The sequence below is a fragment of the Paraburkholderia aromaticivorans genome (assembly GCF_012689525.1).
Taxonomy (GTDB): Bacteria; Pseudomonadota; Gammaproteobacteria; order Burkholderiales; family Burkholderiaceae; genus Paraburkholderia; species Paraburkholderia aromaticivorans_A.
Window position 1 is genome coordinate 2,989,215 of the sequence record NZ_CP051515.1, and the last position, 56,489, is coordinate 3,045,703.

The window sequence follows — 56,489 nt, forward strand, 5'->3', positions numbered from 1 at the left end:
AGCATGCGGCTCACCGCGGGCTGGCTCACATATAACTCCTGCGCCGCGCGCGTGAAGTTGCCGCAACGCGCGGCAGCTTCGAACACGAACAGCGCATTGGCGCTCGGCAGTTTTTTGCGAAGATTAGGCATGACTTGATGTTATGCCTTATCCAACAATTTGGGAATTGCCGCCAAAAATGGCGAAGCCTATATTTTCCCTAACGCAGGCCTCTACAGCGAGACAGGACGCAATGGACGCACGAGCGAAAACAGGTGTTTCGATCCGATCGGCAGCGAAACGTTATGGCCAGGTGGTGGCCCTCGACGACGTTTCACTCGACATCGCCCCCGGCGAATTCGTCTCGCTGCTCGGCCCTTCGGGCTCGGGCAAGACCACCCTGCTCGGCATTCTCGGCGGCTTCGTGCAGCCGAGTTCGGGCGCGGTCTGGGTCGGCGAACGCGACATTACATTTGCGCTGCCGCACAAACGCGATATCGGCATCGTGTTTCAGAACTACGCGCTTTTTCCGCATATGAGCGTCGGCGAGAACGTCGCGTTTCCGTTGCGCGCGCGCCGTCAACCGAAAGGGACGTGGGCGAAGAAAGTCGCCGACGCGCTCGCGATGGTCGAACTCTCCGGTTACGAGAGCCGCGGCATCGGCCAGCTTTCCGGCGGCCAGCGGCAGCGCGTGGCGCTTGCCCGCGCAATGGTGTTCGAGCCGCAACTGATCCTGATGGACGAACCGCTGTCCGCGCTCGACAAGCAACTGCGCGAGACCATGCAGATCGAACTGCGGCGGCTGCATCGCAAGCTCGGCGCGACGATCGTCTACGTGACGCACGACCAGCGCGAGGCGCTCACCATGAGCGACCGCGTGGCGGTGCTGAAGAACGGCCGGCTGGTGCAGATCGACACGCCCGAGCGGCTCTACGACCGCCCGTGTGACGCGTTCGTGGCGAGCTTCATCGGCGAGGCGACGTTGCTTAACGTGACGCGCGCCGGCGACGACGCCGTGCGTCTCGGCGATACCGTGCTGCGCACCGCGCATCCGCTGCCGCACGGCAACCAACTGCTGCTCGCGGTGCAGACCGAAAAACTCGTGATCGACGGCGGCGGCGTGCAGAACGACGGCATCAACCGTCTGTCGTGCCGCGTCACCGAGGTGCTGTATCAGGGCGAAAGTCTGCGCGTGTTCGCCGCGCTCGCCGACGGCACCGCCATCAGCCTGCGGCAACCCGGCGGCCACGACGCGCGCCGCCGCATTCCCGAGCCGGGCGCACAGATGAGCGTGACGCTCGACCCGCAGGACACGATCGTCGTGCCCGCCTGATTTTCTCCGCCCACGCGTGGGGCACTCCCTCTCCGATTCACCGCACATTGCAAAAGGATGATTTCATGAAGCTCACCGATTTCAAGGTCCTGACGTTCGACGTCGTCGGCACACTCATCGACTTCGAGCGCGGCGTGCTCGCCTCCGTGCGGCGCATTGGCGGCCCGAAAGCGAAGGACCTGACCGACGACCAGATCTTCGAGCCGTACATGCGCGGCCGCGCCACCTATCCGGGCCGTTCGAGCCACGAAATGGCGAACGTCTATCTTTCGCTCGCGAAAGAACTCGGTCTGCACGACGACGCGCAATCGGCCGCCGCTTTTCAGCGCGACGTGCTCGAATGGCCGGCGTTCGCGGATTCGGTCGCGGCGCTCAAGCGTCTGCGCAAGCACTTCCGCCTGGTCGCGATGACCAACGCGGACCGCGTGGCGCTCTCGGCCTACGCGCACACGCTCGGCGATCCGTTCGACGACAGCGTCTGCTGCGACGAAACCGGCGTCGCCAAGCCCGACCCGCAATTCTTCGCATACAACCGCGGCCGTCAGGCGGCGTTCGGCTACAAGTTCGGCGAAATCCTGCACACCGCGCAGAGCCAGTATCACGACATCGGCATCGCGACGAAACTCGGCTATGCGACCTGCTGGATCGAACGCCGTCAGAACGTGAAGGGCTTCGGCGCCACGCCCGTGCCGGAAGCCGTGACCACGCCGACCTTCAGGTTCGCGACGCTCGGCGCGCTCGCGGATGCCGTCGAAGCCGAAGCACGCCTCGCCGCCTGAGCCGATGCTCGCGCCGCCCACACGTCCCACGCCCGCGCCTGATTCGCTCTGGCGGGCACTTCTTGCCGCATCGCCCGGTGCGGGTGCGGCGATCAGCACCGGTGTGCCGCTCGCACGCGATCTCGAAGTCGAGGTCGCCGTGATCGGTGCGGGCTACTCAGGCCTCGCCGCTGCCTATGCGCTGCAAAAGCGCGGCGTCGATTGCGTGGTGCTCGATGCGAACCCGGTCGGCTGGGGCGCGAGCGGGCGCAATGGCGGCGTGGTGTCGTCGAAGTTCAGACTGTCGTTTCCCACCATCGACAAGTTGCACGGCCTCGATACCGCGAAGCGTATGCATCGTCTCGCGCATGAAGGCGTGCGAGTCGTCGAGACGCTGGTCGACGAATTCCAGTTGGCGCGCGCCCGCTTCGAACACACCGGCAGTCTGCGCTGTGCTCACACCGAAGCCGCCTTCGCCGCGATTCGCGCCGAAGCCGACTGGGTTCGCACGCATCTCGGCGATACCACGATGACCGTGCAATCGCGCGCCGAGATCGAGCGCGAGACGGGTTCGAAGGGCTTTGTCGGCGGCGTGCTGAGCGCGGACGCCGGCACCATTCTGCCGCTCGAATACGTGCGGGGACTCGCGCGCGGACTCACGCTGCGCGGTGTGCCGATCTACGAATCGACGCCGGTGCGGCAGATGCAACGCGCGCCCGGCGACGCACGCGTGACGCTGCGCACGCCCGGCGGCACGGTGCGAGCGAAACAGGTCATCGTCGCGACCAATGCGTACTCGGATCTCACGGCGGCCACCGCACCGTATCAACGCGAACTCGTGCCGTTTCGCAGCGCGATGATCGCCACCGAGCGCCTTCCCGCCGACCTCGACGCGCGCCTGATGGTCGAACGCCGCAGCTACACCGAAACGCGGCGCATGATGAAGTGGTTCCGCAAAGTGGACGGCCGCATGCTGTTCGGCGGACGCGACGCATTCGGCAAGGAAGGGCAAACGACCGGCTTCGATGCACTGCAGCGCGCCATGATCGCGCTCTTTCCCGATCTCGCGGACGTGCGCGTGGACTATCGCTGGTCGGGCTATGTGGGCATGACATTCAATTCGCTGCCGCATGTCGGACGCAGCGACAACGCCACGACCTTTTGTCTCGGGTATAACGGAGCGGGCGTCGCGATGGCGAGCCTGCTCGGCCAGCATGCCGCCGCGCTTGCGCTCGCCGAAACGCCCGAGCTTTCGCTGCTCGGCGCGCCCGGTCTGCGGCCCGTGCCCTTTCATTCGCTGCGCGCGCCGGGTGTGAGACTCGTCGCGGCGTGGTATCAGTTTCTCGACGCCGTAGGTGCATGATGACAACCGCCAAACGGATGCTCCAGGGAACCACCTTGATGCAGGCCACCGAGTCCGATCCCGCCGCGCGCTATCAGCGCCGCGAGGATCGGACGATGCTTCTCCTGATGACCCCGGCGCTCCTCGTGATCGTCGTGCTGCTGGTCGTGCCGCTCGCGTGGCTGTCGTGGCAGTCCATCTATCACGACGGTTTCACGCTCGAAAACTACCGGCGCATGTTCACCGGCGCCTACCTCGAAACGTTTCTGCTGACATTCAAGCTGAGCATCGTCGTGACCGTCATTACGCTGTTGCTCGGCTATCCGGTGGCCTATTTCGCCGCCTCGTTGCCGCCGAAGCTGAGCGCGCTCGTCCTCGGCATGGTGATTCTGCCGTTCTGGACCAGCGTACTCGTGCGCACCTACGCGTGGCTCGTGCTGTTGCAGCGTACGGGTCTGGTCAACAAGGCGCTGATCGCGTCGGGGTTGGTCGACCGGCCGGTGCAACTCGCGTACAACCAGTTCGGCACGGTCATCGCGATGGTGCATATCCTGCTGCCGTTCATGGTGCTGCCGCTCTATTCGGCGATGCAGAAAATCCCCGCCAATCTCTCGCAAGCCGGCGCGAGCCTGGGCGGCTCGCCGCTGCACGTGTTCCTGCGCGTGTTCCTGCCGCTCTCGATGAGCGGCGTGTTCGCCGGCGTGACGCTCGTGTTCGTACTGTGCCTCGGCTTCTACATCACGCCTGAACTGATGGGCGGCGGCAAGTCGATCATGGTGTCGATGGTGGTGAGTCGCAACGTCGAGATCTACAACAGTTGGGGCGCGGCGAGTGCCGTGAGCGTCGTGCTGCTGATCTGCGTGTTCGCGATTTTCTATGCCGCGAGCCGCGTGGTGCCACTCGAAAAGACCCTGGGCGCGAAATGAACAAACTCCCGTTCGGACGGATCGTCCTCGGCGCGGCCGTCGTGCTGATTCTGCTGTTCCTGATGGTGCCGGTGCTGATCGTGGTGCCGCTGTCGTTCTCCGACACGCGCTTCATGACCTTCCCGCCGCCGGCCTACTCGCTGCGCTGGTATCACTCGTTCTTCGACAACCCCGCATGGATCGACGCCGCGCGCACCACACTGACCGCATCGATCGGCGCCGCGCTGATTGCCACGCCGCTCGGCGTGGCCGCTGCGTACGCGATCCAGAACGGCACGCACTGGATCATGCGCTATCTGCGCACGCTGCTGATGCTGCCGTTGATGGTGCCGATCATCATCGTCGCGGTGGGCGTGTTCTTCGTGTACTCTCAGGCGGGCTACGTGAATACGCTCGGCGGCCTGATTCTCGCCGACACGATGCTCGGGTTGCCGTACGTGCTGATTTCGGTCGGCGCCGATCTGCGCACCTTCGACCGCACGCAGGAGATGGTCGCGCGCAGTCTCGGCATGAATCGCTTTCGCAGCTTCATGACGGTGACGCTGCCGCAGATCAAGGCCAGCGTGATTTCCGGCGCGGTGTTCGTGTTCATTCAGGCACTCGACGAAACGGTGGTCGCACTGTTCGTGTCGGGCGGTTCGAACCAGACGCTGACACGCCGCATGTTCGTGACGCTGCGCGACGAGATCGATCCGACCATCGCCGCGATCAGCACGATGCTCACGGCGCTGACGCTGTGCCTCGTGATGATCGTCGTGGTGAGCCGCCGCTCGGGCGCGGCGCGCGCCTAACCTCTTTCTGAAGATAGCCAATAGATGACCAATGCACTGAAGTTCTATATCGAAGGCGCGTGGGTCGAGCCGTCCACCGACGCACGCCGTGCCGTCGTCGATCCCAGCACCGAGGAAGCAATCGCCGAAGTCGCGATGGGAACGCCCGCCGACGCCGATCGCGCGGTAGCCGCCGCGAAACGCGCGTTCACGTCGTTCTCGCAGACCACGCCGGCCGAACGCCTCGCATTGATCCGCCGCATTCTCGAGGTGTTTCTCGAACGTCACGACGAGATGGGCGACACCATCTCGCGCGAACTCGGCGCACCGCGCGCGATGGCGCATGCGTGGCAAGCGGGCATCGGACGGCGGCATCTCGAAGAACTGATTCGCACGTGCGAAACATTCACGTGGCAGCGCAGGAAGGGTACGACGCTGGTCAATCACGAACCGGTCGGCGTGGTCGCGCTCATCACGCCGTGGAACTGGCCGATCAATCAGATCGTCTGCAAGGCCGCACCCGCCATTGCGGCCGGTTGCACGATGGTGCTCAAGCCCAGCGAAGTCACGCCGCTCAACGCCTTGCTGTTCGCGGAGATACTCGACGCGGCAGGCGTGCCGCCGGGCGTCTTCAATCTCGTCAACGGCGACGGGCCGACCGTCGGCGCGGCGCTCGCGGCGCATCCCGATGTCGATATGGTGTCGTTCACCGGTTCGACACGCGCGGGCGTCGAGATTGCGAAGCTCGCGGCGCCGACCGTCAAGCGCGTGCATCAGGAACTGGGCGGCAAGTCCGCGAACATTCTGCTGGACGACGTCGATTTCGAAGCGGCTGTCACGGCCGGCGTCAACTCGTGCTTCAACAACAGCGGCCAGTCGTGCAATGCGCCGACTCGCATGCTCGTGCCCTCGGCGCGCCATGACGAAGCGGTAGCGATCGCGCGACGCGCGGCGCAGGCGCAACGCGTCGGCCCCGCCGATCACGAGCGCACGACCATGGGTCCAGTGGTCAGCAGCGTGCAGTTCGAGCGTGTGGAGCGGCTGATTGCGGCGGGCATCGACGAAGGCGCGCAACTCGTGACCGGCGGTCTCGGGCGTCCGCCGGGTCTGGAACGCGGCTATTACGTGCAACCGACGGTCTTCGCGGACGTGCGCCCTTCCATGACGATCGCGCGCGAAGAGATCTTCGGCCCGGTGCTCGCGATCATGCCGTATCGCGATGAGGAAGAAGCGATTGCGATCGCGAACGACAGTCCCTTCGGGCTCGCGGCTTATGTTCAATCGGCTGATCTGGAACGCGCTCGGCGCGTGGCGTTCAGGCTTCGTGCAGGCAGCGTGTATCTGAACTATCCGTCGTGGGATGCGGGCTCGCCGTTCGGCGGTTACAAGCAGTCGGGCAATGGACGCGAATACGCCGAATGGGGACTCGAGGCGTTTCTTGAAGTGAAGGGTATTGTTGGATTCGGCGACTGAGCATGCCGCAAGCTGGTTGCACCACTCATCGCTTGATACTTGCGGGGCCGCCGCGTTGCAACGCGGCGGCCCCGCATCGCATTCACGCGCGCCCGCGCAACATATCCGCAATCCGCTCCGCGATCATGATGGTCGGCACATTTGTGTTCGCGCACGGTATCGACGGCATCAGCGACGCATCGCACACGTAAAGTCCGCTGACGCCATACACCGCGCCGCGCGCGTCGCAGACGGCGAGCGCATCGTCGGCGGCGCCCATGCGGCAAGTTCCGGACGGATGCCAGGTGCCGCCCACTGAACGCGTCACGAACCGCGTCAACGCGCGATCGTCGGCGAGCAATTCGTTTAGCGTCACGCCTTGCGTGATCACGCTCCGCACCAGCCACGCGCGCAACGGTCCGGCAACGTCCAACAACGTGCTCAGCATCCCGCGCTGCAACGCGTTCCACGCGCCCGGCACGGCCACGCTCGCGACGCGCGGCGAATAGCTCGAAGGCAGCAGCGTGGCGCGGTGCTCCGCCATCATCGGATCGGCGAGTGTGCGGGCGCCGAAGCGCAGCGCGAGCTTCAGCCGCTCCAGATCGCGCGAGTCGGAGAGCATATTGAAGGCGACGGTGGGTTCGTCGTGCGGATCAGCCGACGCGAGACTCACGCGGCCACGCGAGTACGACTTGTTCACCCAGAAGAAGATCGTGCCGAGCCGGTGGCCGACCGAATGCCAACCCGAGCGCGACAGGATGGCACCGTGCATGTCGCCGGGCACTGCCCCGCTCACGCCCGACGAGAAGCGCACGATCGCCTGCTCGTGATGCTCGTCGGGATATAACGTGCGGGACGCGCGCGGCAGGACCGCCGACACGGCAATGGACGGATGCTCCATCAGATTGCCGCCGACCCCGCCTCGATCCGCCACCACCTCGATGCCGAGCGCGGCGAGTTCGGCCGCCGGGCCGATGCCGCTTCGCATCAGCAGCGCCGGACTGTGAATCGCGCCCGAGCAAATGATCACATGTTTGGCGCGCAATGCTTCGCTCGCGCCGTCCTGGCCGACGACCCGCGCGCCAATGGCGAGCTTGCCGTCGAACAGCACGCGCTCGACGAACGTGTGCGTGCGGATCGTGAGATTCGGGCGAGCGCGCACGGTGTCGTCGAGATAGCAGACCGAGGTCGGAATGCGTTCGCCCGCTGCGCTCACCGCGATCGATCCGATGAACGTGCCGTCCTGCCACTCGCCGTTCTGGTCGTCACGCCGCGTGTGGCCGCGTGCGTCGAGTGTGGCGAGCACCGCGCGCACGAATGGCGAGACACGCGCCCACGGCGCGCGCTGGATGCGAATCGGCCCGCTCTTGCCATGCAACGCGCCGTCGAAGTCGCAATCGGTTTCGAGCTTGCGGAAGTATGGCAGGCAGGCGCTCCAGTTCCAGCCGTGCGCGCCGAGCGCGTGCCATTCGTCGTAATCGGCCGGCGCGCCGCGATTCGCCATCAGCGCATTGATCGCCGAACCGCCGCCGAGCAGGCGCGCCTGTTCATAGCGACGCGTCGCGGCCGAGGCGCTCATGCGTGCCTTCAGGCGCTGCCAGAGGTTCGCGGTGTCGAGATAGGCGCGACCGGGATAGCGGCTGCGCACTGCCACAGGCATATCCGTTCGCGAGATATTGCGGCCGGCCTCGACGAGGCAGACGGTCTTGCCGGCGTCTTCCGACAGGCGCGCGGCGAGCACGCAGCCGGCCGAGCCGCCGCCGAGAATCAGATAGTCGATCACGTTCGATGAATGCGCAGACGATAAGCCGTGCGGGACGCGCGAGAAGCGCTGAGCGTTGCGCGCGGGATTCGGAGCGTTGGCGTTCAACGGCCTCGACTCGCGCGCGCAAGATGGTGCCGCTTACTGCATGAACTTGAGCCAGCGCGCCTTCGCCTGGACGCCGGCGTCCGACGCCCACCATTCCTCCGACATCAACGCCTGCTTCGATGCATTCTCCGGCGAACTCGGCAATTCGCTCGCGCGTTTCGCGTCGATCTTGCCCGTCTTGAATGCCGCCGGATTGCCCGGACCGTAGTCGATATAAAGCGGCAAGTTGGCCTGCAATTCCGGCGAGACCGCCGCGTTGACGAACTTGATCGCTTCAGGCAGGTTCGGCGCGTTTTTCAGCACGCACAGTTGCGTGTTCTGCAAAATGCCGTCGTTGAAGGTGAAGTCGACATCGGGATTGTCCTTGCGCACCGCGCTTGCACGGCCGTTCCAGATCATTGTCATATCGACTTCGCCATCGTGCAGCAATTGCGCAGACTGACCGCCCGAGGTCCACCAGACGGTCACGTCCGGCTTGATCTGCTGCAGCTTTTTAAACGCGCGATCGACGTCGAGCGGATAGAGTTTGTCGCGCGGCACGCCGTCGGCGAGCAGCGCGGCTTCGAGCACGGTCTGCGGATCGTTGCGCAATGCGCGCGTGCCGGGGAACGCTTTCACGTTCCAGAAATCGGCCCAGCTCTGCGGCACTTTCTTCAACGACTTCTTGTTGTAGCCAATCACCGTCGAATAGAACTCGTAAGCGACCGAGTACGGTGTGCGGTATTTCTCCGGCATGGCGGCCGCATTCGGAATCTTCGAGAAGTCGAGCTTTTCCAGCAGGCCTTCTTTGCCGCCGCGCAGACAGTTGGACGTCGGCGTGTCGACCACGTCCCAGATCGGCTTGCCGGTCGCGGCCTGGGCTTTGATCTGCGGCCACGCGTCCGGAATGCTGTCCTGGTTCACCGTGATGTTGAGCTGCTTCGCAGCCGGGTCGAGGATCGCCTTGGTCTGCGCTTCCTGATAGGTCCCGCCTTGCGAGACGAAGGTAATCTTGCCGGCGGCGGCAAACGCGGGCGTCAAACACGCGGGCGCGAGATTCGCGACGCCGAGGATCAGAACAGCGGCAAGCGGGCGCAACATGGGCTTCTTGATCACGACGGGGTCCTCGGGACGGTTGAGCGAACATATCGTCGATGTCATGCATCGTTGAGCCCAATATAGTGAGTCTATTTATCCGCGACAACGCCCGAATTGTTTGAGTGCCCATGACGTCACGTTATGCCCCGGCAAAACCCCAATATGCCGCGAAAACGCCCGGCGCGTAAGCGCGAGGCACGCGCCGCCAGCTTATGCCAGGTTATCGGCGGCGGCGCGTCACACCTTCGCGATGTGAGTATCGGAAATCGCGCGCACGTCGATGCGGCGCGGCAGAATCGCGTCGCGGTTGGCGCTGTCGGCGACCTTCTGCAGCGCGCTGATATCCGCCTCGTTGACAAAGTGCTGTTTCAGCGACGCGCGCTGCGTGATGCGCTTCGCGGCATCGAGCGGCGAACGCGTCAGCGTTGCGTAGATCTGCGCGTAGGCGTCGGGATTCGCGAGCGCCCAATCGCCTGCGCGCTGGAAGCGCAACAGCACGTCGGCAATCGCCGCGCGCTTGCGCGGTTCCGCGAGGGCCGCGCCCGAGGCCGTAATGAAACCGAGTCCGCTATTGATGCCGGTGCCGTCGCGCAGAATGCGCGCGCCGCGCTGCACGGCGATGCCGTAGTACGGATCGAACGTGGCCCACACGTCGATCGAACCGGACGCGAACGCGGCAAACGCATCGACGGGCAGAATGAAACGGACGTTGACGTCATCTTTCGAGAGACCGGCTTCGGCCAACGCGCCGTAGAGCTGGAACTGCGAAATACTGCCCCGCGCCGACGAAACGAACACCGTGCGTCCTTTCAGATCCGCGACCGTGCGAATCTTCGAGTCCTGTGCGACCAGAATGCCGAGTTGCTCGCCGGAGCCGACTCGCGTCGCGACAATCTTTAACGTCGGGTCGCCGACGGCCGCGGCAAGCACCGGCAAATCGCCGGCCGGCGCGAGATCGACGGCGCCCGCGCGCTGCGCTTCGAAGAGCGGCGCCGCGCCCTGGAAATTGGCCCAGCGAAACGCGTACGGCGCGCCGTCGAGCACCTTGGCCGCTTCGGCCAACGCACGTGTGCCGCCTGCCTGATCGCCGAGCACGAGCGTGACCGACGCGAGTTCGGCAGCCTTTACGCCGAGCGAATTGAATGTGCCCGCTGCGGCGAACGCCGGCACGGCGCCCAGGAGTTTAAGTGCGCGCCGCCGTGCAGAAAACGAAGTAGGAATGGAACCGGCCATATGTCCTCTCTGACGATATGCCCGCAAGCGTAGCGACGAAGACGGCCCCTGGGAATTATTCTCTTTCGATATGTTTATATCGAATCAATATTTATCATTTGCATTTAATGCCCCACGCGTTTTGCCTCGTTTTCTCCAGGTTTTCAATGCACGCATGCGCTTATGCACTGGCGTTCGATGGTTAGCTGAAACCGTCAGTTCGCGCCGTGCGGGCTCGTTGCTAGGATGGTCGATTGGCCTTCCCTTCAGACTCGACTCAAGGACTATGTTCATGGCGCTGATCAACAGACGAGCGTTTATTCGCGTCGCGCTGGCTTCCTCGCTTACCACGCTCGCGGCGCGCGGTTACGCGCAAACATCGGCCGCGAACGGCCAGCCGATCGCGCTGCGGATCGGCTATCAGAAGTCGTCGACGTTGATCACGCTGCTCAAGGCGCGCGGGTCACTCGACAAGGCCTTGGCGCCATTGGGCGTGCGCGTGTCGTGGAATGAGTTTTCGAGCGGCTTGCCCTTGACCGAAGCGCTCAATGTCGAGGCCATCGATTTCAGCGCGGACGTCGCGGACACCGTGCCGATCTTCGCGCAAGCCGCGCACGCGCGCTTCGTTTATGTCGCGCAGGAAGCGCCGTCGCCGGGCGCCCAGGCGATCATCGTCAAACAGGACAGTGCGCTCCATACGCTCGCCGATCTCAAGGGCAAGCGCATTGCCGTGACCAAGGCCGCCGGCAGTCACTATCTGCTGCTCGCGGCGCTCATCAAGGCAGGTCTCACGCCGGCGGATGTGCGCATCAGCTACCTCACGCCGGCCGACGGCCGCGCGGCCTTCGAGCGCGGCAGCGTCGATGCGTGGATCACGTGGGATCCGTACGTGGCATCCGTCGACCGCGACGCCGACGTGCGCATTCTCGCGGACGGCAAGGGACTCGCGTCGTATCAGCGCTATTACCTCGCGTCGAATCGCTTCGCGGAGGCGCACCCCGAGGTCATCCAGATCGTGTTCGATCAGTTGACGCAAGCCGGCGAGTGGCTGCGCGCGCATCCTCAGGACGCGGCCCAGACGCTCGCGCCGATCTGGGGGCTCGACGCCGCCACGATCGAACGTGCGAATGCGCGCCGTAGTTATGTCGTACGCCCCGTTCTTGCACAGAATTTCGGCGAGCAGCAAAAGATCGCAGATACGTTCTTTCAGGCCGGATTGTTACCCGCCAAAGTCGAGACCGCGCAGGCACAGCGCTGGGATTTCGGAACGAAGCGCGGAGAGCCGGCGGGTAGCTGATGGACCAGCTGACGAGGGGTGTCAAAACGGTGTCAAAACGAGTGGAGAAAACCGAATAAATCGCATTGCAAAACGCCGCGCAAAATGTTTTTTGGCGGTCGATTATCATGATTCGATCACCTCACTCGAACGACTCGGTGTTGGATATGACGAATACAGGCAAGGCGTTGATAATCGCGCTGGTTCTGGTGGACGTGGGATTCATCGCTTACCAGCTTCTCCCTAAAAGCAACCGCTCTGCGATGGCGCCGGACGCGGTAACGGCCAACTCCGTCACGACGGCGCCGGTTGGTCCGCGCGTGGACGGCACGCATGTGACCGCGGGCAACGTGGTTCCTACTTCGCCGTCCGCGAACAGCACGGGCGAGATCGCGGGCGCACCGCTGTCGTCTAAATCGGGTCCGGTCGCCAACGGCACGCAGCCACAAGCATCGCGACACAAACAGCCGGGCCGCGCGCCCGCATCGGCGGAGGCGCGCGAGTCCGTCGCGGCGAAGGCGAACACCGCGCAGCCGATTGAACGCGCGCGAGGCGATTTGACCCGGCATGGTTCGAATGCCGTCGCGGCGGCCATGACGGAACAGCTTGTCAGGGAATCTTCCAAACCCGATCCGTCGTTGCCGATCCCACCGTCGACGCAGGCCGCGCCGGCCAGTCAGGACCACCGCGGTTCGAACCCCGTCGCCGCCGCGATGACGCAGGAACTGGTGAGGGAATCCGTACGGGTCGGTCCGGCTTCGCAGGCACCGGCGCCGAGTGGCACGCAGTAACGTTGCAGTCCGAACTAATTGAATGGCTGCTTGCCTTCGATCAACAGGCAATCTTCTCAACTACACGGCTGCATGGCTGTCGCGTGCATCTCAAACACCGCAACTCGCGCAATCGACCCCATCGCCGAAGGTCCGGGCGTGATGCCGCGTGCACTTCGTCGCAGACCCGGAGCATGAAGTCGCCGGGCGAACGTCCTATACTGGTTCGGACTCCCGCAGACCGCCCTTCTTCCACCTGCCTGTCTGGACGCAGCCATGCTGACAATCGACGACATCCGGTCAGTCCCGCTATTCGCAACCCTCTCCGATGACGAACTCGACCATCTCGCGCACACGTCGGCGGACCTCCATCTGTCCGCAGGCGAGTTCGCCGTTCATGAAGGCGGCGAACGCGCACTGTATGTCGTTCTCGCTGGCAAGATGGAAGTCGTCAAGACGTTCGACGGTATCGAGCGCACGCTAGGCTGGCGTCTGCCCGGCACGATCTTCGGCGAAGTGCCGCTTGCGCTGAGTTCGCCGTTTCCTGGCGCGTACCGCGCGGCGGAGCCGTCCCGCGTCATGCGCGTGGACGCTCAGCGTTATTACGAACTGGCGGCCACATCGCCGGATGTGGCGCTCAAGATGGGCGCCCTCGCGCGCGAACGCATCGGCGGTTTGCAGGGGCTTTCCGCTGAACCGCCCAAGGCCCGCGTCACCATGGTCGGAAGCCGCTGGGACGACGCCTGTACGGCGCTGCGGCATTTCCTCGCGCGCAACCAGATCAGCTACGACTGGATGACGCCGGACGCGCCCGAACTGCCCCGGCGTTGGCCCGGAACCTGTCCAGCAGAGGAAGAGTGTCCGTCGCTGCGACTGGTCGACGGCACGGTGCTGAACCGGCCCGAGACCCGTGAGCTTGCCGGACTGCTCGGTCTGCAAACGCGGCCTCGCCTCGCCGAATACGACACGATGATCATCGGCGGCGGCCCGGCCGGTCTTGCTGCGGCGGTGTACGGCGCATCGGAAGGCTTGCGTACCATCGTGCTGGAGCGCGAAGCGCCCGGCGGCCAAGCCGGCACCTCTTCGCGTATCGAGAACTATCTGGGCTTTCCCAACGGCGTCTCCGGGGACGAACTCGCAAGCCGCGCACTGCAGCAGGCAAGGCGGCTCGGCGCGGAGATTCTGGTGACACGGTCAGTCGGCCGGATCGATGTGCAGGCGCGTAGCGTTGACCTCGACGGTGGCGACATCATCCGGACGCGCACCATTATTCTGGCGACGGGCGTCACGTGGCGGCGTCTGTCGATTGAAGGCTTCGACCGGTTTATCGGTAAGGGTATTTACTACGGCGCGGCGCGCAGCGAAGCGAACGCGACGCATGGCCTCGACGTGTATCTGATCGGCGGCGGCAATTCGGCCGGCCAAGCCGCGTTGTACTTTGCGAATCATGCACGCAGGGTGACGCTCGTTCTGCGCGGCGATTCGCTCGAGAAGAGCATGTCGCGCTATCTGGTCGAGCAGTTGCGCGGCAAGTCGAACGTCGCGGTGCGACTGCGAGCGGAAGTCGTGGGCGCGTACGGCGATACCCATCTGACGGCGATCGACGTGCGCGATGCGTCGAGCGAGGCAGTGCGCCGGCACGACTGTGGGGCATTGTTCGTGTTCATTGGCGCCGACGCGGAGACCGGGTGGTTACCCGAAGAAATCGCACGCGACGCGCGCGGCTACGTGCTCACCGGCGACGACGTCGTCAAGGCCGGACGCTGGTCTCATGACCGGGATCCGTATCTGCTCGAATCGAGCGTGCCCGGCGTGTTTGCCTGCGGCGACGTGCGCCTGAGTCCGGTCAAACGCGTTGCTTCCGCGGTCGGCGAGGGCAGCATGGCAATCGCGTTCGCCCACAAATACCTGCAGCAGGACGCCCGCTAGGGCCGGATCACGCCGCGAGGCTTTTTTGCCCGCTCGCAAAAGCGCGCCGACCGCTGGACGGCGGCGCCGCGAACGCCTATTCTTCAGCGGAATACGTCGACTTTCCGATCACCGAAGATTGACTAAAAAACAGGCTTCTATTCGCCCGATTGAAACCTGACCCGCCAGCGCACACTGAGTTTGTGCCAATTGCGCAAGGAGCCCGCGATGTCTACCCGCCACGATAAAGATAACGAGTTCGAAATCGGCCTGCCAGCTGCTTCGACGCCTGAATGGACCAGCCCGGTGCCGGGCGCCGACGCCGACGCCGGAACGATGCGCGGGTTGCACCTCGCGTCGGAGAGCGTGCTGTGCCTCGCGACGCAGACTTACGACGCCGTTGCGCGCGGCGACGCGGCGGGCGCGGAGGCAGCGCGCGCGTCGCTCGAACAGCAACTGCAACTGGCCACGCGCCTGATCGACGAGCTTTTGTTCGACGACAGCGGCCCGCATACGACGCATTGACCGGCCCGCCGGCCGAACAGCACCAATCACAGTCTCACTATCTGAAAACTGACATGAGCGCTCTGACGGTAATTTTCTGCATCTGGGCCATGGTGGCCTTTTGCGCAATCCTCTTCATTCACGGCGCCACCTCGCGCGTGGAGCGTCCGACCAAGGCACCGCAAAAGCGCCCGGCGCGCTTTTCGATCGCGGAGTAACGGCAAGCAGGCGATCTCGGTTCGTACGTGAGAACACGTGCGAATCCTTCGAACGTTCTCATCGGAATAGTCGTACGGCAAAAGCGGCCCGGCAGCCCATCATCACCACAGGTCGCAACGACCCGGCAGCCACCGCAACATGAGTCCGAGCGGCGCTGTGCCGCCCGGCCGTCATGTGCCTTGCCCTTTATTCCATGGAGATCGTCATGCTGAAGTTTTACTTCCACCCGTCGCCGAACCCGATGAAAGTCGCGTTGATGCTCGAAGAACTGCAGACCCCGTTCGAACTGATCGCGGTCGACACGTTCAAGGGCGAGCAACATCGCCCCGAGTTTCTGCGGATCAACCCGAACGCAAAAGTCCCCGCGATTACCGACGACGGTGTGACCGTGTTCGATTCGCACGCCATCCTGCTGCACCTCGCGGCGAAACACGAACGGTTCCTGCCGGCGTCGGCTGCCGAACGCGCCCAGGCCTTGTCGTGGCTGATGTTCGTCGCGACCGGACTGTCGCCGTTCTCCGGCCAGGCGGTGCACTTTCTGCATCACGCGCCGACGCCGCTGCCCTATGCGCGCAATCGCTATCTGAAGGAAGTGGAACGCCACTATCGCGTGCTGGACGAGCACCTCGCGACGTCGAAGTATCTGGCCGGCGATGCTTATTCGATCGCCGATATCGCCCTGTGGGGCTGGGCCGACTTCGCCGGCTACATTCTCGGCGAAGCGGGTCTGAGCGCGTATCCGAACGTGAAACGCGTCGTGGATGAGATCTCCGCGCGTCCGGCCGCGGCGCGTGCACAGGCTTTGAAAGACAAGCTGACGCTGAAAGCCGAGTTCGACGAAGAGACTCGTCGCGCGCTATTTCCGCAAAACGAAGGCGTGACCGCTTAAGCGCTTTCCGGTCGGACATGCCGCGCGAACCGCTGCCATCGTGCAGCGGTTCGCGCGGTTAAGCGCGTTACAAAATCACTTAAGGCCGAGCCGTTTAGCCAGCCGGTTCAGATTCGCCCGATCAAGACCCAGCTCGCGCGCGACAGCCGCCCAATTCTGATTGTGGCGCGCCAACGCGTCGACAACGGTGTTTCGCTCGAACTCGGTGACCGCGCTGCGAAAGTCCTTCGATCCGGTCTCAGTTGTTTCGGCCTGCGTCTTCTGGGCTCCGTCTTCTTCCGGTGCGGCCGCCAGCGCAAAGTCCGCGGCCGTCAACGTCAGAATCCGACGACGCTCGCGATTCGCGGCCAGCGCCTTGAGCGCGCTTCGGCCGATCAGGTGCTCCAGTTCACGCACGTTCCCCGGCCACGGATAACGCAGCAGCATGGCTTGCGCATCCGTCGCGAGACGCAGGCTCAATAGACCGAGCCGCGAGCGATTCTCTTCGAGGAAAAACCCCGCCAGCAGCAACACATCGCGGCCGCGCTCGCGCAACGGCGGCACGCGTAGCGGATAGACGCTGAGCCGATGGTAGAAGTCCGCGCGGAACCGCCCTGTACGAACCTCTTCAGCCAGATCGCGATTGGTTGCGGCGATCAGCCGCACGTCGACCTTGTGTTCGTGGTCCGAGCCGATGCGCTGCAACTGGCCGTTCTGCAAAACCCGCAACAGCTTGGCCTGCACGAGCAGCGGCAACTCTCCCACTTCATCGAGAAAAATCGTGCCGCCGTCGGCCAGCTCGAATTTGCCGCGCCGGTCCGACGACGCACCGGAGAACGCGCCCCGCACGTGCCCGAACAGTTCGCTCTCGACGAGCGTATCCGGCAGCGCGGCGCAGTTCAGACTGATCAGCGGCTTATTCGCCCGCGACGAGAGCGCGTGAATCGCGTCGGCCACGAGTTCCTTGCCGACGCCGGTCTCGCCGGTGATCAGCACCGTCAGATCGCTACCGGCGACGACTTCGATTTCCTTCATCAGATGCGTGTGCGCCTCGCTGCTGCCGACCATCTCACGCCGGCTCTGGCTGCTCGCCTGCCGGTAGGCTTCCGCGCGCGCCCGCTCTTCCTCGCTGCTGCGCGCCAGCGTATCGATTCGCTCGACGACGCTCACCGTGGCGGCGGCCAGGCCTAGAAACGCCCGCAGCGACGCCATGTCGATGCTGTCGAAGCGCGCCGGGTCGAGCGCATCGAGCGTGAGCAACCCCCACGGGCGGCCACGCACGAACAGCGGACAACCGAGGCAATCGTGGACTTCGAGATGCCCGGCCACGCCTTGCACGAGGCCGTCGTAGGGATCCGGCAAATCGGAGTCGGCCGCGAAGCGGGTCGGCTCCGGCCGCGACAACAGCTGCTCGAAGCGCGGGTGGTCGCCGACACGAAAACGCCGCCCCAGCGTATCGCTGCTCAATCCGTCGATGGCGAGCGGCACCAGCGTGTCGCCCTCCAGACGCAATAGAGCGGCCGCGTCGCCCGGAAACAGCGCGCGCAGGCTGCTCAGCAGACGGCGGTAGCGTTCCCGGTCGGACAGATCGCGCGAGAGATCGAGGATCAGCGGCGTCAGGACGTCGAGAAGCGCTTCTGCAGTCAGATTGACTCCATCAGGAGTCTTTTCGACTAAGGTCGAATTGACCATCATTAATTTCAGATCGTTGATTTAATTGCATTTTATACCTGGCACGAAACATGGATAGATAAGCGCATCAGTCGGAGCCCGACTGGAGATCCACCAACAACCAGGACTTCCTATGCTTTCCGCCGAACACCGCGCCATCGTCAAAGCCACCGTTCCTCTTCTCGAAAGCGGAGGCGAGGCGCTGACCACGCACTTCTACGACATGCTGATCAGCGAACATCCCGAAGTGCGCCCCATGTTCAACCTCGCCAATCAGGCGAGCGGCGCGCAGCAACGCGCGCTGGCCAACGGCGTGCTGATGTATGCACGTCACATCGACCAACTCGAACAACTGGGCGGACTGGTCTCGCAGATCATCAACAAGCACGTCGCGCTGAATATCCTGCCGGAGCATTATCCGATCGTTGGACAGTGCCTGCTCAGATCCATCCGCGAAGTGCTCGGCGCGGAGATCGCAACCGATGCGGTCATCGAAGCGTGGGCCGCCGCCTATCAGCAACTCGCCGATCTGTTGAGCGGCCTCGAAGAGAAAATGTACGCCGAGCGCGAAGCGGCGCCGGGCGGCTGGCGCGGCACGCGGCTCTTTCGCGTCGCCCGTAAAGTGCGGGAAAGCGACGAGATCACGTCGTTCTATCTGCGCCCCGACGACAACGGCGAGTTGCTCGCGTTTCATCCGGGGCAATACATCGGCGTACGGCTCATTATCGACGGCGAGGAAGTGCGGCGCAATTATTCGCTCTCGGCCATGTCGAACGGCCAGGAATACCGGATCAGCGTGAAGCGCGAGCCGAATGGCAAGGTGTCGAACCATCTGCACACGCGCGTCAATGAAAACGACTCGGTGGAGCTGTTCGCGCCGGCTGGGGATTTCAAGCTCGAAGACAGCGACAAGCCGCTGGTGCTGATCAGCGGCGGCGTGGGCATCACGCCCACGCTGGCAATGCTGCAAGCCGCGCTGAAGACCGATCGCCCGGTGCACTTCATTCACTCGGCGCGTCACGGCGGCGTGCATGCGTTCCGCGACGCGATCGACCAGTTGGCCGCGCGTCATCCGAAATTGAAGCGTTTCTATTGCTATGAGCAGCGCCGTACGGAAGATGCCGACGCGCACGGCATCGGCTATCTGGACGAAAAGCACCTCGACGCGTGGCTGCCCAGGACACGTGACGTCGACGTCTATTTCCTCGGACCGATCGCGTTCATGAAGGCCGTCAAGAAGCACCTGAAGGCGATCGGCGTGCCGGAGTCGCAAAGCCGTTATGAATTTTTTGGTCCGGCTTCCGCACTCGAATAAAGCGCGGGTTGCGGTGAACGTGCAAATAGCCGGAGCCGGCTATTTGCATGCAACTATCGGTCGCGTTGAAGTCACGCCTTTAGCAGAGCGTTGCGCTCGTCACCCAGGACATGCTCTTGAAGCGCGCGATCATGGCATCCACCAACTCGCGTTGCGCTTGAGCCAGCGCAATCGTGACCTCTTCAAAGCCGCTGCCCGGAAGCGTCGTTACAGCGACTGTCTCGACGTTGCGGGAGAATGGAAATAGCACCTGCCAGATTGCGGCAATGCGCATACCGTGAAGCGCCGCGCGCACCACGAGTCGATGACGGCCCGAAGTTTGCGACGTCAGTACCTGCAAACCGCTCTCAGAAGATTCACTGGTCATGTCGTACCCTTTTATATTGACTGAGCCGCGTTGCTCGCGGCTTTCAGATGTTTGCCCGATTCTCCCACCTTATTAAGGCATCTTGATGATTCCGCTCAAGCGCCTGAGCAAAGCGTCAGCATGCTCGCGATCGATCTTCGATATCTCGCGCTGATTCAGTATCGTCTCGATCCGTTGACGCCAATAACCCGGCTCGTTGATCAGCGACGTGCAAGCCATCGAATCACCTTTTGAAGTAAATCGCTCAAGCGTTGTGACTATCGTTTCAATGTGCGAAAGATCGTTCTTATAAGAAGCGTGACTTCCCATTACATTCCCGGCTAACTTTATCAAGCGCCTTCGGATCGCCCTTCGAACGAGTTGGCAAGCAATGCGATACCCATTTCGTTTCCGAATCGGCCGATCCGTCCTGCTTGGAGGAAAGCGAAACAACAGCCCTGGCGCATTTGCGCCAGGCTGCGTGAGCATTGCTGTTGGCTGATTGGCTTTATTTGGCCCGCGCCGGGGCAGGCACCGTCAACTGACTGGCCTGCGCCACGGCAATCGCTTGCGCGGTGGCTTTGCGCATCGCGTCGTAAGCAGCGCCCGCGCTGGAAACCGCCGACTTGAACGCGGTGACCGCGAGTTCGGAACCTGCGGGCGCATTGCGCGCGAAGTCGTCGAACACCGTCTGCATTTTCGTGTTGGACTGTGCGAACCGGTCTTCGACAATCTTCAGAAACTCGGCCTGTGCCGCATTGGCGATTTCAAGCACGTGACTGTTATAAGACAGTACTTTCTCCGCGACGGGCTTCGCGTTGCTGGCCTGATGAACAAACAATTCGACCGGCGTCTTACCCGACATCGCCATCTGCCATGCCTGCTCGCTCTCCGCGAGCGTGGCCCTGGCTGCTTGCAGGTTCAACTTAGCCAGCTCTTCAAAATACTGGAATGTTTGCTGCGTCAACGAAAACGCGACGGCAACATTGGCACTTTGCATGGAGATGAATTGCTCTGGCGTCGAAAAATACACTCTGGACTCCTTCCATAAACGTTCACATTGCTCAGACAAGAGGTATGCGAAACCAGCGGGACGCAAGCAGACTGTTGACACCGAATTGCGCCAACCCGCTCCAATCGTTCTGCGATGCAGCATTAGATGAAACATTCTAACTTTGTTAAATCGGCACTTGGCGTACTGTTTTGTAAGTAATTACCCTTGGCGACGGCGTGGTTTCGGCTGAGGAATGACGCGCCCGTGATCGTTGAAAGATCAGCGGAATAATCGCGGCCTCGGCGCATGCGCCGACCCGTGGGAAAAAAACGTGGAAAGAGCACCGTCAGTAAGCGGCTTGATCGCGCTGTGACGTGCGTGAGCAGATGTGCGATAGACGGTCAAATGCGTGCGCATGCGAACGTCTATCGCATGGGAGAAAAAATAAATGTGATGCGGATTTACAACCATTTACCGGCAGCGCCGCGGAATTTAATCCGGCGGCAATACCAGTGGACCGCAATTGGTATCAGCAATAAACGTCGCGAGTAATTTGGCCGTGTGCACCGCATCAGGATTCTCGGCGAACAGATGAAGCGCGCGCGGCGGCTCGAACCAGGTCTGTCCAATCGTGTAGTTGGCGGGCGGCCCACCCTGCAGTTGCGAGCGGATCGTCCCTTCCAGCACGACCGCGGTCACTGAACCAGGGTGACGATGCGCGGGCGTAAAGCCCAGCGGCGGAAAGTCGACGATCGCCGTCGTCACCGACTTGCCCGGCACGTTGGGCAGCGCTTCGCACGAGAGCACCTTCACGGTCGATGCGGGCCGGCTCGCTGCGCCGATGTGCGTCGATGCGTTGGACATCAACGAATCGCCACCGCAGATGCCAGCGAACCAGTCGATTGCCGAACGTGGCGCCGACGGACCGAGCGCCAGCATCAGCGTCGTGGCCAGTGCAAGCATGGCGGGCTTGCGTGCGGGACGCGGCAGGGTCGGCGTCAGCGGATTCATACGCGCGTTGCCGATCGGCTGTGCGGCGACCAACCCAACTCACGGCGCGCCTTCGCGCTGGTCACTTCGGCTGCGTCTTGCGCGACGTTGTACACGCCCGCGCTGCCCCGTTGAAGCGCAAGCAAGGCCGCAAAGGCGGCCGCTTCGACGTGCAGCGGACTTGAACCAGCCGGGGCGTCGGCGCCTGTGCCGGGTCCGTAGATCTGTCCATAGCGAAGCACTGTGCCGTTCAGCGACGCCGCTTCCAGCACGTGCCGCTCGAGCGCGGCGACGCCACGCACGCTCGTGCCGCGCAGGCCCTCTGCATCGATGTCGAGCGGGGAGCTTTCGTCGTAAGGCGTCGTTCCCGGCCGGTACGCCCATGCAATGCTTTGCGCGATCATCTTGCTGCTGCCCGCCGCGATCGCCGCGGCCACCAGGTTGCGCGTACCCTCGTCGCGTATCCGCGCATTCGCCGTCACCGCCTGCGCCATTCGAGCGGGGTCGAGCCCGGGCGGCAGGTCGGTCAATTGATGAATCACGCTGGCCGGCGCGATGCGCACGAGCGCTTCACGCAGCGCAGCCGCATCGAATACATCGACGACGACCGGCACGACGCCCGCGTCCTCAAGCTCTCTCGCACGGTCCGCGCGCCGCGTGCTGCCGAACACCGTGTAGCCCGCGTCGATCAACAGCGGCGCAAGCGCGCTGCCGATGGCGCCCGTTACTCCGGCGACGAACACCTTGTGTGCCATTTCCTTTCTCCCATGAGTCATTACCCGAAGGTCGGCGACATGCCGCGTTTCCGATGAGCCCAGCATACGGCTGTGAATGGTCACCAAAAAGGTCCATTATTCGGAAATTAATTGAGCCAATTAGACGAGGACGACAGTGCGGCGAGCCGAACAGATTGAACTTGCGCTAGCGCCCAGGCCGGAAGGCGTGCCGCTTCAGCGCTGGCTCTACGACGAGTTGCGCAAGGCGATCTTGACGGGGACGTTGCCGCCGGGCGCGCGCCTGCCTTCCACACGCGATCTCGCAGCGCGGTTTCGACTGTCGCGCGGAACGGTGCTGGGCGTTTTCGCGCAACTTGAGGCGGAAGGGTATCTATCGGGCACCGTGGGGCGAGGCAGTTTCGTTGCGACCGAACTGCCGGATCGACGCATCGACAGCGGCGAGCATCGGACGTCGCCCAGAAAGCGCGATGGCCGGCCGCTTGCCCGCGAGCGCAATCGCGACGGCGACAACGGCACGCAACCGCCTGGTGTCGAGTTGTCGACGCGTGGCCGCTTGCTCGCGCGGAGCGCGTTTCAGCTCAGCGGCCGCACACATCCGGCGCGCGCGTTTCGCGCCAGCCAACCCGATCTCGACGCCTTTCCCTTCGAATTGTGGGCGCGGCTTGCGGCAAACCGGGTGCGTCGCGCGCAGCGGGATCTGCTCGGCGATGGCGAGGCGCAAGGATATCGGCCGCTGCGTGAAGTAATCGCCGCTTATGTCGGCCCGTCGCGCGGCATTCGATGTTCGGCGGACAACGTCGTCGTGTTGGGCAGCGTTCAGCAGGCGATCGATCTGACCGCGCGTCTCCTGCTCGATCCCGGCGACACTGCTTGGATGGAAGATCCCGGCTATCCCGGCGCTCGTTTCGTGCTCGAAGCGGCGGGCGCGCGAGTGATCGGCGTGCCAGTCGACACAGCCGGCGTCGATGTGTCATGGGCCCGTCAGCACGCCGCAGCAGCGCGTCTGGCCTATGTCACCGCCGGCCGCCAGGCGCCGCTGGGTCCGCCGCTCGCGCTCGAACGGCGCCTGTCGCTGCTCGAATGGGCGCGCGACCGAGGCGCCGTCATCATCGAGGACGACTACGACAGCGAGTACCGCTTCGAGGGTCACCCGCTCGCCGCGATGAAGAGCCTCGACGATCACGGACACGTGATCTACTGCGGCACCTTCAGCAAGCTGCTGTTTCCCGCGTTGAGGACCGCGTACGCGATCTTGCCCGACCGGTTAGTCGAGCCGTTCGTGGCCGCGCTATCGTCGACGGCACGGCATGTTCCAACCGATCAGCAATCAGTGCTGCACGACTTCATCGCCGACGGCCATTTCGGCCGGCACATACGGCGCATGCGCATGCTCTATGGCGAGCGAGCCGAGGCGCTGACGTCGGCGGTCGAGCGGCATCTCGCGGGCTTGCTTGCGCTTGCGCCGATCGTGGCGGGGCTCGACGCGCCCGCCTTTCTGCCGCAAGACGCCGACGACACCGATGCCGCGCAGCGAGCGGCACGCGAAGGTATCGAGACGCGTGCGCTGTCGCTATACGCGATCGACCGTGCCGCGCCGCCGGGGCTCGTGCTCGGTTTTGCGTCGATCGGTGTCGAGGAAATAGAGTCCGGGGTGATCGCTCTTGCTCGAGCGTTGACGCGCCGTTCGCGATGAGCCTGCGCGACAGTCGCGGGCCCAAGTGACGCTAACTGCATGGCTCAGCCCGCAGACCGTTCGCGACGTTTTGCCTGCGAATTCTGACCTTGCCAGCTCGCTTCATCGAGCAGACGATCGAACAGCCTGTTGCGCGCCGAATCATCCAGCGGCGACAATCGCGATGACGATGACGGTGACGATGACCGGCGAAGCGGTAAGGCTCGCGGGGGCAAAACGGGCGGCATCGCAACGCGACTAGCCGACGCTTTGTCCGCGATCACGCGTTTGCACGCGGTCCGGTTAGAAACGTGCGGCGTCGATCACAGCATCGGCAAATGCTTTCGGCGCTTCCTGCGGCAGGTTATGTCCGACACCCCCGCCGATGTTCCGGTGCGCGTACTTGCCCGTGAACTTCTTCGCGTACGCCGCCGGGTCGGGATGCGGCGCGCCGTTCGCATCGCCTTCCATCGTGATGGTCGGCACGGCAATCGTCGGCGCCGTGGCCAGACGTTTTTCCAGATCGTCGTACTGCGCCTCGCCCTTCGCCAGCCCCAGACGCCAGCGATAGTTGTGAATCACCACCGCGACATGATCCGGGTTGTTGAACGATTGTGCCGAGCGCTCGTACGTTGCATCGTCGAAATTCCATTTCGGCGATGCCGTGCGCCAGATCAGCTTGTTGAAGTCGTGACGATTTGCGTCATAACCCGCCGTGCCGCGCTCGGTGGCGAAGTAGAACTGATACCACCACGCTAGTTCCGCTTTCGGCGGCAGCGGCGCGCGGTTCGCTTCCTGGCTGCCGATCAGATAACCACTTACCGACACCATCGCCTTGCATCGTTCCGGCCACAACGCGGCAATGATATTTGCCGTACGCGCACCCCAGTCGAAGCCGCCCAAAATCGCCTTGTCGATCTTCAACGCATCCATCAACGCGACGATGTCGACCGCCACAACAGCCTGCTGCCCGTTGCGCGGCGTATCGGCGGACAGGAACCGCGTCGTGCCATAACCGCGCAGATACGGCACGATGACCCGATAGCCGGCTGCTGCGAGCAACGGCGTGACTTCGGCGAACGCGTGGATATCGTATGGCCAGCCGTGCAGCAGGATCACGACCGGTCCGTTCTGCGGTCCCGCTTCGGCGTAGCCGATGCTGAGCGTGCCCGCGTTGATCTGCTTGAGGTTGTCGAACGAGGCGACGCTCGATCCCGCCTTCGTGCTATTGGACTGCGCATTGGCAAGCCCGCTCAGTCCCAGTTCCATCAGGCTGAGGCCCGCAACCGTCGTCCCGAGCAAACGACGCCGCCGCATATTGATCTGGTCAGACATGGCGATTCCTCTAAAAGATTAAGCGCTAGCGAGCCGTGCCGGATCGCTCTCACTGAAAGACGGCCCCAACGGCCGCAAGCGGATGGCCGGATCCAGACGGGTCCACGGAAGGTCGACGGGATCGGCAGCCATCGGCCCCGGCGCTTTCGCCACGAGGATCGCCTCGGCGATAGCCTCGAAATCCGCGCGAAAATGCACCGAACTCTTGTTGACGAGAATCTTCATCTGCTCGGGTTCGATGCCGGCCACGCGGAACAGGTTGCGATCGAACACCTGCATCTTGACCGAGCTCACCGCAATCCTGACGCCTTCGATCCGCAAACAGGCGACCGGCCCCAACTCGCCTTGCATGCCGTTGAGCATCGGGCCATCGAAACGGAAACGTCCGTCCGACAGGTGCTCGACTTCGAACACACCTTCCAGCGGCGCATCGCCCCGCACACCGGAACGTCCGCCCAGCGCGAGTGAAATGCGCGCGCCCACTCCCGCGCGATGCGCCGCTGCCGCAGCCTCCGCATCCCAGATCACGCCCACCGCCGCATCGGTGGCGCCATTGCGCAACAGCGCGCGCACCATCCCCATGGTGTTCGAATCGCCGCCGACGCCCGGGTTGTCCTGCGTGTCCGCGATGATGACCGGCTTGGCCGCCGTGCTGCTCACGCGGATTGCTTCGAGCGCTGCTTCGTCGGGTGTCAGGAACGGCACATCCCAGCGCGCTTCATCGCCGGCGATCTTCGCGAACAGCGCGTCCGCTGCGTGTTCTGCCGCCGCTTTGTCGAATGCATAGGCCCAGATCGTCGGGCCGCACTCGGGAAAATCGGCTGCGGGAAAGCCCGGCGCAAACGACACGGTCACCACGGGCCGCTCCTCGAGATCCTCCAGCAACCGGTACATCCCACGTGCAGGCTCGACCAGCGTGCACATGCCGTTCACGGGAATCAGGAAGGGCACTCGACGCACCGCCCGATGCAACGGGCGCCCTTCGCGCATCAGATCTTCGAGAAGCCGTGCAGCGCGCTCGCCGGTTTCAGCCATGTCCACATGAGGATAGGTTCGATACGCCACGAGCACGCTCGCGTGTTCGAACATGCGAGCGGTCACGTTGGCATGCAGATCCAGCGACACGACCACCGGCATGTGGACGCCGACGATCCGGCACACGCGTTCGAGCAGTTCGCCTTCGCCGTCGTCGTGTTGCTCGGTCACCATCGCACCGTGCAGGTCGAGATAGATCGCGTCGAAGCCGCCCGCCTCGACAGCGGCGAGAATCTCGCCGCCGATCCGCTCGAACGCATCCGTCGTGACGTGTGCCGATGCGCTGGCGCCCGCCCAGATCACCGGCTTCAGTTCATGCCCGTTCGCTTCCATGACCTTGATGAAGCCGCCAATCGGCACATTGACGTCGCGAAGCCCGAACACGTCGTCGCCGCGGACCATGGGCGGAAAGCCCTCGCCCTGAACGAAGCTCGAATAAGACGCCTTGGTGGGCGCGAAAGTATTGGTTTCATGCTGGAAACCGGCGATCAGGATTTTCATGTGTTTCACCTTTTCTCAAACGACCTCGCGATACATCGGCGAGATGATAGGGATACCTATCTTTTAGATTTCGACAAAGACTTCGGAAAATGGACTCAGCCGCCGTCAGTCCTGCTTGAGCGTCAGCTTGCCCGTCAATATCAGAATGGCGGCCAACGCGGCGGCGCCAGCCATGACGAAGAGACCGGTATGCATGCTGCCCGTCGATGCCTTGGCCCAGCCGACCACAGCAGGACCCCAGAAGCCGCCTGAGAGTCCCACGGTATTGATGAGCGCAATGCCACCCGCCGCCGCCGTTCCCTCGACAAGCTGGGACGGAATAGCCCAAAAGACCGTATAGGCCATCCAGAGACAAGCTGTTCCCATAGTCAACGCCACGAGTGTGAGCATCACATTCCCGTCGGCGAAGATGGCCGCGACCAGGCAGACCGCCGCGCCGAGCGCCGGAATCGCGCAGTGGTAGCGGCGCTCGCCGACCCGGTCCGAGCTGCGGCCCGCGAGGTACATGCAGACGGCGGCTGCGACATAGGGAATCGCGCTGTACCAGCCGAGGCGGATCGTGTCGCTCACGCCCTGCTCTTTCAGCAGCGTCGGCAACCAGAAGCTGATCGCATAGATGGGAAAGATGATGCTGAAGTAAGCGAACGCGAGCACATAGACTCTCGGGCTCTTCAGCACGGCCTTGAACGAGTCCGCACGATGCTCGGTCGGCGCGGTTTCGCGTCCGAGCAGTAACTTCTCGTCGTCGTTCAGCCAGCGCGCCTGATCGGGCCGGTCGGACAATACGCGCAGCGTCACGAGGCCGAGCACGATGCACGGCAGGCCTTCCACGAGAAACATCCACTGCCAGCCGGCCAGGCCGCCGACACCGGAAAGACTCGTCATGAGCCATGCGGACAACGGGCCGCCGACAATCCCGCCGAGCGGTCCGGCGACGAACACGAGCGCGATGGCGCGGGCCATCCGCGCGGGTCCATACCAGCACGACAGGTAATAGATCATGCCCGGCGCGAAGCCCGCCTCGAACACGCCGAGCAGAAATCGCATGGCATAAAAGGCCGGCACGCTGCGTACGAATAGCATGCAGGCCGACGTGATGCCCCACAGCACGAGAATGCGGCTGAACGTGCGCCGCGCGCCGACTCTCGGCAGCATGAGATTGCTCGGCAGTTCGAACAGGACGTAGCCGATAAAGAAGATGCCCGCGCCCACGCCGTATGCAGCGTCCGAAAAACCCAGGTCGGTCTGCATCTGCAACTTGGCGAAGCCGACATTGACGCGGTCCAGATACGCGAACATGTAGCAGGTCAGGAGAAACGGCAGGAGCCGCCAGTTGAGCTTGCTGTACAGCGCTGAGGCAGGATCGCCGGCGGCCGATGGATGGATTGCTGACATGCGTGTCTCCCGGTTTTGCGTCCGTGGGCCCGTCGTGCGGGTTAAGTTGATGGTGGCAGGGCAAAACCCCACTAGCAAGAGCAACTAAGTTCACATATCGTTGCTCATTGAACAACGCTCATCCCGCGCTGGAGCGATCGAATGCGAGAAATCAACCAGCAGCGTCTTCGGTATTTCCACGAAGTGCTGACCCACGGCACCATCCGCGGCGCCGCCGACCACATCAATACGTCGCCGTCGGTCATCACGCGGCAGATCAAGCTTCTCGAAGACGAATTGGGCACTGTCCTGTTCGAACGCCAGGCGCGCGGCGTTAGGCCGACGGAGGCCGCGGCGCATCTGCTCGAGTTCTGGCAGGGCTACCGATCGCAGCAGGAAAAGCTCGAGGACCAGTTGCACGCGTTGCGCGGGCTTCAGAAGGGACGCATCCAGTTGTCCATCAGCGAAGGTTTCGTCGACACGCTCGTCGACGACGTGCTGGCGCCGTTTTGCACGCGCTATCCGCACCTGGACATCAGCATGACGACGCAGGCCGTGGACGCGCTGCTGGACGACGTGGCGGAAAGCCGGGCGCATATCGGGCTGGCTTACAATCCGCCGCCCCATCCGCGTATCGAATATCGAGCCAGTTCGCACCAGCCTGTGGTGTTGCTCCTGAGGAAAGACCACCCGCTCGTCAAACGGAAAGGGCCGGCGGGTGTCGATGATCTGCGTGCCTACCCGCTCGCGCTGATGCCCTCTACGTTCGGCATCGGCCATGTCGTTTCGATGTTGGAGTTGGCGGAGAACGTGGTGATCCGCCCTACATTGACGACCAACTCGCTGAGCGCACTGAAGCGTTTCGTGACGGCGGAAAACTTCGTGACGCTCATCGGAGAATTTGCTGCCTATCGTGAGCTCGCCAGCGGTGAACTGACCACGGTCCCGATTGCGCATCCGTTGTTTGAAAGTGCGCAGGCCCGAGCGCTGGTCAAAAGCGGCCGGCCGCTTGCAGCGGGGCCGCTCGAACTGCTCAAGTGGATTCAGGAACGCATGCCGATGTTCTCTACGTCCAAAGCGAAAGAAAGCCCACGGCGAAAGGCAGGCGGGCGACGGAACGGTTGACGGCGCATGGCGTGCGCAAGTGGCCGAACAATCGACCCCGGAATAGGCAAACGGGCCGCAGCGATTTTGTGTGTCGCTGCGGCCCGTCTTTGTGGATCAGGCCTCGTTACGGTCGTGGCCTAATCGGCCGCCTGGCACGGCTCTATAGCGCGCGGGCTGCTAGTGTTCCGTTCCGCTGATTCGCGAACAAAGTCTGTGTAGTTTTTCGAGGATGGAATCAGCGGAAGCAGTCCACATGAATGGCTTGCAGTTTTCGTTGTAGTGGGAAACGAACTGATCGATACGCTTGATCAGTTGTTTGACCGAGCCAAACGAGCCCCTGCGGATGGCCTTGTCGGTGATCAGCGCAAAGAAGCGTTCGACCTGGTTAAGCCACGAACTGTAGGTAGGAATGAAATGCATGTGCCAGCGGGGCTTTGCTGCGAGCCACGCCTTGACTTTGGGATGCTTGTGACTGCCATAGTTGTCCACGATGCAGTGCACGTCGAGTTCAGCCGGTACGGCCTTGTCGATTTCGCGCAGAAACGACAGGAACTCCTGATGCCGATGACGCGGCTTGCAGGTCGCGAGCACTGCGCCGTTGAGTACGTTCAGGGCGGCGAACAGCGTGGTGGTGCCATGACGAACGTAGTCGTGGGTAACGCCTTCGACGTAGCCGAAACCCATCGGCAGCATGGGTTGCGTGCGTTCGAGCGCCTGACACTGGCTCTTCTCGTCCACGCACAGGACCAATGCATTCTCGGGCGGGCTCAGGTACAGGCCAACCACGTCGCGCAGTTTCTCGATGAAGAATTGATCGGTCGAGAGCTTGAAGCTTTCGCTGCGATGCGGTTGCAGGCCCAGCAGCTTGAAGTACCGGTGCACACTCGTGGGCGAGATAGCCGTTTCGGCGGCGATCGTGCGCACGCTCCAGTGCGTGGAGCCATCCGCTGGCTTGGTGTGCAGGGTCTTGTGAATCAGCTGCGCCAGCCGCTCATCGTCAATCGTGCGCGGCTTGCCGGGACGTACTTCGTCATACAGCCCGTTGATGCGATGCTCCAGGAACCGGAGACGCCACTTGCCCACCGTGGCACGCGTGAGCTGAAGACGCTGGGCAATGGCGCTGTTGGGTTCCCCGACAGCAGCAGCCAGCACGATGCGCGCACGCGTCACCAGCGCCGCCGAAATCGAGCGCGAACGCGCTATCGAAGTCAGTTGCGAGTGCTCATCTTCACTCAACACCAGTTCGGCCTTCGGTCGTCCCATGGGCATGCTGGCATCTCCCGTTCCATTGATACCAGCATGCTACGTGAACATAGATTAGTTAACAACAGAACGGCACACTAGAAACGTGCGACGTCGATCACGGCATCTGCAAATGCTTTCGGCGCTTCCTGCGGCAGGTTATGTCCGATCCCGCCGCCGATATTCCGGTGCGCGTACTTGCCGGTGAACTTCTTCGCGTACGCCGCCGGGTCGGGATGCGGCGCGCCGTTCGCATCGCCTTCCATCGTGATGGTCGGTACGGAAATCGTCGGTGCCGTGGCCAGGCGCTTCTCCAGATCGTCGTACTGCGCCTCGCCCTTCGCCAGCCCCAGACGCCAGCGATAGTTGTGAATCACCACCGCGACATGATCCGGGTTGTTGAACGATTGCGCCGAGCGCTCGTACGTTGCATCGTCGAAATTCCATTTCGGCGATGCCGTGCGCCAGATCAGCTTGTTGAAGTCGTGACGATTTGCGTCATAACCCGCCGTGCCGCGCTCGGTGGCGAAGTAGAACTGATACCACCACGCTAGTTCCGCTTTCGGCGGCAACGGCGCGCGGTTCGCTTCCTGGCTGCCGATCAGATAACCACTCACTGAGACCATCGCCTTGCATCGTTCCGGCCACAACGCGGCAATGATATTTGCCGTACGCGCACCCCAGTCGAAGCCGCCCAAAATCGCCTTGTCGATCTTCAATGCATCCATCAACGCGACGATGTCGACCGCCACGACGGCCTGCTGCCCGTTGCGCGGCGTATCGGCGGACAGGAACCGCGTCGTGCCATAGCCGCGCAGATACGGCACGATGACCCGATAGCCCGCTGCTGCGAGCAACGGCGTGACTTCAGCAAAGGCATGGATATCGTACGGCCAGCCGTGCAGCAGGATCGCGACCGGTCCGTTCTGCGGACCCGCTTCGGCGTACCCGATGCTGAGCGTGCCCGCGTTGATCTGCTTGAGGTTGTCGAACGAGGCGACGCTCGATCCCGCCTTCGTGTTATTGGATTGCGCATTGGCAAGCCCGCTCAGTCCCAGTTCCATCAGGCTGAGGCCCGCAACCGTCGTCCCGAGCAAACGACGCCGCCGGGTGTTGATCTGGTCAGACATGGCTAATTCTCCTGTGTGCGACAGCGCTGAATTGAACAGTGCGCCCGCGGGACACACCGAATGGTTGGATCAAAACATCGCGAGGCGTGGCCGGCAGAAACGCCCGTCCTCGAAGCGGATTTGCGTTACGGCTTGGCGTAGATCGCGCCGAGACCAATCACTTCAGAGTCCGACGCACGCGAACCCGATGCCGAGCTGCCGGCCGTCGCCGGGCCGTATGACGACGACGCCAGGCCGTTCTGCGCACTCACGCGGGCCTCGGCGGCTTCGATATTCCTGGGGTAATGCGTTTCATCGCCCGCAGGGTTGTAACCGGCCTTCTCCAACTGCACGAGTTCCGCGCGGACCTGCGCCCGAGTGAGCGGCTGGTTCGATTGAGCGAACGATAACGCGGGGAGAGCAACAGCAGCGGCGACGATAAGCGATTGAATGACTTTCATGACCTTCACCTCGAGAAAATGTCTTCCACGCAAACGCCCGTTTGCGTTTCTGGTTAGCAAGGCCAGTTCGGCTGGCTTGGAAGCATTAGACCCCGTGGACGTATCTGACTTATGTCGGCAATACTCGTTGGTGATACGTTATGTACCCTGCTACGGTGCAGATACATTGCGATACAAAGAACGGGGGCGACGCAAAGGCGCTCGCCTTCCTGAGATTGCCGATCCGGACCGGGCCGGTTCAGCTTGCCTCTGACTCCTCGTCCATGATGAGCAGAAAGAGTGTTGCCTGGGAGGAAATGTTCAGTTTCCTGTAGAGATTGCGCCGGTGAACCTTGGCCGTGGCGGGTGACACGCCTAGCTGTCTCGCCATGTTCTTGGTCGAGTGACCGGCGAGAATCATCAGCGCGACTTCGATCTCGCGACGGGTCAGCGACGCATTGGATCGCTTGCGCAATGCCTGTTCGAAGTGAAGGCGACGGTCGCTTCCCGCCGCCGAACTCGCCGGCGGCGGCAGCATAGCGGTCTGCGCGGAGAGCACATGGCACATCAGCGGAAGTAACCATGCGCCGTAAAGACAGAGGGTGCCGACTTCGGCCGAGCTGAAGCGCCGTTCACTGCCCATCGACACCGACAGCGTTCCTCCCGAAGGCAGCGGCGCCAGCAACTGCACCTCGTCTTCGAGCACGTTCACCGAAAAATAGCGGCGAAAGTATTCGGTCTCCCGGAAATGATCGGGCGCGACTTCATCCAGACAATACACGCCTGGACTGATCGCGCCGAGGCTGAATTGATAGAAAGGGTCCAGCAAATAGACGCTGTTCAGATAGCCCTTGAACAGGTCGTCGTGCGGTGTGCGGGTTTGTGTCTCCGCGATCAACTGAGGTTTTCCGTTGGGCCAAAAGATCATCGCCACCCAGTTGTCGAAGTGGACCACTTTGCGCAACAGGTCGATCAGCGCATGCCAGAACTGTTTGTCGTCGAGTTTTTCGACCAGGCGTCCGAGCCGCTGATGAAATGCAACGTCCGATACCTCAAGCGGCATGTCAGTTTCCCCCACTACCCCTAAAAGGGTAGGTCGCTCCATCGTTCTAGCCCTTCGGCCTGATTTTCACCCGTTTCCGCCGACCCTACCATCTCAGTACCCCGGCGCATAGGCAACGGCAAGGCTTGCCCGCAGCGGGCAACACAGGAGAAAAGTATGGGTATCAGAGACATCGGTGTTCGAGTCGGCCACGGCACACCAGGTCCATTCAACAGCATCACCGACGTGCAAGGCGTCAGAGTCGGTCATCGTACCCTGGTCGAAAATCGGGCAGAAGTCCCGGTGCGGACCGGCGTGACGATCATCGAGCCGCGCCCTGGCATCGCACGGTTCGATCCATGTTATGCCGGCGTTCACGTGCTTAACGGAAACGGCGATGCCACCGGCCTGGAGTGGATACGCGAGTCCGGCTTACTGACCACGCCCATCGCGTACACCAACACGCACAGCGTCGGCGTGGTTCGCGATGCGCTGGTTGCCGCAGAACGCGCAACGCTCGGCGATAGCCAGTACTGGTGCATGCCGGTGGTGCTGGAAACCTTCGACGGGGTGCTGAACGATATCTGGGGGCAACACGTCACCGCGGCGCATGTTCACGAGGCGCGGGCCGCGGCCCGCAGCGGACCTGTCGAGCAAGGGTCGGTTGGCGGCGGCACCGGCATGATTTGCCACGAGTTCAAAGGCGGCATCGGCACTGCCTCGCGCCGCCTCATGCCGCAGGACGGCGGCTGGACCGTCGGCGCACTGGTCCAGGCCAACTACGGCCGGCGCGATGCGCTGCGCGTGGCCGGCTATCCGGTCGGCGACGTGCTGCGCCACCTGCCCTCGCCATTCGACAAGCGTCAGACGGGCGTCCCTGGAATGGGATCGATCGTGGTGACGCTCGCGACCGACGCGCCGCTTCTTCCACATCAGTGCGAGCAGGTTGCACGACGCGCAAGCATTGGATTGGCCCGCGTGGGCGGCGGCACCGAATATTCCAGCGGCGACATCTTCATCGCGTTCTCGGTCGGCAATCGCGGCATACCTCCGGCGGATTACGGCAAAGCGATCGAACCCGTGATCAGCGTGCGCAGCGTCACTCACGATTTTATTTCTCCGCTATTCGTCGCGGCCGCGGAAGCCGTCGAAGAAGCGATTCTCAACGCGCTTGTCGCTGCTGAAGATACGAACGGACAGCACGTGCATGTCCCCGCGCTGAGCGCGGCCCGACTGCTGAAAGCACTGGAGCAGGTTGGCTGGCGTCCGTTCACCAATTGACGCTTCTTCTCCTTGTATGCGCTACCTCATTCAAACCGGAAGACCACTATGACATCCCGCCATCTCATTAGCGTAGTCACTGGAATCCTCGCAGCATCGGGCATCCTGGCGGCGACCACTCACCCTGCCAAAGCCGAAGAACTAAATGTCTACAACTGGTCGGACAATATCGCCGAGGACACCGTGTCGGGGTTCGAAAAGGAAACCGGCATTCATACGCGATACGACGTGTATGACGGCGACGACACCTTGCAGGCAAAGTTGCTGAGCGGTTCATCCGGCTATGACGTGGTGGTGCCGTCGTCCGCTTATGCCGGCAAGCAGATTGAAGCGGGCGTCTATCGGAAACTCGACAAGAGCAAGATTCCAAACCTGGCCAATCTCGATCCCGTGCTCATGAAGATGCTGGCATCCGCCGATCCCGGCAATCAATACACGGTGCCCTGGTCATGGGGAACGGACGGCATCGGCTACAACGTCACGAAGGTCACGCAAATATTGGGCAACGACGCACCCTACGATAGCTGGGACATGCTATTCGATCCGCAATACTTGTCCAAGCTGAAAACCTGCGGCGTATCCGTGCTCGACTCTCCTGAGGACGCTTTCTCGGTCGGCTTGATCTACCTGCACAAGGATCCCAATAGCACAAACCCAGCGGACTATCAGGCCGTGTACAAGCTGTTCAAAACGATCCGCCCGTACATCACCCAGTTCAATTCTTCCGGCTACATCAACGACCTCGCCAATAACGATGTCTGCATCGCGCTAGCATGGTCGGGCGACGTCGGGATTGCAAAGCGGCGTGCAGAGGAGGCACATCGCGCCTATGAGATTCGATACGTCATTCCCAAAGGCGATGGCGTGCTGTGGTTCGATCTGATGGGCGTTCCAAAAGATGCGCCTCATCCTGAAGCCGCGATGCAATGGATCAATTACATTCTTCAACCGAAGGTCAGCGCGGCGATCACCAATCAGGTTTACTATCCGAACGCCAATGCCGCTGCGCGTGCTTATGTGAAGCCGGCGATCCTCGACAATGAAGCGGTCTATCCTCGCGGTGAGAAGATGAAATCGCTCACCCTGTCATTGCCTTTGCCGGCCGAAATCCTCCGCCTTCAAAACAGGCTGTGGACGCAGCTCAAAGCGGGGCGGTAATTTACAATGCTGTGGATGAGCCCCTCATCAACAGCATCGATGCGAGACGTACTGACTTCCTATTTCTGGAGTGGCGATGCCATTCGCAGTCGAAGCGTGAGTGACATCGTGCTGTCAGGCACGCTCGACGTGCCTGTGCCCCCCGCTCGTGTGCTTGCGGATTGGGACAGGGAGACGTCGTCGCGCATGGTCCTCGAACCCGGTGACGTCGAGGTCATGCCGTTGGCGCGAACGCAGGTGCGCTGGCCGGACTACACGCGCTGCGTGCGGGCAATGTCCGAGTGGACGGGCGCGCTCGGACTGCCAGACGTGCTTGCCGTCAGCGACATTGCGCTCATGGCCTGCCGCGGCGCGAGGTATCACCATGACGGTGCGCAATATGGCGGTGCGGCCTTTTGCAATCTGTTCCTCAGCGAAGACAAGGGGCTGGATGTGCATTTTCCCGGTACGGGCCATCGCATTCCTCTGACTCGCGGCACGGCCTTGATATTCGACACCGGCCAGCCTCATGGGGTGATTCGGCGCGGCAGCAGCGGGTTTAATGCGGCCGACTTCGCGCGGGATCAGGATTGCACGCAAATATTCCTGACGTGGGAGCTTCCTATCGAAGATGTGCATGTAGCGCACGCACTTAAAGTTGCCTTCGACATTGCCTCTTCAATTTCTTTGCACGCGGATGAAGAGCAAGTGTGCGTGAATGGCGAACCGGCCATGGTGTGCCCGGAAACTGGTCGTTGGCGTCGGGTTGAATGATCGTCAGGGTTTACAGCGGGTTGTCGCGGTTGAGCCTTGCCTCGTGCAGGCAACAGCCTCAAGATTGGGCGACAGTCGTCGCACAACGAGAATGGTTATGACACGCCCGCGAACCGGAACACGGACGCCCGAAAACGCCGTAACCGATGTGTCCATCGCACAGACCTCACTGCCTCAAGCGCGCATCGTCGAACCGCTGTCCTCGCCGACGTATTGGCATAAAGGCACGGCCTTGTTCGCCGCGCTGGTGGTGACCGCACTGGCGTTCCTCGCAAGCCGAGGCCTGCGGGCCATGACCGGGCAGGTTGCGCCGATGTGGCTGAGCAACGCGGTGCTGCTCGCTCAGATGATCGTCGCCCGGCGGGAACAGCGGCGCTGGGTGTTCTGCGGCGGCGCGTTAGGCGACTTCACCGCCAGTCTGCTGATAGGACGCAGCCTGCACACGTCTGTCTCGTTCATGTCGGCGGATATGCTTCAGGTCGTCATCGCATTCGCATTTGCTCCGCGCGTGACGACCGTGGCCGAGTTTATCCGTCCCAGACCGCTCGTCAAATTTCTGTTCGGCGGCGTGCTGCTTGCGTCGATCGCGTCAGGCTTGTGGGCCACGCTTTTGCTCGAGGGCAAAATCGGCCATTTTCTTTTGCCCACATTGGCGCCCTGGTTCATCTCGGATGGTTTGAGCCTCATCATCATCACGCCGGTCGCAATGGTGTTCTGGAGCGGTGAGCTTGCCCGGGTTCTGCGTAGCGGCAATCGCTTCAGGACCTTCGCGCTGGTCGCGTTGGTGGGCGTCGTGACGAGTGGCATCTTCGGTTTGCAGCTAAGCGCTCCCTTGTTGTACTGGGTACTTCCGCCCATCGTGCTGCTCGCTTTTCAGGCCGAGATTGCGGGTGTTCTGCTCGGCTTGCTTCTTTGTCTCGCGATCGCGCTCTGGTTCACCGCACACGGTTCGGGGCCGCTCTGGGCTTATCCGTTCGAGAGCATGCAGCATCGCGTTTTCGCCTTGCAGTTGTTTTTTGTGGCCGCACTCGGCGTGGCGTTGCCGATCAGCGCGATCCAGATGCAACGCAATCGCATGATCGGTCTCGTGCGTGACGGCGAAAAGCGTTTCCGGACGCTGGCTGAAAACGCCACGGATGTGGTGATGAGCATGCAACTCGACGGCAAGCTGACTTACGTCTCGCCGCGTGCGTTCGAGGCATGGGGTCGCGCGCCTGAACAACTAATCGGCATGCACTACGCGGAGTTGGTCGATGCCGCCGATCGCAACAGCTTGGCGGCGATGATCGAGCAGGTCGCGGCCGGCCGAGGCGACGCCTCGCAGATCAGCCGTTTTCCGCGCGACGGCGGTCTGCGCTGGATAGAAACTCACGTGCGTTCCGTGATCGATCCGTTGTCCGGAACATTGAACGGCCTCACCGCCATCGCGCGTGACGTGACGGAACAAAAAGCCATCGAACAGCGCCACGCCGATGAGCGCCGCGAACTGGAAGGCCTCGCGTTCCGCGACAGTCTCACGGGACTATCCAATCGCCGCTACTTCGATCGCGAACTCAAGCAGCGCTGCCAGCAGGGTTCGCATGCACAGACCTATCTGGCTGTCGTCATGATCGACGTCGACAACTACAAGAGCTACAACGATCACTTCGGGCATCAGACAGGCGATGAATGCCTGCGCACCATCGCCCGCTCGATAGCGTCTTCTTCTGCAAAGTACACCGACCTGGTCGCGCGCTATGGCGGCGAGGAATTCGCCTTGATCCTGGCGCACGCCGAACCGGATCGGGCACTCGCCGTCGCCGAGCAGATCCGCGAGGACGTGGAGAAACTGCGGCTTCCTCATCCGCCGAGCGTCTCGGGCGTCGTCACGATCAGCCTGGGCGTCTGCGCGCAGCGTAGTGAAAAGTGCGGCGATGGCAGCAGCGTGGTCGCTGCCGCCGACATGGCGCTGTATTCGGCAAAGCGGCTCGGCCGCAACCGCACGTGCGTGGCCTGACGACGCGTCCAGCTATCGCGTGCGAATCAGGCGGCCATTCATTCGGCGTCGAGATAGCGTGGCTCGCTATGCGGCAATGCCTTGCGTGACCGGTGCGGCGCAAACCGCTTCGCGCTCGTGTACTTCGGGCTCGATCGTCGTGATTGGCGTGACCATCTTCGCCAGCGGCAGGCGCACCACGAAATCCGAGCCGCGGCCCAGTCCCTCGGAAAACGCTTCGACGGTGCCACCATGGCTCGCGACGATATCGCGCACCACCGCCAACCCGAGTCCATGACCCCTGGTGCCCAATGCGCGGCCCGCAAGCCCCCGCGCGTAGGGCTTGAAGATGGTCGCAAGCTCGCCCGGCGCGATGCCGATCCCTTCGTCGCTCACGCTGATATAGCAGTAACGCCCGGCGCGGGACGCCGTTACCTTGATCGCATCCGCAGCCGCCGAATATTTGAGCGCATTGACCAGCAGATTGACGAACACCTGGGTCAGCTTGCCGAAGTCGCCTTGCACCGGCAACGGCGCGTCGCTTGCCGTCAGTTGAATCGGCGCGTGATCTGGCGCGCCCGCTTCTGCTACCTGAACACAATGCGCGAGCAGATCGCCGACATCGACCGGCGCGGGATGCGCGACCGTTCTCTCGCGCGACGCACATGCCAACGCGCCCAGCGCCGGTTCAAGCGAACCGACGAACTCCGCATCGTCCGGCGCCATCAATTGCTGGGCCAACTGACCGAGCACGCTTGCCTGCCGTGAGAGTAGAAGCGCGTACCGCGTCAACTGTTCGTCATGGCTGTACTGGGTGTTCAACAAACGCGCGAGCAGGCCGAGCGGCGTGATGGCATTGCGGATTTCGTGGCCTATCGTTGCGCCGATCGAGGCTTGGTTCGTTTCATCGCTACGCTCGGCAATGGTGACGACGCTCTCCGAACGTTGCACGCTCTGCCCACTAGCCTGCGCGCGCGAATGCCCGGAAGTCTCGACGCGCGGCGGCTCGATCTTCGCATCGTGCAAGCGCTCGATTTCCCGCGCCTGCGCCGTGCGAAGCTTTTGCACGCAGTACGTGCACAAACCGATGATCGGCCGCGCCGCGAGCTTCTCCTTCAGCGAGGCTTCATAGTCGAGCAGCGCAGCCCAGTCGGTGGTTTCGTTGCAGACGGCGTCGCCGGCCACGCGCAGTCCTTCGAAGCCTCGCCCCAGCGCGTCGTTGATCGCCTTCGACCACAGGCCCACGGTGGCGCCGCCGTTGAAGCCCGTTTTAGGCGAGGCGTAGATCTGCCCGCCGTCGAGAATCTGCAATTGGCCTGCGTCGATATATTCAGCGAGTGCGGGCGCGCTTCGCGTGAGCATATAGCGGGCTTTGTCGGGTCCCAGCAACGCGGGCGCAACCCACACGGCCGCTTCGCGATTGGCGAGTCCGGCATGCAGGAAGTCCGCGGTGACGCTGAGCAATTCGCTACGCGATTCGTAGAAGTGACACAGATGTGAGCCCCAAGAGAGGGCGCCAAGCGCTGGAAAACCGCTTTTACGCGTTCCGGTGGTCATCGTTTCCCTGAAAGTGCGTGGGTCAAGAACCACAGTCGCGCCAGGGTTTAACGATGTCCCGCGCGCTCGAATATAAATGTCACGGCACCTCCCGCGTCGATCCGGCGCCCCTGCTGAAGGACAGGAAGCGGATCCGCCGCGTTGGTGCTCGATATTTGGGATTCAGCAGGATTTGAAAGTACGCGACAGCCCGTTTTGAAAGAATAGATATTTTCCCCAGGCATGTTTTTTGACGCGAATGAGCGTTTGGTCACATGTGCGTCAATCGCGTTTGGTATACGACTTGAAAATGGGTCAATGCGCTCACGGCGGCCAGGTGCTCGCCACGAGCAGTTCCTCCGCATTGTTCGGCGGACGCAGACCGTCAGTCCTGCCCGCGAAGTAGCGCTGGGTCAGATCGGCCGCCGAGACATGCCGCGCCTCGCCAAAGCCGGCGTCATGGGCCAGCGCCAGCATCTCCGGCGGGGTGAAGAAGCTGAGAAAAGGTGTCCCGCTTGCTCGCGCGCTCTTCTCCGCCATTTCGAGCCCCGGACGTACCTCGGGGTCCGCCAGTTGCAGCGGGAGCAGGAAGGTCATGGCGAGCGTCGACCCTGGCGCGAGGGCCGCGATCTGGCGCAGCGTGGCCAAGTTCGCGTCGCGGGTGAGATACATACTGACGCCCGTGGAGACCACGATCGCCGGCTTGCTGTCATCGAAGCCGGCAGCCATCAACTCGTCCCGCCAGCTCCGGCCCGCTTCGAAATCGACCGGCACGAAGCGCAGCCAGTCTGGCACGCCGAAGCCGAGTTCGATCAGGCGCTGACGCTTCCATGCCTGAGGACCTGGCGGGTCGATCTCGAACACCTTGAGGCGGGCCGCGATCTCCGGCCTGCGCTGGGCGAAGCTGTCGAGCCCCGCGCCGAGGATGACGTACTGACTCAGCCCTCGCCCGGCCTGTTCCACGACCAGGTCTTCGATGAAGCGCGCCCGAGCCACGATCGAGGCGCGAAAGGGACGCGTGAACTGCGGGTCCATGTCTCCGCGGCCACGCCAGTCCTCGCCCGGAGCCAGCAGCTTGAGGCCGATCTCGTCTTCCAGCACATGCGGCGGCGGGTCGGCCGCGACATGCAGCGCGCGCCACAAGGCGACGCGCGCAGCGGTGCTGTCAGGTGCTACATCTCGCTTCTCGTTCATGACTCGATCCAGCTGGTTCGTTCTCGGCCCCTGGTCGCGATCGCACAGAGTCACCTGCCGCGATCCTGCCGCCCGCAACAGGCTATGATGGACAAGTGAGTAGACGAGCCGATGACGGGGGACAGCGTGTCACAGACAAGCCCTGATCGCAAGACGACGTTCAGCAAAGGCCTCTTATGGTTCGTTGGACTGTGGCTGCTCGGCGTCGCCGGGGCGGTGCTGCTCGCGCTGCCGTTTCGTCTTCTGATCGCCGCGGCAATGCATTATCAGCATTGAGGCGTTCCTTCCGCTTCAAGGACGGTCGAGCATTTTTGGCAACTGTCCAAGCTGTCGAAACAGCGAGAGCCAGTCCTCGAGATGCCAGGTTATCTCGATCAGATTTCCACGCATCTGATGGAAAGAATGGATCGCGAATTTCACATGCTTCGAACTCGCGTCGATGCCGAGCAGCGTCCCGGTTTGCGTTCCGCTGATCTCCGCGCGAACCCCTATCCGGTCGCCATGCACCAGCAAATCGAGAATTTCGACTTTCATGTCCGGCAGCGCGGTCGCTATGTCATGGAACACCTGAACCATTTGACCAGGTCCGTGGGTGGTGCCGCGAGGCTCCGGAATGTACTGCCAGTCAGCGGTGACAACCTTTGCCAATAACTCGACGCTTTTCTGCTCGAACGCTCGATAGAAGCCTTCAACCGCTTCTCGAGCCACCACTTCGTCGGTACCTGAGGTCATGATCTGTTGCTCCTGAAGGTGCAAGTCAACATGTTAGACCGAATCATCTCGGGCGGCTTCAGGCCTTCATCGTCAGCCCGCCATCTATTTGCAATGCGAACGAATGCCGCTGTCTTTTTGCCCATCCGGCGCGCCAGAACGCGTCTCGAAGCCGGCGCCCAGTTCCCACAAAATACCTGCTCGGTATAACATCTGTGGGCGTGATGGACGTCAACCATGTCACGCGTGTTGCGCCCTCCCCACGACAAGGCAAGGCGGTATGCATGCCCGAGGTGGCCGCAACAGCTAACCTGCTTCAATCATTCAAACAAAACTCGCGCCCGCCTCCGGCAAGTGAAATGCGTAGGCGGAACGACATGGGTTCTACTGCTGTCGGAATCCGTAACGGTCTCTCAACACTCAAGCCGATGCCCAACGAAATCCCGGAACCGCAAGCAATTTGTAATGACGTCTCCCGCAGCGCGATCTTTATTGTCGCCACCATCGCGAACGATCGCGATCAGGAGGCCAAGGTACGCGAATGGTGCGGCGACATTGCCGCCCTCGTGCGCGCGGTCGGCACGCGTGTGCCGTCCGGCAACCTGTCGTGCGTCTGCTCCTTCGGCTCCCACGCATGGGACAGGCTGTTCGGCGCGCCCCGGCCCGCTCTGCTGCATCCGTTCCGGGACATCGGCGAAGGCGAACGTCGCGCGTTGGGCACGCCGGGGGACTTCCTGCTGCACATCCGCGCGGATCATATGGATCTCTGTTTCGAGCTCGCCACGCAGTTGCTCGGCGCGCTCGGCGACGCGGTCACCGTGGTCGATGAAGTTCACGGGTTTCGCTACTTCGATATGCGCGACATGGTGGGCTTCGTCGACGGCACCGAGAACCCGACAGGCCGCGCCGCCGACGAGTACACACTCATCACCGAAGACCCCGGGTTCGAGGGCGGCAGCTATGTTCTGGTGCAGAAGTACCTGCACGACATGGACGGTTGGAATGCGCTTTCCGTCGAGACTCAGGAGCGCATTATCGGTCGCAAGAAATTGTCCGACGTCGAGCTCGACGCAGCGGTCAAACCGTCGTCGTCGCACAGTTCGCTGACCACGCTCACCGAGAACGGCAAGGAAGTGAAGATCTTGCGCGACAACATGCCATTCGGCCGCCTCGGCGCGGGCGAGTTCGGCACCTACTTTATCGGCTACGCGTGTTCGCCCGCGCCGATCGAGCAGATGCTGGAGAACATGTTCATCGGGCGGCCGCCGGGCAACTACGACCGGCTGCTCGACTACAGCCGCGCCGTCACGGGCGGCCTCTTCTTCGTGCCGTCGGCCACCTTGCTCGAGTCGCTCGCGGACCGCGATCCGCCGAGCGTCACGGCCGCCATCGAAACACAGCCCGAACCGTCTTCGCCCGCCGAGCCGCGCCACGACGGCTCGCTGAATATTGGCTCTCTCAAGGGAATCTCCCAACATGAATAACCTGCATCGCGAGCTCGCCCCCATCTCCAGTGCCGCCTGGTCGCAGATCGAAAACGAAGTGGCGCGCACTTTCAAACGCAGCGTAGCCGGCCGTCGCGTGGTCGACGTCAAGGGTCCGGGCGGAACAGAGTTGTCCGGCGTCGGCACGGGGCATCAGACCGCGATTACCGCGCCTCAACAAGGCGTCGTGGCCAAGCTCGCGGAGGTCAAGCGTCTGGTCGAGTTCACCGTGCCGTTCGAGTTGCAGCGCGATGCGATCGACAGCGTGTTGCGCGGCGCGAACGACGCCGACTGGCAGCCCGCAAAAGACGCAGCGAAAGAGCTCGCCTATGCCGAAGATCGCGCGATCTTCGACGGATACCAGGCAGCGGGAATCGGTGGGATTCGCGAAGGCTCGTCGAATGCGCCGCTCGCGTTGCCCGCCGACATCGGCGATTATCCGCACGCGATCGGCAACGCGCTCGAAGAGTTGCGGCTGGCCGGTGTGGACGGTCCTTATTCCGTGCTGCTCGGCGCCGATGCCTACACGGCGCTCAGCGAGGCGCGCGACCAAGGCTATCCGGTGATCGAGCATATCAAGCGGATCGTGAACGGCGACATCATCTGGGCACCCGCGCTGACCGGCGGCAGCGTGCTCTCTACGCGAGGCGGCGACTTCGAATTGCACCTCGGTGAAGATCTGTCGATCGGCTATCTCAGCCACACCGACTCGGTAGTGCGCCTCTATCTGCGCGAGACGCTGACATTCCTGATGTTGACGAGCGAAGCGTCGGTATCGTTGACGCTCGCTGAATAAGCGCGGGTCGTTGCGGGCTTAGGCACGCAACGACCGTTTCATCCGCGACCGGCGATGTCGGTGTCAGTGGTAACCGGCATCCCCTTCCCGCACCTTGCCACGGAACACGCGGTACTGCATGGCGTTGTAGACGAGGATGATCGGCAGCACGATCACCGTGCCGACCAGCGTAAACAGCTGGCTCGAATGACTCGACGAGGCTTCCCAGATCGTCAGCGAAGGCGGCACGATGTTCGGCCAGATGCTGATGAGCAAGCCGCTGTATCCGAGAAAGCACAGCGCAAGCGTGAGCAGGAACGGCATCGCTTCATGCTGCAGACGAAGCGATCGAAAAATGCCCCACACACAGGCCAGAACGAGAATCGGCACTGGCATGAACCATCCGAGATAGCCGCTCCCAAACCAGCGATGCTCGACCGCCGGCAATCCGATCACGGTCCAGAGACTCACCACGAAGATTATCCCCAGCAGCACAGCCAGCAACGGCCGCATCACCTCGCGCATCTTGCGCTGCAGTTCGCCTTCCGTCTTCAGGATCAGCCAGCCGCAGCCAAGCGTCGCATAGGTGAAGAGCACACCGATCCCGCAGAACAGGCTGAACGGCGACAGCCAGTCGAACGGATCGCCGGCAAAACGGCTATCGACGATCTTGATACCTTGCAGCAGCGACCCCAGCACGATGCCCTGGCAGAGCCCCGCGAGCGCCGACCCGGCAATGAAGGCGAGATCCCACGCGTGCTGGGTCCGCGTGGCCTTCGCGCGCAATTCAAAGGCTGCGCCGCGGAAGATCAGTCCCACGACCATCAAGATCAGCGGCAGATAGTTCGCCGGCAGCAGCGTCGAATAGACGACCGGGAACGCTCCATACAGTCCCGCGCCGCCGAGCACGAGGAACGTCTCGTTGCCGTCCCAAACCGGCGCGATGGTATTGAGCATCACTTGCCGATCGCCTTTCTCCTCGAAAAACGGAAACAGCAGACCGATGCCGAGATCGAAGCCGTCCAGCATCACATAGATAAAAACGCCGAGGCCGATGATCGCAGCCCACACAACCGGAAGATCGATTTGCATGGCGTCACTCCCGTTCCAGTGCGTCCAGCGGACGATTGCGCAGCACCGGATGCTTGACGGACTGGCGGGCGTCGGCCTGTTCCTCCGGTCCGCGCTTCATCATCTTGAGCATGCAGTAGACCCCCATACCGAACACCAGGAAATACACGAGCACGAAGATCAGCAACGACACGCCCGCTTGCTGGGCACTGATCGGCGAGAGTGAGTCTTCGGTGCGCAGAACACCATAGACCGTCCAGGGCTGGCGGCCGACCTCCGTCGTCACCCACCCGGCCAACAGCGCGACGATTCCCGACGGTCCCATGCACAGCACGAAAATCTGATACCACCGAGTCTCATAGAGACGGCCTCGCACCCTGAGTAGCAGCCCTAGCAACGCGGCCAACAGCATCAACATGCCGAGGCCCGCCATGATCCGGAAGGTCCAGAAGATGATTGGCGAATACGGGCGGTCTTTGGCGGGAAATTCCTTGAGCCCGCGGATTTCTCCGTCCCAGCTATGGGTCAGAATGAGGCTGCCCAAATGCGGAATTTGCAGCGTGTAGCGCGTCACTTCCGCATTCATGTCGGGCAGACCGACCAGATTGAGCGCCGTGCCGCCTTTCTCGGTTTCCCACAGGCCTTCTATTGCGGCGATCTTGGCGGGCTGATATTGGCGAGTGTTGAGGCCGTGCGCATCGCCGACATAAATCTGGATCGGCGTGAGCAAAAGCAGAATCCACAGCGCCATCGAAAAACTACGCTTGATGGGTCCGTCGCGCCGGCCATGCAGCAGATGCCACGCCCCGCACGCGGCGACGATAAAGCCCGCGACGATGAACGCGGCGATGGTCATATGCGCGAGCCGGTACGGGAACGACGGGTTGAAAATCACTTTCATCCAGTCGACCGGCACGATCCGGCCGTTCTCCATGGCGAATCCCTGCGGCGTTTGCATGAAGCTATTCGACGCGAGAATCCAGAAGGTGGACATCAACGTGCCGACCGCCACCATCAGCGTGGCGAAGAAGTGCGCGCGCGGACTCACACGCTGCCAGCCGAACAACATGACGCCGAGGAAGCCGGCCTCGAGAAAGAACGCCGTCAACACTTCATAAGTCAGGAGCGGCCCCGTGATATTGCCGGCAATGGTGGAAAAGCCACTCCAGTTGGTGCCGAACTCGTAGGCCATCACCACGCCCGAGACCACGCCCATGCCGAAGCCGACCGCGAAGATTCTCGACCAGAACAGAAACATGTCCTTGTAGACCACGTCGCCGGACAGCAACCATCGCCCCTCCAGCACGGCGAGGAAACTGGCCATGCCTATACTGATCGCGGGGAAAATGATGTGAAATGAAACCGTGAACGCAAACTGGAGCCTGGCGAGGTGGAAGGCATCGAAGATTTCCATGATTGATCGGCGGCTCCAGGTTGTACCGGCACTTGCGCAAAGATGAACACCTCGCGAAGCTGAGAGACATCACTCAGCCGACGAATCGTGCGCCTCCCGTCTCCTTCCTTGTAGAAGAGTTCGAGAGGCATCAGCACGTCCGCTTCCGGATAATACGCGCCACACCGCCGACACGCTCGCTGCGTGTCCTTGCCCGTTGCTCACACCACGCCTTCAGGATCCGGCGCCCTCTGTGGACTCGGTGCTGCCGACTTCGTCGGACGACTTCTTCTTTGGCATAACGAACCTAAAAAACCGCCCTTGAATTCTATGAGTGGATTGTGAGTAAGGGAATATTGGTTTTTCCGATGACGGGCATGGGCCGACATGCCCGACGCTATCGTGCGGCGAGACGACGCGCTCTAACGCGCTTGAACGTCCCTACTTGCCGGTCTCTCGGCGGCTCTGCTCCGCAACGGTGAGGATAGCCTCAGGCATGACTTCGAGTCGCTCCTTGGGGATCGGTTGGCCGCTTTCATCGGAGAGACCGTAAGTGCCGTCGTCGATCTTCTGCAGCGCACGCCCAATGTCCGCAACGCGCTGGTCGTTCACGTCGTGCAGCGACTGATTGATTTCATTCTGCGCCATTCCCTGCGCCGCGTCCTCGTACTCCTCGGCCTCGTCGCCGTGCTCCTCCTGAGCCGTTCTCCCGTCTGCGATCGTATCTTCCTCGCCGCCCAGCAGTTCCCGACGCAGCGCCTCCAGGCGCTTGCGCTGCTGCGCGATGAACTCGTCACTCAAGCCACTCTGTTGCTCCGACATGGTCTTCTCCCTCTGTGTGATTGGCCCTCTGAACGTTGGGACAGCGCCATCAACTATCGTCGACGTTGTCCGCGTAATGGTCGACGGCAACTTTGCATTCGTCGACCACGACCTGAAGGAAAGCAGGATCGTTTCTTTCCACCCATCGTTCCACATGCAGGAAACGCTGCGTGCCAAGATCGGCGATGCGCTCAGCGTCCGAGGTCGTGACATCGACCGTGACGGTCCCTCGACTTGCTTGCAGAGGCGAGAGCGTCGCGGAGAACTGAAATCGTCTATATGAAAATTCTTGTACCATAGCGCCTCCTTGCCAAAGATGAGTTAAACGTACGGTTTCTTCATACGAGTGCGCATCTTCGTGCGCGCCAGCTTGCGATCACCATGGTCACGCTACTGAGATTACGGCATGATGGCGCTTAGCAGCGACACGCAGGCTAAAGGAGAAAACGATGCCAGCATCCACTGTTTTCTACGGCGAGTTCGAGATGGTCGTGCGCCCTGAGACCAACAAGTTCGGCGCATGGATCGCGAGCGTGAGCCTGAAAAATAGCGCGGGTAAAGTTGTCGATATTCGCCCGATGACCGTTCAACCCGAATGGCTGACCGAAGAAGAAGCGATCAGAGACGCGGTCGAATGGGGCCACCGGTTCATCGATCGTGAGTTCGAATCGGAGCAGCCTCACTCCTGGGTCAGCGCCCGGTCTCGCGCGGAGGTCTGGTTCCGCGATGCGGAAGAAAAATCGCACGGGCCAGACATCAGTTCCTGAACGCTGCAAAGCCGGCCCTGCAAAACGCTCGCAGGCTCAGTGAAATTTTTCCGCAGCCGCTCTCTACTTCCGCAGACGCGCCCCGATTTCCTGGGTACTGAGCGACAACAGATCTTCGCTGATCTGCTCGAATATCATTCGACGCGCTTCCTCGCTCAGATTCGAACGCACCATGCCGAGAAATTTCGCCTCCATGGCGAGCCGCAGCCGATTGTAAAGTTGATGGAGTCGCCCTTTCTCCAGATAGTCGGCAACTCGCTTTGCAAATTTCTCGCGGTCTTTCTCGGTCAGGGCCGTACCGGTGTATTCATCGTTGACGAGAACTTCGACCTGCTGCAAGTCGAGCGTAAGCCCAGGCATCCGGAAAACACGCGCGCGCCCTCCGTCAGCCACGACAAGCCAGGTAACTTCGACCATCATGCACCTCTGAGCAGGAATTTTTTAGCGCATCCGAGGCGCTCGATTGCCGACAGTGCCGACGACACTCACTCAAGATAGCAGTTCGGACCGGATACGCCCAAGGTCAATTCACCGATTCATCGCATCGGCGCGAAGTTCGCCGCTCGCCCGGCTTCCGTACAACAGCTTCGAGCGCTACGAGCGCTTGCCTCTTGCCGGAGTCCTGTGCCGTTTCGCATCCGCAGCGGGCAGCAGATTTGCCGCCAGGAAATCGACGAAGACCCTCAGCTTGGGCGACACGTACGGACTCGACGGCCACACCGCGCGGAACACGCCGCTGTGTTCGACGTATTCATCCAGCACCGTCACGAGGCCGCCATCGGTGAGTTGCCGGCGGATCGCAAAGTCCGGCACGCAGGTTACGCCGAGCCCTTCCTCGGCGAGCGCGATCAGCGGCTCGATCGTGCTCGACGAGGCCGTGACGGGCAGCGCCACGTCATTGCCGGAAGCGGGCGTCACCAAAGGCCAGCGCTGCAACTTGCCGCTGGTCGGATAGCGATGATGCAAGCAGGCGTGGTTCAACAGATCCTCGGGCTTCGACGGCGTACCGGCGCGAGCAAAGTAAGACGGCGCGCCGACGAGTTGAAGCCGGTAAGCGCCGAGCGTGCGCGCGATCAGCCGCGAGTCGCTGGCGTCGCCGGTGCGCACGACGACGTCGAAGCCATCGTTGACGACATCCACCAGGTGATCGCTGAAATCCAGATCGAGTTCGATCTCGGGATAGGCGCGCATGAAGCCGCTCAAGGTCGGCATCATCAGCATACCGACCATCGGCAAACTCACGCGAAGCCGGCCCGTGGGCGCACCTTTGGCTTGCGCGAAGCCGAACTCGATCGCGTCGATTTCGGAAAAGATGCGGCGACAACTCTCGAGGAATTGGTGGCCTTCGTGCGTCAGCGTGATGCTGCGCGTGCTGCGGTGGAAAAGGCGCACGCCGAGGCGTTTCTCGAGCCGTGCCACGGCTTTACCGACCGCGGATGAAGACAGGCCGAGTTGCTGGCCGGCATCCGTGAAACTGCGCAACTCCGCAGCGCGGGAAAAGACTTTGAGTGCGTTGAGACTGTCCACGCCGCATCCCCACGATTGCGGACATTGGTGTCCGATAAGTCGGGAACTCTAGCATATTGATGGCCGGGAACGCCGCCCTCAGAATCATGCAACGCATCACTTTCGCCCTGAGGCATTGCATGAAATCCGCACACGTTACCTCCGCTCTCCCCGCTCCGATCTACTGGCTGGCGCTCGGCGCTTTCGCGATCGGCACCGAAGGCTTCATGATCTCCCCGCTGTTACCCGGACTCGCCGCCGATCTCTCGGTGAAGATCGAAACCGCGGGCCAGCTGGTCACCGTTTTCGCTCTGGCCTATGGTCTCAGCTCGCCGGTGTTGACGGCGCTAAGCGGCAGTCTGAATCGCCGCACCTTGTTGCTCGCGAGCATGATCGCCTTCGCGCTCTCCAATGTCCTTGCCATGGTCGTGCCGAACTTCTGGGCGCTGGTGGGCGCGCGCGTGCTGCTGGCGCTGTCTGCCGGTCTGTATGTGCCGGGTGCGAATGCGCTGGCGAGCGTGATCGTGCCGCCCGAACGCCGCGGCCGCGCGATCGCGGTGGTCAATGGCGGCATCACGATCGCCATCGCACTCGGCGTGCCCCTCGGCGCGGTCGTCGGTCATGCACTTGGCTGGCGTATGACGTTTGCCGGCGTCGCCGGCCTGGCGACGCTCGCCGCGGCCGGCCTGGTCATCGGGCTGCCGCGTGACATCGGAGCGGGCATTCCGACCGCGACGCTGCGCGAACGCATCGCGGTGGCGCGCAACCCGGTCGTGCTGGCAACGCTGCTGACGACCACGCTCTGGGCCACCGGCGCCTACACGGTCTACACGTATCTCTCGCCGTTTCTCGCCAGTGTCACCGGCTTGGCCGGTGCGCAGATCGGCATGGTGATGTTCATGTGGGGGCTCGCTGCCGCAGCCGGCGTCGTGACCGGCGGCAACGCCAGCGACCGGTTCGGGCCGCTGGCCGTGATCGTGCCGACGATCGCGCTGTCGGGCCTCGCCTTCGCCACGCTGTCGATCAGCGCGCGCTTCCTGTCACCCGGGGCCGCACTCATGCCCGTGCTCGTGGCCATCGCGTTGTGGGGCGTCGCGCACTGGGCGTTCTATCCGGCGCAGCAGGCGCGGCTCATCGACATCGCCGGCCTCAAGGTCGCATCGATCGTGCTGTCGCTCAATGCATCGTTCATGTATATCGGTTTCTCGATAGGCGCCGCGCTCGGCGCACTGACCCTGGCTCACGGCGGCGTGGGTAGCCTCGGATGGGTCGCGGCGGCCAGCGAGCTGGCGGCAGTGCTGCTGACGCTGGCGATCGTCGGACGGCCAGCCGTGATGGGCGCGACTTGCCAGGCGGAGCGCGGATAGTTGCCTGATTGCCGCCGGTGCTGTCACTCAGAACGACCTGTCCAATGCGGCGGCGCATCGCACTGGACAGTTGTCGCACCGTTCTTTTCAACCGTGAGATTGACAGAACGTGCGCCACCAGGCCGCGTTCTATGCCGCGTACCTGCGGGCACGGTCAGCAATTGGCCGGCTTGCAGGTCGATTGATCCCTCTTCGACGTCGATGGTAAGAACGCCTTCGACGACGAGAAATGTCTCGTCCGAATCCGGATGAAAGTGCCAGAAAAATGGCGCGTCCATGACGCTCAAATGGACGTCGTGGTCATTGACGCTCGTCAGTACCTTGTTTGAATATCCTTGCGGCGTGTCGCCGGCGACCGCGCCAATATCGATCATCTGGATCATGTCGTCTCCGTTTAACGTTACAGGCAGGATGATTGAGCTATTAGGACACAGAGAACGCTTGGCTTACTAACTGACTCTGCACGTCCAGCGTAGTCCGGTATCGACGTGGTCGTTAAGGCAGAAATTTTCACGAGTATGTGAGCGAAACTCGCCGGTCGCTGCAAGCTTGCCGATGTTCTTACCCATTAAGCAAAGACCGTTCCGAAGCTGATGCGGTCGTCGGCATCGCCCAAACGCCAAACCTCGAAGTTCGGTACGATAAGCCCGCCTGCCGCACGAGCACATCCTGCTATGAACGAAATGACAATGGACTGGGGCGATGTCCGCGTGTTTCTCGCGATTGCCCGTTGCGGCACACTCGGCGCAGCCGCGCGCCAACTGGGGCAGACCCAGCCCACCATGGGCCGCCGGCTGCGTGCGCTCGAAAACGCGGTCGGCCAGGCGCTGTTCCAGCGCACCGCCGACGGCTTCGTCCTGACCGACGAAGGCCATGCGGTATTGAGTTTCGCGGAGCGAATGGAGGAAGAAGCGCTCGCGTTCACACGTTCGCTTGCCGGGACCACGCAGCAGTTGACGGGCTCGCTGCGCGTGTCGTCGTCCGACTGGTTTGGCATTCATGTGCTGACACCGGTATTCGCCACGTTTCTGTCGCGGCATCCGCAACTGTCGATCGAGTTGATCACCGATTCGCGACGCTACAGTCTCTCGCGCCGTGAGGCGGATCTCGTGTTTCGCATCACGCCTTTCGACGAACCCGACGTGATCCAGCGAAAGATCATGGATCTGAACTACGCGCTGTACGGGCACGCCGATCTGGTTGCACCGCAGGCCGGCGATGGCGCGGGGCAATCGCTGATCACGATGGACAGCGCCTTCGAGGCGTTGCCCGACGTGACGTGGATTCGCCGCATGCTGCCGAATGCACGAGTTGCGTACGCCAGCAACAATCGTGGCGTCCAGGCGCGCATGTGCGCCGAGGGCGGCGGCTTCGCGGTCCTGCCGTCCGCGCTCGGCGACAACACGCCGGGACTGCGGCGCATCGACCTCGGCGAAACGCCGCCGGGCCGTGAGGTCTGGCTCGGCTACCATCGCGACCTTCGGCGGCTGGGGCGGTTGCGGGCGCTGATCGACGTTGTCGTCGACAGACTCGCCAACGCCGGATAGGCATCTGACCGCCGCTGAAATCACTCGCGGCCGCCGACCGGCGCAACCAGCGTCACTCGATATCGACGACGATTTTGCCCCGCGCGCTGCGATCGCTGATTGCGTCGTACCCCTGTTCCGCCGAGCGAAGATCGAAGCGGCGCGGATCGAGCCGCGGCGTCAATTGACCCGCTTCGGCGAGGCGCGTCGCCTCGCCGAGCATCTCACCGTGATGCGCCCGATTCTCGCCGCTCAGCAGCGCATGCAGGGTGAACACGCCGGAATACGTCGCCTCGCGAAAGGACAGCGGCGCGAGTGCATGCGTACCCCAGCCGAGCGCGCTGACGACATGGCCAAAATGCTTGACCGCCGCGAACGATGCATCGAGCGTTGCGCCGCCCACCGTGTCGGCGACCACCTCGAAGCCCGCGCCGCCCGTATGCTGGGCGACGTATTGCTCGACGTTCTGCGCGGCGTAATCGATCGGCGTGGCGCCGAGGCGTGTGAGTTCGTCGTGATCGCGTGCGCTCGCCGTGGCGAACACCCGCGCTCCGAGCGCCCGCGCAAGTTGCACCGAGACGTGGCCCACGCCACCCGCGCCGCCTTGCACGAGCACCGTTTGTCCGGCCTGAAGCTTCGCGCGATCCACGATTCCCATGTACGCGGTGATGAACACCAGCGGCAGAGAGGCGGCTTCGCGCATCGACAGATTGGCGGGCTTCAATGCGAGCAGATCCGCGTCGACGGCGGCATATTGTGCAAGCGAACCCTGGATGCCGCCGACGCCGCCGGTCATGCCGTAGACCTCGTCGCCCGCTTTGAAGCGGGTCACGCCCGCGCCCACCGCCTCGACCACGCCGGCCATGTCGATGCCGAGCACCAGCGGCAGCGGATGTTTTGCATGAGCGGCGCCACCTGAGCGAATTTTCGTGTCGAGCGGGTTGAGACCGGCCGCCGCGACGCGCACCAATACCTGGCCGGGCAACGGTTCGGGGCGCGCCAAGGTGGTGAGTTCCAGCGGTCCGTTGTACTGGGAGAGAACGAGGGCTTGCATTGTCATGGTCAACGCTCCTTGCAGATACCGGTAAGAGGAAAAGCAGATGAAGCGAATAGTGACCCATGCAAACCGGTATGAAAACTCACAAATATGCACACCCGTCATGCATTAACGCATGGCGCAACCTTTTGCCAGAGGCGGCTAGCAGCGGGATTCGTCCTACGAGACGACAGCACAGGCCTGCTAACCGCCGAGAGCCTTCCGCGTCACAGAAACATCGAAGCGTCTTTGATCAGCGCGGGCGTCACTCGGGCCTTGAGCATATCGAGCCACGCCTTGGTCTTGGCGTCGAGAAAGTGTCTGGAGGGATACAACGCGGAGACCGTGACGTCAGGCGACCGCCACGACGGAAGAACGCGAACCAGACGCCCGTCACGTATCGAATCCCTGGCCGTGAACCACGGCAACAATGCTATACCGCTAGCTTGCTCCGCGGTCTTCAGAAGGACGTCGGGATTGTCCGCAATGATGGGGCCGACGGCTTGCGCCTGATAGGTCCGCTTGCCCGACATCAGTTCCCACTCCGAGGTCACAGAAGGATTGATCAGCCGAATGCAGGCATGGTTCGCCAGGTCGCGCGGATGCCGGGGCGTACCGTACTGTTTAATGTAGGCGGGCGCCGCGCACATCACACCGAACACCGTACCCAGCGGCAGCGCCACCAATCCCGAATCCGACAGTTGTCGCGACAGGTAGATGCCCACGTCGATGCCCTCCGCAAGCAGCGCCGGCGCGTACTGTGAAGTCGCGTACTCGATGCTTACTTTGGGAAACGCCGCGCAGAATTCGGCGATCAGCGGGACCACATAGTAATTCCCGAAGCTACCCATGCATTGAACCCTGAGCCGCCCCGCCGGCTCGATCGTTGCCCCTGATGCGTACGCCTCCGCCACATTCACGCGCTCCAGGATATCCCGGCACTGAGTCACATACGTCTCGCCGGCGCTGGTAAGCGCAATCCGGCGGGTCGTTCTCTGCAGCAGTTTGGTGCGCAGGCGCTCTTCCAGGCCGGATACGAGCCGCGAGATCTGTGCGGTCGTCAACTCCATCTGCTCGGCGGCCGACGTGAAGGTTCCGGCATCCACCACCCTGACAAACGCCGTCATGGCGTGAAGCAGTCCGTAATCCAGATTTTTACGCATGATGTAACTAAGTTTCCAATCTGCCTCGATTGTTACTCACAGTAGGACTATTCAGAATGGTCGTCAAGCCGGCACTGCGTCCGAATCCGTCAGACAGCGGCGCCCCTTTTCGACATCTTTGGAGCAACACCATGAACGGTGCAGAAAGTCTGCTGAAGTCGCTGGTTGCTAGCGACGTGGAAGTCTGTTTTGGAAACCCGGGCACATCGGAAATGCATTTCGTCGCCGCGCTCGACGCGGTGAAAGAAATGCGACCCGTGCTGGGTCTTCAGGAAAATGTCGTGACGGGCGCCGCCGACGGCTACGCACGCATGGCCGGCAAGCCGGCCGCCACGCTTCTGCACCTGGGACCGGGGCTGGCAAACGGCCTGAGCAATCTTCACAACGCGCGCCGGGCGTCCAGTCCGATCGTGAATATCGTCGGGGACCATGCGTCGTCGCACGCACGGTACGACGCGCCGCTCGCCTCGGACATCGCCGGCTTTGCACGCCCGGTGTCGGACTGGGTTCATTCGTCCACGAGCGCCCGTTCTGTCGGCGCGGATGCGGCACGCGCCGTGCGCGCAGCGCGGGAAGCGCCGGGCAAGATCGCGACGCTGATTCTCCCGGCCGACACCGCCTGGGATCCGGCGGTTGAAGTTGCCGCTCCGCTGCCGCTTCAGCCGCGCACACACGCGGCCGGTTCGACTATCGACCGGGTAGCCAGCAAACTGCAGGCAGGCTTAAAGGCGGTCCTCCTCGTCAGAGGCGACGCGCTTCTCGGCGAAGGTCTGGTCGCGGCGGGCAAAATCGCGGCGAAGACCGGGGCGCGGTTGGTGTCCGACACGTTTGCACCACGTTTGGAACGCGGCGCGGGTCGTGTACAGGTCGAGCGGCTTCCCTACTTCGGCGAGCACGCCACTGAATTCCTCGCCGAGACAGAGCTGCTGATTCTGGTCGGCGCGCGTCCCCCGGTCAGTTTCTTCGCGTATCCCGACAAACCCAGCTGGCTCACGCCCGACGCCTGCGAGATCGCCGTGCTAAGTCATCCGCACGAAGACGGCGCGGCCGCACTGGCAGCGCTCATGGACGCCGTGAATGCGCGAGGCGTCGAGGAACGCGTCGTCGCTCGGCAAGCGATTGCCTTGTCACTCGACGGCGCACTCGACGCGAAAAGCATCGCGCAGATCGTGGCCATGCATCTGCCCACGAACGCGATCGTCGCCGACGAGGGCGTTTCGTCGACACTGCCTTACTACGACCTCCTGAATAACACCGCGCCGCACGATTTTCTCAATCTGACCGGCGGCGCGATCGGCAGCATGATGGCCGTGTCGACCGGCGCCTCCATTGCGCGCCCGGACCGCAAGGTTGTAACGCTGGTCGGCGACGGCAGCGCAATGTACACCGTGCAGTCGCTCTGGACTCAGGCGCGCGAGAACCTCGACATCGTGACCGTCGTGTTTGCCAATCGCGGTTACAAGGTGCTGAACAACGAACTGGTGCGCGTGGGCGCGTCTTCGAATGGACCGAACTCGGGCGCCATGCTCGATCTGGGCACCCCGGCGTTGGACTGGGTTTCGATCGGACAGGGCTTGGGTGTCGGCGCCGTCCGCGCGAATTCCCGCCGCGCTTTCGAGCAGGCGTTCGCTTCGGCGATCGCGCAGCGTGGCCCGCGCCTGATCGAAGCAGTGCTCGAGTAAGCGCCCGGAACCTGAAACGGGGGCAGGCCCAACATGTCAATTTCGTAATGAACCGGTGGGGATCGCGTCAGGTGCGGAAGCGCAATATGGCTTCCAGACGCTCAAGGAAGAAAGA

The 56,489-nt window shown here is 62.6% G+C and carries 54 protein-coding genes (1 of these 54 only partly in view); 26 read left to right on the plus strand and 28 right to left on the minus strand.

Annotated elements, in window-relative coordinates:
• Window positions 1–131 carry the beginning of a LysR substrate-binding domain-containing protein gene (locus HF916_RS25205; RefSeq protein ID WP_168791485.1) on the minus strand. The gene continues 841 nt to the left of window position 1, outside the view, so 131 of the gene's 972 nt are visible here — the first part of the coding sequence; the start codon lies at window positions 129–131; its stop codon lies off the left edge, out of view.
• A 101-nt stretch (window positions 132–232) separates the two neighbouring features.
• On the opposite strand from HF916_RS25205, the gene HF916_RS25210 reads away from it, so the two are divergent.
• The 6 genes from HF916_RS25210 (at window position 233) to HF916_RS25235 (ending at window position 6,581) form a co-directional block, all read left to right on the plus strand.
• Window positions 233–1,312: an ABC transporter ATP-binding protein gene (locus HF916_RS25210; RefSeq protein ID WP_168791486.1), complete on the plus strand. Its 1,080-nt coding sequence runs from the start codon at window positions 233–235 to the stop codon at window positions 1,310–1,312.
• A 65-nt stretch (window positions 1,313–1,377) separates the two neighbouring features.
• Window positions 1,378–2,091: an HAD-IA family hydrolase gene (locus HF916_RS25215; protein ID WP_168791487.1), complete on the plus strand. Its 714-nt coding sequence runs from the start codon at window positions 1,378–1,380 to the stop codon at window positions 2,089–2,091.
• A gap of 4 nt (window positions 2,092–2,095) precedes the next feature.
• Window positions 2,096–3,433 carry an NAD(P)/FAD-dependent oxidoreductase gene (locus HF916_RS25220; protein ID WP_168792144.1) on the plus strand — a complete coding sequence of 446 codons (1,338 nt, stop codon included), beginning with the start codon at window positions 2,096–2,098 and terminating at the stop codon, window positions 3,431–3,433.
• Window positions 3,430–4,338, plus strand: a complete 909-nt coding sequence (locus HF916_RS25225) for an ABC transporter permease (protein ID WP_168791488.1) — start codon at window positions 3,430–3,432, stop codon at window positions 4,336–4,338. Before HF916_RS25220 ends, HF916_RS25225 begins: the two co-directional genes overlap by 4 nt.
• Window positions 4,335–5,129, plus strand: a complete 795-nt coding sequence (locus tag HF916_RS25230; RefSeq protein WP_168791489.1) for an ABC transporter permease — start codon at window positions 4,335–4,337, stop codon at window positions 5,127–5,129. Before HF916_RS25225 ends, HF916_RS25230 begins: the two co-directional genes overlap by 4 nt.
• Before the next feature lie 24 nt (window positions 5,130–5,153).
• A complete protein-coding gene (locus tag HF916_RS25235) occupies window positions 5,154–6,581 on the plus strand; it encodes an aldehyde dehydrogenase family protein (protein ID WP_168791490.1) in 1,428 nt (475 codons plus the stop codon).
• Between the two features lie 82 nt (window positions 6,582–6,663).
• On the opposite strand, the gene HF916_RS25240 is transcribed toward HF916_RS25235, so the two are convergent.
• The 3 genes from HF916_RS25240 to HF916_RS25250 form a co-directional block, all read right to left on the minus strand.
• A complete protein-coding gene (locus HF916_RS25240) occupies window positions 6,664–8,343 on the minus strand; it encodes a GMC family oxidoreductase (protein WP_168792145.1) in 1,680 nt (559 codons plus the stop codon).
• A 120-nt stretch (window positions 8,344–8,463) separates the two neighbouring features.
• Complete coding sequence (locus tag HF916_RS25245; RefSeq protein WP_206001854.1) at window positions 8,464–9,525, minus strand: ABC transporter substrate-binding protein; 1,062 nt, start codon at window positions 9,523–9,525, stop codon at window positions 8,464–8,466.
• A 219-nt stretch (window positions 9,526–9,744) separates the two neighbouring features.
• The gene (locus tag HF916_RS25250; protein WP_168791491.1) at window positions 9,745–10,740 is read right to left on the minus strand and encodes an ABC transporter substrate-binding protein; all 996 of its coding nucleotides are present in this window, start codon (window positions 10,738–10,740) and stop codon (window positions 9,745–9,747) included.
• A 271-nt stretch (window positions 10,741–11,011) separates the two neighbouring features.
• Between HF916_RS25250 and HF916_RS25255 the strand changes: the two genes are divergently transcribed.
• The 6 genes from HF916_RS25255 (at window position 11,012) to HF916_RS25280 (ending at window position 16,285) form a co-directional block, all read left to right on the plus strand.
• A complete protein-coding gene (locus HF916_RS25255) occupies window positions 11,012–12,016 on the plus strand; it encodes an aliphatic sulfonate ABC transporter substrate-binding protein (protein ID WP_168791492.1) in 1,005 nt (334 codons plus the stop codon).
• Between the two features lie 146 nt (window positions 12,017–12,162).
• The gene (locus HF916_RS25260; RefSeq protein ID WP_240975491.1) at window positions 12,163–12,786 is read left to right on the plus strand and encodes a hypothetical protein; all 624 of its coding nucleotides are present in this window, start codon (window positions 12,163–12,165) and stop codon (window positions 12,784–12,786) included.
• Between the two features lie 255 nt (window positions 12,787–13,041).
• The gene (locus tag HF916_RS25265) at window positions 13,042–14,694 is read left to right on the plus strand and encodes an FAD-dependent oxidoreductase (RefSeq protein WP_168791494.1); all 1,653 of its coding nucleotides are present in this window, start codon (window positions 13,042–13,044) and stop codon (window positions 14,692–14,694) included.
• A gap of 207 nt (window positions 14,695–14,901) precedes the next feature.
• Entirely contained in the window at window positions 14,902–15,198 is a 297-nt protein-coding gene (locus tag HF916_RS25270) for a hypothetical protein (RefSeq protein WP_168791495.1), read from the plus strand.
• A 53-nt stretch (window positions 15,199–15,251) separates the two neighbouring features.
• Complete coding sequence (locus tag HF916_RS25275) at window positions 15,252–15,395, plus strand: hypothetical protein (protein WP_168791496.1); 144 nt, start codon at window positions 15,252–15,254, stop codon at window positions 15,393–15,395.
• A gap of 206 nt (window positions 15,396–15,601) precedes the next feature.
• On the plus strand, window positions 15,602–16,285 hold the full coding sequence (locus HF916_RS25280) for a glutathione S-transferase family protein (protein ID WP_206001855.1): 684 nt from the start codon (window positions 15,602–15,604) through the stop codon (window positions 16,283–16,285).
• Window positions 16,286–16,360: 75 nt separating this feature from the next.
• Here the strand turns inward: HF916_RS25280 and norR are convergent, their stop codons facing one another.
• The gene (norR, locus tag HF916_RS25285) at window positions 16,361–17,956 is read right to left on the minus strand and encodes a nitric oxide reductase transcriptional regulator NorR (RefSeq protein ID WP_168791497.1); all 1,596 of its coding nucleotides are present in this window, start codon (window positions 17,954–17,956) and stop codon (window positions 16,361–16,363) included.
• Between the two features lie 112 nt (window positions 17,957–18,068).
• Here norR and hmpA point away from each other — a divergent pair, with 112 nt between their 5' ends.
• Window positions 18,069–19,250, plus strand: coding sequence for an NO-inducible flavohemoprotein (gene hmpA / locus HF916_RS25290; protein ID WP_168791498.1), 1,182 nt, complete (start codon window positions 18,069–18,071; stop codon window positions 19,248–19,250).
• 79 nt (window positions 19,251–19,329) lie between these two features.
• Here the strand turns inward: hmpA and HF916_RS25295 are convergent, their stop codons facing one another.
• The 4 genes from HF916_RS25295 to HF916_RS25310 all read right to left on the minus strand — a co-directional run bounded on the left by HF916_RS25295 (window position 19,330) and on the right by HF916_RS25310 (window position 22,335).
• On the minus strand, window positions 19,330–19,617 hold the full coding sequence (locus HF916_RS25295) for a hypothetical protein (RefSeq protein ID WP_168791499.1): 288 nt from the start codon (window positions 19,615–19,617) through the stop codon (window positions 19,330–19,332).
• Window positions 19,618–20,104: 487 nt separating this feature from the next.
• Window positions 20,105–20,752, minus strand: a complete 648-nt coding sequence (locus HF916_RS25300) for a phasin family protein (RefSeq protein ID WP_240975492.1) — start codon at window positions 20,750–20,752, stop codon at window positions 20,105–20,107.
• Between the two features lie 330 nt (window positions 20,753–21,082).
• Window positions 21,083–21,601 (minus strand): cupin domain-containing protein, encoded by a 519-nt coding sequence (locus HF916_RS25305; protein ID WP_168791500.1) that lies wholly within the window; start codon window positions 21,599–21,601, stop codon window positions 21,083–21,085.
• Window positions 21,598–22,335, minus strand: coding sequence for an NAD-dependent epimerase/dehydratase family protein (locus HF916_RS25310; protein WP_168791501.1), 738 nt, complete (start codon window positions 22,333–22,335; stop codon window positions 21,598–21,600). The genes HF916_RS25305 and HF916_RS25310 overlap by 4 nt, the downstream gene beginning before the upstream one ends.
• Before the next feature lie 136 nt (window positions 22,336–22,471).
• Here HF916_RS25310 and HF916_RS25315 point away from each other — a divergent pair, with 136 nt between their 5' ends.
• On the plus strand, window positions 22,472–24,010 hold the full coding sequence (locus HF916_RS25315) for a PLP-dependent aminotransferase family protein (protein WP_168791502.1): 1,539 nt from the start codon (window positions 22,472–22,474) through the stop codon (window positions 24,008–24,010).
• A gap of 282 nt (window positions 24,011–24,292) precedes the next feature.
• Here HF916_RS25315 and HF916_RS25320 read toward each other — a convergent pair whose 3' ends face one another.
• The 3 genes from HF916_RS25320 to HF916_RS25330 all read right to left on the minus strand — a co-directional run bounded on the left by HF916_RS25320 (window position 24,293) and on the right by HF916_RS25330 (window position 28,255).
• Window positions 24,293–25,324 (minus strand): alpha/beta hydrolase, encoded by a 1,032-nt coding sequence (locus HF916_RS25320; protein WP_168791503.1) that lies wholly within the window; start codon window positions 25,322–25,324, stop codon window positions 24,293–24,295.
• Between the two features lie 18 nt (window positions 25,325–25,342).
• Window positions 25,343–26,860 (minus strand): M81 family metallopeptidase, encoded by a 1,518-nt coding sequence (locus tag HF916_RS25325; RefSeq protein ID WP_168791504.1) that lies wholly within the window; start codon window positions 26,858–26,860, stop codon window positions 25,343–25,345.
• A gap of 105 nt (window positions 26,861–26,965) precedes the next feature.
• On the minus strand, window positions 26,966–28,255 hold the full coding sequence (locus tag HF916_RS25330) for an MFS transporter (RefSeq protein WP_168791505.1): 1,290 nt from the start codon (window positions 28,253–28,255) through the stop codon (window positions 26,966–26,968).
• A gap of 141 nt (window positions 28,256–28,396) precedes the next feature.
• Here HF916_RS25330 and HF916_RS25335 point away from each other — a divergent pair, with 141 nt between their 5' ends.
• A complete protein-coding gene (locus tag HF916_RS25335) occupies window positions 28,397–29,359 on the plus strand; it encodes a LysR family transcriptional regulator (RefSeq protein ID WP_168791506.1) in 963 nt (320 codons plus the stop codon).
• Window positions 29,360–29,518: 159 nt separating this feature from the next.
• Here HF916_RS25335 and HF916_RS25340 read toward each other — a convergent pair whose 3' ends face one another.
• The 4 genes from HF916_RS25340 to HF916_RS25355 all read right to left on the minus strand — a co-directional run bounded on the left by HF916_RS25340 (window position 29,519) and on the right by HF916_RS25355 (window position 33,195).
• A complete protein-coding gene (locus tag HF916_RS25340) occupies window positions 29,519–30,610 on the minus strand; it encodes an IS630 family transposase (RefSeq protein WP_168788681.1) in 1,092 nt (363 codons plus the stop codon).
• Window positions 30,611–30,681: 71 nt separating this feature from the next.
• Window positions 30,682–31,713 (minus strand): alpha/beta hydrolase, encoded by a 1,032-nt coding sequence (locus HF916_RS25345; RefSeq protein ID WP_168791507.1) that lies wholly within the window; start codon window positions 31,711–31,713, stop codon window positions 30,682–30,684.
• 125 nt (window positions 31,714–31,838) lie between these two features.
• Window positions 31,839–32,153, minus strand: coding sequence for a DUF4148 domain-containing protein (locus HF916_RS25350; protein WP_168791508.1), 315 nt, complete (start codon window positions 32,151–32,153; stop codon window positions 31,839–31,841).
• Between the two features lie 238 nt (window positions 32,154–32,391).
• Window positions 32,392–33,195 carry a helix-turn-helix transcriptional regulator gene (locus HF916_RS25355; RefSeq protein ID WP_168791509.1) on the minus strand — a complete coding sequence of 268 codons (804 nt, stop codon included), beginning with the start codon at window positions 33,193–33,195 and terminating at the stop codon, window positions 32,392–32,394.
• A 156-nt stretch (window positions 33,196–33,351) separates the two neighbouring features.
• On the opposite strand from HF916_RS25355, the gene HF916_RS25360 reads away from it, so the two are divergent.
• From HF916_RS25360 to HF916_RS25375, 4 genes are all read left to right on the plus strand, one after another.
• A complete protein-coding gene (locus HF916_RS25360) occupies window positions 33,352–34,455 on the plus strand; it encodes a P1 family peptidase (protein WP_168791510.1) in 1,104 nt (367 codons plus the stop codon).
• Between the two features lie 48 nt (window positions 34,456–34,503).
• The gene (locus tag HF916_RS25365; RefSeq protein WP_168791511.1) at window positions 34,504–35,613 is read left to right on the plus strand and encodes a polyamine ABC transporter substrate-binding protein; all 1,110 of its coding nucleotides are present in this window, start codon (window positions 34,504–34,506) and stop codon (window positions 35,611–35,613) included.
• A 6-nt stretch (window positions 35,614–35,619) separates the two neighbouring features.
• Window positions 35,620–36,366, plus strand: a complete 747-nt coding sequence (locus HF916_RS25370) for a hypothetical protein (protein WP_168791512.1) — start codon at window positions 35,620–35,622, stop codon at window positions 36,364–36,366.
• 97 nt (window positions 36,367–36,463) lie between these two features.
• Window positions 36,464–38,362: a sensor domain-containing diguanylate cyclase gene (locus HF916_RS25375; protein WP_168791513.1), complete on the plus strand. Its 1,899-nt coding sequence runs from the start codon at window positions 36,464–36,466 to the stop codon at window positions 38,360–38,362.
• Window positions 38,363–38,428: 66 nt separating this feature from the next.
• Here HF916_RS25375 and HF916_RS25380 read toward each other — a convergent pair whose 3' ends face one another.
• Complete coding sequence (locus HF916_RS25380; RefSeq protein ID WP_168791514.1) at window positions 38,429–39,898, minus strand: MEDS domain-containing protein; 1,470 nt, start codon at window positions 39,896–39,898, stop codon at window positions 38,429–38,431.
• Between the two features lie 303 nt (window positions 39,899–40,201).
• Window positions 40,202–41,071: a class I SAM-dependent methyltransferase gene (locus tag HF916_RS25385; protein ID WP_168791515.1), complete on the minus strand. Its 870-nt coding sequence runs from the start codon at window positions 41,069–41,071 to the stop codon at window positions 40,202–40,204.
• Between the two features lie 126 nt (window positions 41,072–41,197).
• Here HF916_RS25385 and HF916_RS25390 point away from each other — a divergent pair, with 126 nt between their 5' ends.
• On the plus strand, window positions 41,198–41,347 hold the full coding sequence (locus HF916_RS25390; protein ID WP_168789130.1) for a hypothetical protein: 150 nt from the start codon (window positions 41,198–41,200) through the stop codon (window positions 41,345–41,347).
• Between the two features lie 15 nt (window positions 41,348–41,362).
• Here the strand turns inward: HF916_RS25390 and HF916_RS25395 are convergent, their stop codons facing one another.
• Window positions 41,363–41,827: an ester cyclase gene (locus HF916_RS25395; RefSeq protein ID WP_240975493.1), complete on the minus strand. Its 465-nt coding sequence runs from the start codon at window positions 41,825–41,827 to the stop codon at window positions 41,363–41,365.
• A gap of 383 nt (window positions 41,828–42,210) precedes the next feature.
• On the opposite strand from HF916_RS25395, the gene HF916_RS25400 reads away from it, so the two are divergent.
• Together HF916_RS25400 and HF916_RS25405 are read left to right on the plus strand one after the other, a co-directional pair.
• The gene (locus HF916_RS25400) at window positions 42,211–43,266 is read left to right on the plus strand and encodes a Dyp-type peroxidase (RefSeq protein ID WP_168792150.1); all 1,056 of its coding nucleotides are present in this window, start codon (window positions 42,211–42,213) and stop codon (window positions 43,264–43,266) included.
• Window positions 43,259–44,062, plus strand: coding sequence for a family 1 encapsulin nanocompartment shell protein (locus HF916_RS25405; RefSeq protein ID WP_168791516.1), 804 nt, complete (start codon window positions 43,259–43,261; stop codon window positions 44,060–44,062). The genes HF916_RS25400 and HF916_RS25405 overlap by 8 nt, the downstream gene beginning before the upstream one ends.
• A 63-nt stretch (window positions 44,063–44,125) precedes the next feature.
• On the opposite strand, the gene cydB is transcribed toward HF916_RS25405, so the two are convergent.
• From cydB to HF916_RS25425, 4 genes are all read right to left on the minus strand, one after another.
• Window positions 44,126–45,133 (minus strand): cytochrome d ubiquinol oxidase subunit II, encoded by a 1,008-nt coding sequence (gene cydB / locus HF916_RS25410; protein WP_168791517.1) that lies wholly within the window; start codon window positions 45,131–45,133, stop codon window positions 44,126–44,128.
• A 4-nt stretch (window positions 45,134–45,137) separates the two neighbouring features.
• Entirely contained in the window at window positions 45,138–46,526 is a 1,389-nt protein-coding gene (locus HF916_RS25415; RefSeq protein ID WP_168791518.1) for a cytochrome ubiquinol oxidase subunit I, read from the minus strand.
• 420 nt (window positions 46,527–46,946) lie between these two features.
• Complete coding sequence (locus HF916_RS25420; RefSeq protein ID WP_168791519.1) at window positions 46,947–47,327, minus strand: TraR/DksA family transcriptional regulator; 381 nt, start codon at window positions 47,325–47,327, stop codon at window positions 46,947–46,949.
• A gap of 49 nt (window positions 47,328–47,376) precedes the next feature.
• Complete coding sequence (locus HF916_RS25425; RefSeq protein WP_168791520.1) at window positions 47,377–47,625, minus strand: hypothetical protein; 249 nt, start codon at window positions 47,623–47,625, stop codon at window positions 47,377–47,379.
• Between the two features lie 151 nt (window positions 47,626–47,776).
• Here HF916_RS25425 and HF916_RS25430 point away from each other — a divergent pair, with 151 nt between their 5' ends.
• Window positions 47,777–48,094, plus strand: a complete 318-nt coding sequence (locus tag HF916_RS25430; protein WP_168791521.1) for a DUF6566 family protein — start codon at window positions 47,777–47,779, stop codon at window positions 48,092–48,094.
• A 63-nt stretch (window positions 48,095–48,157) separates the two neighbouring features.
• Here the strand turns inward: HF916_RS25430 and HF916_RS25435 are convergent, their stop codons facing one another.
• Window positions 48,158–48,433 (minus strand): host attachment protein, encoded by a 276-nt coding sequence (locus HF916_RS25435; RefSeq protein ID WP_240975494.1) that lies wholly within the window; start codon window positions 48,431–48,433, stop codon window positions 48,158–48,160.
• 255 nt (window positions 48,434–48,688) lie between these two features.
• Window positions 48,689–49,621: a LysR family transcriptional regulator gene (locus HF916_RS25440; RefSeq protein WP_168791523.1), complete on the minus strand. Its 933-nt coding sequence runs from the start codon at window positions 49,619–49,621 to the stop codon at window positions 48,689–48,691.
• Between the two features lie 119 nt (window positions 49,622–49,740).
• On the opposite strand from HF916_RS25440, the gene HF916_RS25445 reads away from it, so the two are divergent.
• Window positions 49,741–50,967, plus strand: a complete 1,227-nt coding sequence (locus HF916_RS25445) for an MFS transporter (protein WP_168791524.1) — start codon at window positions 49,741–49,743, stop codon at window positions 50,965–50,967.
• Window positions 50,968–50,990: 23 nt separating this feature from the next.
• Here HF916_RS25445 and HF916_RS25450 read toward each other — a convergent pair whose 3' ends face one another.
• On the minus strand, window positions 50,991–51,350 hold the full coding sequence (locus tag HF916_RS25450; protein ID WP_168791525.1) for a cupin domain-containing protein: 360 nt from the start codon (window positions 51,348–51,350) through the stop codon (window positions 50,991–50,993).
• 291 nt (window positions 51,351–51,641) lie between these two features.
• On the opposite strand from HF916_RS25450, the gene HF916_RS25455 reads away from it, so the two are divergent.
• Window positions 51,642–52,514 (plus strand): LysR family transcriptional regulator, encoded by an 873-nt coding sequence (locus HF916_RS25455; protein WP_168791526.1) that lies wholly within the window; start codon window positions 51,642–51,644, stop codon window positions 52,512–52,514.
• A gap of 52 nt (window positions 52,515–52,566) precedes the next feature.
• On the opposite strand, the gene HF916_RS25460 is transcribed toward HF916_RS25455, so the two are convergent.
• The gene (locus HF916_RS25460; protein WP_168791527.1) at window positions 52,567–53,553 is read right to left on the minus strand and encodes a zinc-dependent alcohol dehydrogenase family protein; all 987 of its coding nucleotides are present in this window, start codon (window positions 53,551–53,553) and stop codon (window positions 52,567–52,569) included.
• Between the two features lie 203 nt (window positions 53,554–53,756).
• Entirely contained in the window at window positions 53,757–54,692 is a 936-nt protein-coding gene (locus HF916_RS25465; protein ID WP_168791528.1) for a LysR family transcriptional regulator, read from the minus strand.
• Between the two features lie 131 nt (window positions 54,693–54,823).
• On the opposite strand from HF916_RS25465, the gene HF916_RS25470 reads away from it, so the two are divergent.
• On the plus strand, window positions 54,824–56,374 hold the full coding sequence (locus HF916_RS25470) for an acetolactate synthase large subunit (RefSeq protein WP_168791529.1): 1,551 nt from the start codon (window positions 54,824–54,826) through the stop codon (window positions 56,372–56,374).
• The last annotated feature ends 115 nt before the right edge of the window (window positions 56,375–56,489 follow it).

Bases quoted from the DNA above. Each gene is read 5' to 3' on its own strand.
- HF916_RS25260 (WP_240975491.1), top strand. From the start codon at position 12,163: ATGACGAATACAGGCAAGGCGTTGATAATCGCGCTGGTTCTGGTGGAC.
- norR (WP_168791497.1), bottom strand. From the start codon at position 17,956: ATGGTCAATTCGACCTTAGTCGAAAAGACTCCTGATGGAGTCAATCTG.
- HF916_RS25400 (WP_168792150.1), top strand. From the start codon at position 42,211: ATGCCCAACGAAATCCCGGAACCGCAAGCAATTTGTAATGACGTCTCC.
- HF916_RS25325 (WP_168791504.1), bottom strand. From the start codon at position 26,860: ATGAAAATCCTGATCGCCGGTTTCCAGCATGAAACCAATACTTTCGCG.
- HF916_RS25425 (WP_168791520.1), bottom strand. From the start codon at position 47,625: ATGGTACAAGAATTTTCATATAGACGATTTCAGTTCTCCGCGACGCTC.
- cydB (WP_168791517.1), bottom strand. From the start codon at position 45,133: ATGCAAATCGATCTTCCGGTTGTGTGGGCTGCGATCATCGGCCTCGGC.
- HF916_RS25340 (WP_168788681.1), bottom strand. From the start codon at position 30,610: ATGCCCATGGGACGACCGAAGGCCGAACTGGTGTTGAGTGAAGATGAG.
- HF916_RS25380 (WP_168791514.1), bottom strand. From the start codon at position 39,898: ATGACCACCGGAACGCGTAAAAGCGGTTTTCCAGCGCTTGGCGCCCTC.
- HF916_RS25460 (WP_168791527.1), bottom strand. From the start codon at position 53,553: ATGACAATGCAAGCCCTCGTTCTCTCCCAGTACAACGGACCGCTGGAA.
- HF916_RS25445 (WP_168791524.1), top strand. From the start codon at position 49,741: ATGAAATCCGCACACGTTACCTCCGCTCTCCCCGCTCCGATCTACTGG.
- HF916_RS25230 (WP_168791489.1), top strand. From the start codon at position 4,335: ATGAACAAACTCCCGTTCGGACGGATCGTCCTCGGCGCGGCCGTCGTG.
- HF916_RS25310 (WP_168791501.1), bottom strand. From the start codon at position 22,335: ATGGCACACAAGGTGTTCGTCGCCGGAGTAACGGGCGCCATCGGCAGC.
- HF916_RS25300 (WP_240975492.1), bottom strand. From the start codon at position 20,752: ATGCTGCATCGCAGAACGATTGGAGCGGGTTGGCGCAATTCGGTGTCA.
- HF916_RS25430 (WP_168791521.1), top strand. From the start codon at position 47,777: ATGCCAGCATCCACTGTTTTCTACGGCGAGTTCGAGATGGTCGTGCGC.
- HF916_RS25385 (WP_168791515.1), bottom strand. From the start codon at position 41,071: ATGAACGAGAAGCGAGATGTAGCACCTGACAGCACCGCTGCGCGCGTC.
- HF916_RS25235 (WP_168791490.1), top strand. From the start codon at position 5,154: ATGACCAATGCACTGAAGTTCTATATCGAAGGCGCGTGGGTCGAGCCG.
- HF916_RS25270 (WP_168791495.1), top strand. From the start codon at position 14,902: ATGTCTACCCGCCACGATAAAGATAACGAGTTCGAAATCGGCCTGCCA.
- HF916_RS25275 (WP_168791496.1), top strand. From the start codon at position 15,252: ATGAGCGCTCTGACGGTAATTTTCTGCATCTGGGCCATGGTGGCCTTT.
- HF916_RS25465 (WP_168791528.1), bottom strand. From the start codon at position 54,692: ATGCGTAAAAATCTGGATTACGGACTGCTTCACGCCATGACGGCGTTT.
- HF916_RS25320 (WP_168791503.1), bottom strand. From the start codon at position 25,324: ATGTCTGACCAGATCAATATGCGGCGGCGTCGTTTGCTCGGGACGACG.
- HF916_RS25335 (WP_168791506.1), top strand. From the start codon at position 28,397: ATGCGAGAAATCAACCAGCAGCGTCTTCGGTATTTCCACGAAGTGCTG.
- HF916_RS25365 (WP_168791511.1), top strand. From the start codon at position 34,504: ATGACATCCCGCCATCTCATTAGCGTAGTCACTGGAATCCTCGCAGCA.
- HF916_RS25280 (WP_206001855.1), top strand. From the start codon at position 15,602: ATGCTGAAGTTTTACTTCCACCCGTCGCCGAACCCGATGAAAGTCGCG.
- HF916_RS25405 (WP_168791516.1), top strand. From the start codon at position 43,259: ATGAATAACCTGCATCGCGAGCTCGCCCCCATCTCCAGTGCCGCCTGG.
- HF916_RS25455 (WP_168791526.1), top strand. From the start codon at position 51,642: ATGAACGAAATGACAATGGACTGGGGCGATGTCCGCGTGTTTCTCGCG.
- HF916_RS25250 (WP_168791491.1), bottom strand. From the start codon at position 10,740: ATGGCCGGTTCCATTCCTACTTCGTTTTCTGCACGGCGGCGCGCACTT.
- HF916_RS25470 (WP_168791529.1), top strand. From the start codon at position 54,824: ATGAACGGTGCAGAAAGTCTGCTGAAGTCGCTGGTTGCTAGCGACGTG.
- HF916_RS25450 (WP_168791525.1), bottom strand. From the start codon at position 51,350: ATGATCCAGATGATCGATATTGGCGCGGTCGCCGGCGACACGCCGCAA.
- HF916_RS25345 (WP_168791507.1), bottom strand. From the start codon at position 31,713: ATGTCTGACCAGATCAACACCCGGCGGCGTCGTTTGCTCGGGACGACG.
- HF916_RS25215 (WP_168791487.1), top strand. From the start codon at position 1,378: ATGAAGCTCACCGATTTCAAGGTCCTGACGTTCGACGTCGTCGGCACA.
- hmpA (WP_168791498.1), top strand. From the start codon at position 18,069: ATGCTTTCCGCCGAACACCGCGCCATCGTCAAAGCCACCGTTCCTCTT.
- HF916_RS25220 (WP_168792144.1), top strand. From the start codon at position 2,096: ATGCTCGCGCCGCCCACACGTCCCACGCCCGCGCCTGATTCGCTCTGG.
- HF916_RS25420 (WP_168791519.1), bottom strand. From the start codon at position 47,327: ATGTCGGAGCAACAGAGTGGCTTGAGTGACGAGTTCATCGCGCAGCAG.
- HF916_RS25305 (WP_168791500.1), bottom strand. From the start codon at position 21,601: ATGAATCCGCTGACGCCGACCCTGCCGCGTCCCGCACGCAAGCCCGCC.
- HF916_RS25225 (WP_168791488.1), top strand. From the start codon at position 3,430: ATGATGACAACCGCCAAACGGATGCTCCAGGGAACCACCTTGATGCAG.
- HF916_RS25355 (WP_168791509.1), bottom strand. From the start codon at position 33,195: ATGCCGCTTGAGGTATCGGACGTTGCATTTCATCAGCGGCTCGGACGC.
- HF916_RS25295 (WP_168791499.1), bottom strand. From the start codon at position 19,617: ATGACCAGTGAATCTTCTGAGAGCGGTTTGCAGGTACTGACGTCGCAA.
- HF916_RS25360 (WP_168791510.1), top strand. From the start codon at position 33,352: ATGGGTATCAGAGACATCGGTGTTCGAGTCGGCCACGGCACACCAGGT.
- HF916_RS25330 (WP_168791505.1), bottom strand. From the start codon at position 28,255: ATGTCAGCAATCCATCCATCGGCCGCCGGCGATCCTGCCTCAGCGCTG.
- HF916_RS25375 (WP_168791513.1), top strand. From the start codon at position 36,464: ATGACACGCCCGCGAACCGGAACACGGACGCCCGAAAACGCCGTAACC.
- HF916_RS25265 (WP_168791494.1), top strand. From the start codon at position 13,042: ATGCTGACAATCGACGACATCCGGTCAGTCCCGCTATTCGCAACCCTC.
- HF916_RS25255 (WP_168791492.1), top strand. From the start codon at position 11,012: ATGGCGCTGATCAACAGACGAGCGTTTATTCGCGTCGCGCTGGCTTCC.
- HF916_RS25370 (WP_168791512.1), top strand. From the start codon at position 35,620: ATGCTGTGGATGAGCCCCTCATCAACAGCATCGATGCGAGACGTACTG.
- HF916_RS25350 (WP_168791508.1), bottom strand. From the start codon at position 32,153: ATGAAAGTCATTCAATCGCTTATCGTCGCCGCTGCTGTTGCTCTCCCC.
- HF916_RS25415 (WP_168791518.1), bottom strand. From the start codon at position 46,526: ATGGAAATCTTCGATGCCTTCCACCTCGCCAGGCTCCAGTTTGCGTTC.
- HF916_RS25210 (WP_168791486.1), top strand. From the start codon at position 233: ATGGACGCACGAGCGAAAACAGGTGTTTCGATCCGATCGGCAGCGAAA.